The 55,861-nt window shown below is 68.5% G+C and carries 59 protein-coding genes and 1 pseudogene (1 of these 60 running past the window's edge); 39 read left to right on the top strand and 21 right to left on the bottom strand.

Annotation, left to right across the window (positions count from 1 at the left end; genetic code table 11):
* The 5 genes and pseudogenes from dapB to RHCRD62_RS18605 all read left to right on the top strand — a co-directional run.
* A protein-coding gene (gene dapB, locus RHCRD62_RS18620) for a 4-hydroxy-tetrahydrodipicolinate reductase (RefSeq protein WP_050066290.1) crosses the window boundary here: on the top strand, positions 1–179 show its 3' end. It extends 565 nt beyond the left edge of the window; the window shows 179 of its 744 coding nt (coding positions 566–744); the start codon falls outside the window, past its left edge; the stop codon is at positions 177–179.
* Positions 176–643 (top strand): tetratricopeptide repeat protein, encoded by a 468-nt coding sequence (locus RHCRD62_RS18615; RefSeq protein ID WP_050066200.1) that lies wholly within the window; start codon positions 176–178, stop codon positions 641–643. The genes dapB and RHCRD62_RS18615 overlap by 4 nt, the downstream gene beginning before the upstream one ends.
* Before the next feature lie 195 nt (positions 644–838).
* Entirely contained in the window at positions 839–1,966 is a 1,128-nt protein-coding gene (locus RHCRD62_RS18610) for a serine hydrolase domain-containing protein (RefSeq protein WP_050066289.1), read from the top strand.
* A gap of 78 nt (positions 1,967–2,044) precedes the next feature.
* A pseudogene (locus tag RHCRD62_RS26475) lies at positions 2,045–2,149 on the top strand (flavodoxin); the annotation flags it as partial.
* Between the two features lie 155 nt (positions 2,150–2,304).
* Positions 2,305–2,763 carry a flavodoxin family protein gene (locus tag RHCRD62_RS18605; RefSeq protein ID WP_050066199.1) on the top strand — a complete coding sequence of 153 codons (459 nt, stop codon included), beginning with the start codon at positions 2,305–2,307 and terminating at the stop codon, positions 2,761–2,763.
* 16 nt (positions 2,764–2,779) lie between these two features.
* Here the strand turns inward: RHCRD62_RS18605 and RHCRD62_RS18600 are convergent, their stop codons facing one another.
* A complete protein-coding gene (locus RHCRD62_RS18600) occupies positions 2,780–3,394 on the bottom strand; it encodes a TetR/AcrR family transcriptional regulator (protein ID WP_050066198.1) in 615 nt (204 codons plus the stop codon).
* Positions 3,395–3,520: 126 nt separating this feature from the next.
* Here RHCRD62_RS18600 and RHCRD62_RS18595 point away from each other — a divergent pair, with 126 nt between their 5' ends.
* From RHCRD62_RS18595 to RHCRD62_RS18585, 3 genes are read left to right on the top strand one after another with little or no spacing between them, the layout of a single operon-like run.
* On the top strand, positions 3,521–4,639 hold the full coding sequence (locus RHCRD62_RS18595; protein ID WP_050066197.1) for a phosphotransferase family protein: 1,119 nt from the start codon (positions 3,521–3,523) through the stop codon (positions 4,637–4,639).
* Positions 4,636–5,676 carry a TIGR03857 family LLM class F420-dependent oxidoreductase gene (locus RHCRD62_RS18590; protein ID WP_050066196.1) on the top strand — a complete coding sequence of 347 codons (1,041 nt, stop codon included), beginning with the start codon at positions 4,636–4,638 and terminating at the stop codon, positions 5,674–5,676. The genes RHCRD62_RS18595 and RHCRD62_RS18590 overlap by 4 nt, the downstream gene beginning before the upstream one ends.
* Positions 5,677–5,713: 37 nt before the next feature.
* On the top strand, positions 5,714–6,928 hold the full coding sequence (locus tag RHCRD62_RS18585) for a winged helix-turn-helix domain-containing protein (protein ID WP_050066195.1): 1,215 nt from the start codon (positions 5,714–5,716) through the stop codon (positions 6,926–6,928).
* A gap of 2 nt (positions 6,929–6,930) precedes the next feature.
* On the opposite strand, the gene RHCRD62_RS18580 is transcribed toward RHCRD62_RS18585, so the two are convergent.
* From RHCRD62_RS18580 to RHCRD62_RS18565, 4 genes are all read right to left on the bottom strand, one after another.
* Complete coding sequence (locus RHCRD62_RS18580) at positions 6,931–7,341, bottom strand: carboxymuconolactone decarboxylase family protein (RefSeq protein ID WP_050066194.1); 411 nt, start codon at positions 7,339–7,341, stop codon at positions 6,931–6,933.
* Between the two features lie 71 nt (positions 7,342–7,412).
* Positions 7,413–8,633, bottom strand: a complete 1,221-nt coding sequence (locus RHCRD62_RS18575) for a hypothetical protein (protein WP_050066193.1) — start codon at positions 8,631–8,633, stop codon at positions 7,413–7,415.
* Between the two features lie 82 nt (positions 8,634–8,715).
* The gene (locus RHCRD62_RS18570; RefSeq protein ID WP_050066192.1) at positions 8,716–9,150 is read right to left on the bottom strand and encodes an SRPBCC family protein; all 435 of its coding nucleotides are present in this window, start codon (positions 9,148–9,150) and stop codon (positions 8,716–8,718) included.
* Positions 9,151–9,231: 81 nt separating this feature from the next.
* Positions 9,232–9,723 (bottom strand): toxin-antitoxin system HicB family antitoxin, encoded by a 492-nt coding sequence (locus RHCRD62_RS18565; RefSeq protein ID WP_050066191.1) that lies wholly within the window; start codon positions 9,721–9,723, stop codon positions 9,232–9,234.
* Between the two features lie 198 nt (positions 9,724–9,921).
* Here RHCRD62_RS18565 and thyX point away from each other — a divergent pair, with 198 nt between their 5' ends.
* The 3 genes from thyX (at position 9,922) to RHCRD62_RS18550 (ending at position 13,726) form a co-directional block, all read left to right on the top strand.
* Positions 9,922–10,674, top strand: coding sequence for an FAD-dependent thymidylate synthase (thyX, locus tag RHCRD62_RS18560; RefSeq protein WP_050066190.1), 753 nt, complete (start codon positions 9,922–9,924; stop codon positions 10,672–10,674).
* A 68-nt stretch (positions 10,675–10,742) separates the two neighbouring features.
* Positions 10,743–11,648, top strand: coding sequence for a 4-hydroxy-tetrahydrodipicolinate synthase (dapA, locus tag RHCRD62_RS18555; protein WP_050066189.1), 906 nt, complete (start codon positions 10,743–10,745; stop codon positions 11,646–11,648).
* Positions 11,645–13,726 (top strand): ribonuclease J, encoded by a 2,082-nt coding sequence (locus tag RHCRD62_RS18550; RefSeq protein WP_050066188.1) that lies wholly within the window; start codon positions 11,645–11,647, stop codon positions 13,724–13,726. Before dapA ends, RHCRD62_RS18550 begins: the two co-directional genes overlap by 4 nt.
* A 94-nt stretch (positions 13,727–13,820) precedes the next feature.
* Here the strand turns inward: RHCRD62_RS18550 and RHCRD62_RS18545 are convergent, their stop codons facing one another.
* Positions 13,821–14,603: a sulfite exporter TauE/SafE family protein gene (locus tag RHCRD62_RS18545; protein WP_050066187.1), complete on the bottom strand. Its 783-nt coding sequence runs from the start codon at positions 14,601–14,603 to the stop codon at positions 13,821–13,823.
* Positions 14,604–14,665: 62 nt separating this feature from the next.
* Here RHCRD62_RS18545 and RHCRD62_RS18540 point away from each other — a divergent pair, with 62 nt between their 5' ends.
* The 3 genes from RHCRD62_RS18540 (at position 14,666) to RHCRD62_RS18530 (ending at position 19,243) form a co-directional block, all read left to right on the top strand.
* Positions 14,666–15,292, top strand: a complete 627-nt coding sequence (locus tag RHCRD62_RS18540) for a TIGR03085 family metal-binding protein (protein ID WP_050066186.1) — start codon at positions 14,666–14,668, stop codon at positions 15,290–15,292.
* 61 nt (positions 15,293–15,353) lie between these two features.
* Positions 15,354–18,032, top strand: a complete 2,679-nt coding sequence (locus RHCRD62_RS18535) for a DNA translocase FtsK (protein ID WP_050066185.1) — start codon at positions 15,354–15,356, stop codon at positions 18,030–18,032.
* 218 nt (positions 18,033–18,250) lie between these two features.
* Positions 18,251–19,243: a TerC family protein gene (locus RHCRD62_RS18530; RefSeq protein WP_050066184.1), complete on the top strand. Its 993-nt coding sequence runs from the start codon at positions 18,251–18,253 to the stop codon at positions 19,241–19,243.
* Here the strand turns inward: RHCRD62_RS18530 and RHCRD62_RS18525 are convergent.
* The 3 genes from RHCRD62_RS18525 to RHCRD62_RS18515 all read right to left on the bottom strand — a co-directional run bounded on the left by RHCRD62_RS18525 (position 19,203) and on the right by RHCRD62_RS18515 (position 20,641).
* The gene (locus RHCRD62_RS18525) at positions 19,203–19,541 is read right to left on the bottom strand and encodes a YciI family protein (protein WP_050066183.1); all 339 of its coding nucleotides are present in this window, start codon (positions 19,539–19,541) and stop codon (positions 19,203–19,205) included. The genes RHCRD62_RS18530 and RHCRD62_RS18525 overlap by 41 nt on opposite strands.
* Positions 19,542–19,679: 138 nt before the next feature.
* Positions 19,680–19,967, bottom strand: coding sequence for a YciI family protein (locus tag RHCRD62_RS18520; protein WP_050066288.1), 288 nt, complete (start codon positions 19,965–19,967; stop codon positions 19,680–19,682).
* Between the two features lie 149 nt (positions 19,968–20,116).
* Entirely contained in the window at positions 20,117–20,641 is a 525-nt protein-coding gene (locus RHCRD62_RS18515) for an amino-acid N-acetyltransferase (protein ID WP_050066182.1), read from the bottom strand.
* 106 nt (positions 20,642–20,747) lie between these two features.
* Here RHCRD62_RS18515 and pgsA point away from each other — a divergent pair, with 106 nt between their 5' ends.
* The 4 genes from pgsA to RHCRD62_RS18495 all read left to right on the top strand — a co-directional run bounded on the left by pgsA (position 20,748) and on the right by RHCRD62_RS18495 (position 23,340).
* On the top strand, positions 20,748–21,359 hold the full coding sequence (pgsA, locus tag RHCRD62_RS18510) for a CDP-diacylglycerol--glycerol-3-phosphate 3-phosphatidyltransferase (RefSeq protein ID WP_050066181.1): 612 nt from the start codon (positions 20,748–20,750) through the stop codon (positions 21,357–21,359).
* Entirely contained in the window at positions 21,356–21,856 is a 501-nt protein-coding gene (locus RHCRD62_RS18505) for a CinA family protein (protein WP_050066180.1), read from the top strand. The genes pgsA and RHCRD62_RS18505 overlap by 4 nt, the downstream gene beginning before the upstream one ends.
* Positions 21,857–21,944: 88 nt before the next feature.
* Positions 21,945–22,328, top strand: a complete 384-nt coding sequence (locus RHCRD62_RS18500) for a helix-turn-helix domain-containing protein (RefSeq protein ID WP_050066179.1) — start codon at positions 21,945–21,947, stop codon at positions 22,326–22,328.
* Between the two features lie 196 nt (positions 22,329–22,524).
* Positions 22,525–23,340 carry a PspA/IM30 family protein gene (locus tag RHCRD62_RS18495; protein ID WP_050066178.1) on the top strand — a complete coding sequence of 272 codons (816 nt, stop codon included), beginning with the start codon at positions 22,525–22,527 and terminating at the stop codon, positions 23,338–23,340.
* 94 nt (positions 23,341–23,434) lie between these two features.
* Here the strand turns inward: RHCRD62_RS18495 and RHCRD62_RS18490 are convergent, their stop codons facing one another.
* The 3 genes from RHCRD62_RS18490 to RHCRD62_RS18480 are packed head-to-tail and all read right to left on the bottom strand — an operon-like array spanning position 23,435 to position 25,334.
* Complete coding sequence (locus RHCRD62_RS18490) at positions 23,435–24,040, bottom strand: energy-coupling factor transporter transmembrane component T family protein (protein WP_084734352.1); 606 nt, start codon at positions 24,038–24,040, stop codon at positions 23,435–23,437.
* The gene (locus tag RHCRD62_RS18485; RefSeq protein WP_050066177.1) at positions 24,037–24,717 is read right to left on the bottom strand and encodes an energy-coupling factor ABC transporter ATP-binding protein; all 681 of its coding nucleotides are present in this window, start codon (positions 24,715–24,717) and stop codon (positions 24,037–24,039) included. Before RHCRD62_RS18485 ends, RHCRD62_RS18490 begins: the two co-directional genes overlap by 4 nt.
* Positions 24,718–24,719: 2 nt before the next feature.
* The gene (locus RHCRD62_RS18480; RefSeq protein ID WP_050066176.1) at positions 24,720–25,334 is read right to left on the bottom strand and encodes a biotin transporter BioY; all 615 of its coding nucleotides are present in this window, start codon (positions 25,332–25,334) and stop codon (positions 24,720–24,722) included.
* Positions 25,335–25,586: 252 nt separating this feature from the next.
* Between RHCRD62_RS18480 and RHCRD62_RS26095 the strand changes: the two genes are divergently transcribed.
* From RHCRD62_RS26095 to RHCRD62_RS18470, 3 genes are all read left to right on the top strand, one after another.
* Positions 25,587–25,760, top strand: coding sequence for a hypothetical protein (locus RHCRD62_RS26095; protein WP_172671094.1), 174 nt, complete (start codon positions 25,587–25,589; stop codon positions 25,758–25,760).
* Between the two features lie 99 nt (positions 25,761–25,859).
* On the top strand, positions 25,860–27,017 hold the full coding sequence (locus tag RHCRD62_RS18475) for an MFS transporter (protein WP_050066286.1): 1,158 nt from the start codon (positions 25,860–25,862) through the stop codon (positions 27,015–27,017).
* A 19-nt stretch (positions 27,018–27,036) separates the two neighbouring features.
* Positions 27,037–27,744, top strand: a complete 708-nt coding sequence (locus tag RHCRD62_RS18470; RefSeq protein WP_050066285.1) for a PIG-L deacetylase family protein — start codon at positions 27,037–27,039, stop codon at positions 27,742–27,744.
* A gap of 13 nt (positions 27,745–27,757) precedes the next feature.
* Here the strand turns inward: RHCRD62_RS18470 and RHCRD62_RS18465 are convergent, their stop codons facing one another.
* Positions 27,758–28,657 carry a diacylglycerol kinase gene (locus RHCRD62_RS18465; protein WP_050066175.1) on the bottom strand — a complete coding sequence of 300 codons (900 nt, stop codon included), beginning with the start codon at positions 28,655–28,657 and terminating at the stop codon, positions 27,758–27,760.
* The gene (locus RHCRD62_RS18460) at positions 28,654–30,282 is read right to left on the bottom strand and encodes an FAD-binding oxidoreductase (RefSeq protein ID WP_050066174.1); all 1,629 of its coding nucleotides are present in this window, start codon (positions 30,280–30,282) and stop codon (positions 28,654–28,656) included. Before RHCRD62_RS18460 ends, RHCRD62_RS18465 begins: the two co-directional genes overlap by 4 nt.
* Positions 30,283–30,302: 20 nt before the next feature.
* Between RHCRD62_RS18460 and RHCRD62_RS18455 the strand changes: the two genes are divergently transcribed.
* The 8 genes from RHCRD62_RS18455 (at position 30,303) to recX (ending at position 37,516) form a co-directional block, all read left to right on the top strand.
* Complete coding sequence (locus RHCRD62_RS18455; RefSeq protein ID WP_050066173.1) at positions 30,303–30,908, top strand: TetR/AcrR family transcriptional regulator; 606 nt, start codon at positions 30,303–30,305, stop codon at positions 30,906–30,908.
* A 17-nt stretch (positions 30,909–30,925) separates the two neighbouring features.
* The gene (locus tag RHCRD62_RS18450; protein ID WP_050066172.1) at positions 30,926–32,434 is read left to right on the top strand and encodes a glycerol-3-phosphate dehydrogenase/oxidase; all 1,509 of its coding nucleotides are present in this window, start codon (positions 30,926–30,928) and stop codon (positions 32,432–32,434) included.
* Between the two features lie 82 nt (positions 32,435–32,516).
* Positions 32,517–33,065, top strand: coding sequence for a DinB family protein (locus tag RHCRD62_RS18445; RefSeq protein ID WP_050066171.1), 549 nt, complete (start codon positions 32,517–32,519; stop codon positions 33,063–33,065).
* Positions 33,066–33,134: 69 nt separating this feature from the next.
* Complete coding sequence (locus RHCRD62_RS18440; protein ID WP_050066170.1) at positions 33,135–34,118, top strand: LLM class F420-dependent oxidoreductase; 984 nt, start codon at positions 33,135–33,137, stop codon at positions 34,116–34,118.
* 25 nt (positions 34,119–34,143) lie between these two features.
* Complete coding sequence (locus RHCRD62_RS18435) at positions 34,144–35,304, top strand: glycosyltransferase (protein ID WP_050066169.1); 1,161 nt, start codon at positions 34,144–34,146, stop codon at positions 35,302–35,304.
* A gap of 122 nt (positions 35,305–35,426) precedes the next feature.
* On the top strand, positions 35,427–35,621 hold the full coding sequence (locus RHCRD62_RS18430) for a DUF3046 domain-containing protein (RefSeq protein WP_050066168.1): 195 nt from the start codon (positions 35,427–35,429) through the stop codon (positions 35,619–35,621).
* Between the two features lie 210 nt (positions 35,622–35,831).
* A complete protein-coding gene (gene recA / locus RHCRD62_RS18425) occupies positions 35,832–36,875 on the top strand; it encodes a recombinase RecA (protein WP_050066167.1) in 1,044 nt (347 codons plus the stop codon).
* 8 nt (positions 36,876–36,883) lie between these two features.
* A complete protein-coding gene (recX, locus tag RHCRD62_RS18420; RefSeq protein WP_084734351.1) occupies positions 36,884–37,516 on the top strand; it encodes a recombination regulator RecX in 633 nt (210 codons plus the stop codon).
* Positions 37,517–37,526: 10 nt separating this feature from the next.
* Here recX and RHCRD62_RS18415 read toward each other — a convergent pair whose 3' ends face one another.
* The 5 genes from RHCRD62_RS18415 to gluA all read right to left on the bottom strand — a co-directional run bounded on the left by RHCRD62_RS18415 (position 37,527) and on the right by gluA (position 41,377).
* Positions 37,527–38,102 carry a hypothetical protein gene (locus RHCRD62_RS18415; RefSeq protein ID WP_253277377.1) on the bottom strand — a complete coding sequence of 192 codons (576 nt, stop codon included), beginning with the start codon at positions 38,100–38,102 and terminating at the stop codon, positions 37,527–37,529.
* Between the two features lie 7 nt (positions 38,103–38,109).
* The gene (locus RHCRD62_RS18410) at positions 38,110–39,000 is read right to left on the bottom strand and encodes an amino acid ABC transporter permease (RefSeq protein ID WP_050066166.1); all 891 of its coding nucleotides are present in this window, start codon (positions 38,998–39,000) and stop codon (positions 38,110–38,112) included.
* On the bottom strand, positions 38,997–39,677 hold the full coding sequence (locus RHCRD62_RS18405) for an amino acid ABC transporter permease (protein ID WP_050066165.1): 681 nt from the start codon (positions 39,675–39,677) through the stop codon (positions 38,997–38,999). Before RHCRD62_RS18405 ends, RHCRD62_RS18410 begins: the two co-directional genes overlap by 4 nt.
* 80 nt (positions 39,678–39,757) lie before the next feature.
* A complete protein-coding gene (locus RHCRD62_RS18400) occupies positions 39,758–40,591 on the bottom strand; it encodes a glutamate ABC transporter substrate-binding protein (protein ID WP_050066164.1) in 834 nt (277 codons plus the stop codon).
* Between the two features lie 57 nt (positions 40,592–40,648).
* Positions 40,649–41,377 carry a glutamate ABC transporter ATP-binding protein GluA gene (gene gluA / locus RHCRD62_RS18395; protein WP_084734369.1) on the bottom strand — a complete coding sequence of 243 codons (729 nt, stop codon included), beginning with the start codon at positions 41,375–41,377 and terminating at the stop codon, positions 40,649–40,651.
* A 286-nt stretch (positions 41,378–41,663) separates the two neighbouring features.
* Here gluA and ctaD point away from each other — a divergent pair, with 286 nt between their 5' ends.
* The 4 genes from ctaD to RHCRD62_RS18375 all read left to right on the top strand — a co-directional run bounded on the left by ctaD (position 41,664) and on the right by RHCRD62_RS18375 (position 46,642).
* Entirely contained in the window at positions 41,664–43,388 is a 1,725-nt protein-coding gene (gene ctaD / locus RHCRD62_RS18390; RefSeq protein ID WP_050066282.1) for an aa3-type cytochrome oxidase subunit I, read from the top strand.
* Between the two features lie 187 nt (positions 43,389–43,575).
* Entirely contained in the window at positions 43,576–45,117 is a 1,542-nt protein-coding gene (gene miaB / locus RHCRD62_RS18385) for a tRNA (N6-isopentenyl adenosine(37)-C2)-methylthiotransferase MiaB (RefSeq protein ID WP_050066162.1), read from the top strand.
* Positions 45,114–45,683 carry an Rv2732c family membrane protein gene (locus RHCRD62_RS18380; protein ID WP_050066161.1) on the top strand — a complete coding sequence of 190 codons (570 nt, stop codon included), beginning with the start codon at positions 45,114–45,116 and terminating at the stop codon, positions 45,681–45,683. The genes miaB and RHCRD62_RS18380 overlap by 4 nt, the downstream gene beginning before the upstream one ends.
* A gap of 14 nt (positions 45,684–45,697) precedes the next feature.
* Positions 45,698–46,642 carry a tellurite resistance/C4-dicarboxylate transporter family protein gene (locus tag RHCRD62_RS18375; protein WP_253277376.1) on the top strand — a complete coding sequence of 315 codons (945 nt, stop codon included), beginning with the start codon at positions 45,698–45,700 and terminating at the stop codon, positions 46,640–46,642.
* A 16-nt stretch (positions 46,643–46,658) separates the two neighbouring features.
* On the opposite strand, the gene RHCRD62_RS18370 is transcribed toward RHCRD62_RS18375, so the two are convergent.
* Both RHCRD62_RS18370 and RHCRD62_RS18365 read right to left on the bottom strand, forming a co-directional pair.
* Positions 46,659–48,056: a DUF2252 domain-containing protein gene (locus RHCRD62_RS18370; protein ID WP_050066160.1), complete on the bottom strand. Its 1,398-nt coding sequence runs from the start codon at positions 48,054–48,056 to the stop codon at positions 46,659–46,661.
* A 55-nt stretch (positions 48,057–48,111) separates the two neighbouring features.
* Positions 48,112–49,482: a DUF349 domain-containing protein gene (locus tag RHCRD62_RS18365; protein ID WP_050066159.1), complete on the bottom strand. Its 1,371-nt coding sequence runs from the start codon at positions 49,480–49,482 to the stop codon at positions 48,112–48,114.
* 205 nt (positions 49,483–49,687) lie between these two features.
* Between RHCRD62_RS18365 and RHCRD62_RS18360 the strand changes: the two genes are divergently transcribed.
* The 6 genes from RHCRD62_RS18360 to RHCRD62_RS18335 all read left to right on the top strand — a co-directional run bounded on the left by RHCRD62_RS18360 (position 49,688) and on the right by RHCRD62_RS18335 (position 55,742).
* Positions 49,688–50,404 (top strand): class III extradiol ring-cleavage dioxygenase family protein, encoded by a 717-nt coding sequence (locus RHCRD62_RS18360; RefSeq protein ID WP_050066280.1) that lies wholly within the window; start codon positions 49,688–49,690, stop codon positions 50,402–50,404.
* Positions 50,401–51,330 (top strand): tRNA (adenosine(37)-N6)-dimethylallyltransferase MiaA, encoded by a 930-nt coding sequence (gene miaA, locus RHCRD62_RS18355; RefSeq protein WP_172671093.1) that lies wholly within the window; start codon positions 50,401–50,403, stop codon positions 51,328–51,330. Before RHCRD62_RS18360 ends, miaA begins: the two co-directional genes overlap by 4 nt.
* Positions 51,327–52,196, top strand: a complete 870-nt coding sequence (locus RHCRD62_RS18350) for a TrmH family RNA methyltransferase (RefSeq protein WP_253277375.1) — start codon at positions 51,327–51,329, stop codon at positions 52,194–52,196. The genes miaA and RHCRD62_RS18350 overlap by 4 nt, the downstream gene beginning before the upstream one ends.
* Positions 52,197–52,300: 104 nt before the next feature.
* A complete protein-coding gene (gene dapF / locus RHCRD62_RS18345; protein WP_050066279.1) occupies positions 52,301–53,170 on the top strand; it encodes a diaminopimelate epimerase in 870 nt (289 codons plus the stop codon).
* 81 nt (positions 53,171–53,251) lie between these two features.
* Complete coding sequence (hflX, locus tag RHCRD62_RS18340) at positions 53,252–54,697, top strand: GTPase HflX (RefSeq protein ID WP_253277385.1); 1,446 nt, start codon at positions 53,252–53,254, stop codon at positions 54,695–54,697.
* Positions 54,698–54,701: 4 nt separating this feature from the next.
* The gene (locus tag RHCRD62_RS18335) at positions 54,702–55,742 is read left to right on the top strand and encodes a hypothetical protein (protein WP_253277374.1); all 1,041 of its coding nucleotides are present in this window, start codon (positions 54,702–54,704) and stop codon (positions 55,740–55,742) included.
* Positions 55,743–55,861: the final 119 nt, after the last annotated feature.

The following is a 55,861-nucleotide window of genomic DNA, read 5'->3' as shown; positions in this document are numbered from 1 at the left end:
GCCTCGCGGGCCTCGTCGCCCATCAGGAGGTGCTGCTGGGGACGCAGGGTGAGACGCTGACCATCCGCCACGACTCCATCGACCGGAACTCCTTCGCTCCCGGCGTGCTGCTGGGCGTGCGCGAGATCGCGTCACGTCCTGGTCTGACCATCGGCATCGACCCTCTCCTGGACCTGTGAAAGGTTCGTCGACGAAGGTCGTCGCGCTGATCGCGGGCATCATCATCGCGCTCAGCTTCTACTTCGTCCTTCTCGGCCAGCGTGGCATCGACCTGATCCGCGACGGCGGCGCTGTGCCCGTGGTCCTCGGGATCGCCGTGCTGGTCCTGCCGGTGCTCGGAGTCTGGATGGTCTACTCGACCGTGCGCTCCGGCTTCCAGCACCAGCATCTCGTGACTCGTGCCCGGGAGGAGGGCTGCGACCTCGACGTCTCAGGCCTCCCGACGATGCCGTCCGGCCGGGTGGATCGCGACGCTGCGGACGCCCTGTTCGTCGAGGTCAAGGCCGAATGGGAGGCCGACCCCGACAACTGGCGCAGCTCCTACCGGCTCGCCCGCGCCTACGACTACGCCGGTGACCGGTCACGTGCCCGCGAAACCATGAAACGCGCGGTCGCGCTGGAGGCCGTGGACCGGGAGCGTTAGACGCGATCAGCCCTGCTGCGCCCGGGCGGCGGCCCATAATGGTCATGGCGCCCACGCTCGTATGCCCGGGCCGCATCCGTTGTTCCTTCCGTTCCGGTGGGAGAGGCGATGATCGCGGAGGGTCTGCACTTCAAGTCGAACCCGCACTTCGCTCGTCGAACAGGACGACGCGGGAGGTGCGGCTCGGCGATTTCGGTGGCACGGACCTCCTCGGTGCGGTGGCTCGTCGCTGCCCTGTCGATCGCGACAGCGGCACTGGTCGGATGCGGTGACTCGGGAGACGCTCCACCGGCCATGCCGGATGCACAGCTCACGGAGACGATTCCGATGGCGATGGAGCGCGCCTCGGTGCCCGGGGCGATCGTCGGTGTCTGGCAGGACGGCGCCGCGCCCTACGTGGAGGCATTCGGGGTCCGCGACACGTCCACCGGCGAGGTCATGTCGACGGACCTGTCCATGCGAGTCGGCAGCGTGACCAAGACGTTCACCACCACTGCCGTGCTGCAACTGGTCGATCAGGGCAGGGTCGGCCTCGACGATTCGATCGACGTCTACGTGCCGGGCGTCCCCAACGGTGACACGATCACCATCCGCCAACTGGCAGCCATGCGTAGCGGCCTCCCCGACTACGGGGAGGTGGTGATTCCGTTGCTCCCGAGTCAGCCCCAGCGCCAGTGGACGCCTCGAGAGTTGCTCGAGATCGGTTTCAGCACCCCACCGCTGTTCCCGCCGGGCACCGCGTTCGACTACTCGAACACCAACACCGTGCTCCTCGGTCTCGTCGTCGAGAAGGCGACCGGTCGGCCGCTGGCCGACTACATCGCCGACCACATCACGGGACCCGAGGCGCTCGACCACACGTCGGTAGGAGACACCGCGGCGTTTCCAGCGCCGCACGCTCGGGGATACACCCGAACATCCGACGGTGAGACGGTGGACGCGACCGACTGGAACCCGTCCTGGGGTTACGGAGCGGGAGACATGATCTCCACACTCGACGATCTGAGCGTCTGGGCGCGGGTCCTGGCCGACGGAACCCTGCTCACGCCGGTCACTCAGCACGAACGGGAAGAGTTTCAGCCCGCGCCGTCGGAAGGATCGGGTTCTCTGTACGGCCTCGGCGTCGAGTACCAGAACGGTTGGATCGGCCACAACGGGAACATCGCGGGCTACCAGGCGTATGCCTATCGCCTTCCCTCCGAGGGCAAGACGATGGTGGTGCTGGTCAATTCGAACGTCGACCCGCTGGGCGTGTGGAACCTCGTGACCGAGATCGTGAGCGTCGTCAGTCCCGATCATCCGTGGCCGGGGCCTCCGTCGTAGTACCTCTCACTCCGACGGACCGTCGTCTCGGTCGCGACGGTCCCTGCGCAGCACCCTTCCGGCCTTCGTTCCCGATGTCGGTCGGTGCCCGCACTCGGCGCCACCGTCCCGGACGTATTATCCGCGAAGGGGTTTCTCCGCGGCGCCGCCGCGAACTTCGGCTACATGTCCGGGGCGCTCAAGCCGGCGATGGGCTGTCCGTTTCGGGACGCCCAGTGTTGCCATTCGCTGAGAATGCCGATCTCCGTGTTGTCGAGCGTCGAAACGCCGGAATCCGGTCCGTTGAACCACGCGAAAGACGCGTTGTGTAATGCTCTGTCACCGAACCAAGGAGAGCGATGTCGAGTTCACGCCTGCTGATCATTCATCACACGCCGTCGCCGTTCATGCAGGCGATGTTCGAGGCCGTGGTGTCGGGCGCGACCGATCCCGAGATCGAGGGCGTCGAGGTCGTGCGCCGCGCGGCGCTGTCCGTGTCGCCGACCGACATGCTCGAGGCCGACGGGTTCCTGCTGGGGACGCCCGCCAACCTGGGCTATATGAGCGGCGCGCTCAAGCATGCCTTCGACGTCTGCTACTACCCGTGCCTCGACAGCACCCGAGGACGCCCGTTCGGTGCGTACTTCCACGGCAACGAGGGCACCGAGGGAGCCGAGCGCGGCGTCGACTCCATCACCACCGGGCTCGGCTGGACGAAAGCAGCGGAGTACGTGGTGGTCTCGGGGAAGCCGAGCAAGGACGCCCTGCAGGCGTGCTGGGAGCTGGGAGCGATCGTCGCCGCGCAGTTGATGGGTTGAGCGACCGAGTCGAGTGTCACCCGCCGGGTACGGCAGCGGCGGCACTCACCGCTGGTGCGACCCAGCGTTGCAGGAATGCCCGCAACTCGGTGCCGGTGCTCCGTGGATCTCCCGGATCCACCACATAGGACTGGATGACGCGCAGCACGAACTCGACCAGCTCGTCCATCGTGGTGTCGTCGAATCCGGCGCCACGCCAGTCCACGGGAAGGTTGACGAGCATCGCGCGGGCGAAGGCGCGTGCCGTGTCCGAGGTGATTCCGGCGGTGAACCGGCCGCGCTGGGCGGGGTCGATCAGCAGGTGCAGCGGCTTGCGGTGGGGGAGTAGTTCGAGGGTGTGCGCGATCGCCTCGACCACGGCCTCGGCGGGGCGATCCTCGGTGCCGACACGGGCGCGCACGGTATCCAGGAAGTCGGTCGCAGCGGCGGTGGCGGCCGCCATGAGCAGGGCGTCGGTGCCGTCGAAATAGCGGTACACCGTCTGTCGGGTGACGCCGAGCAGACGTGCGACATCGGCGACGGTGACGTCCGTCCCGCGCTGCTCGACGACCTCGAGTGCTGCCGCGACGATCCGGGCGACCGCCTCGTCGTCCGAGTTCGGGGGTGATCCCGCCCAGCCGTGTGTCCTCATCGCCCGCCCGTCATGAACGGCAGTGTATCGGGGCCCTGGGCAGGGGAAGCCGATTGTCGCCGAACCTGGCCATACACATTCCGTTCAGGTGTATGGTCCACGTCACAGTGCGATGGAGGGGTGCGAATGAGCAGCAGTGGACCGGCCGACACCGCCGCGGTGTCCGAGCGGCGACTACCGGGATCACCGTCGGAGGTGACGGCCGACTGGCTCAGCGCCGTCCTCTCCGACACCGACGACCAGGTGATCGTCGACGGGTTCGACATCACGCCCGTCGGCACGGGACAGACGGCCGCGACCTACCGGCTGGCGATCCGGTACCGACGTCGCGGACCCGACCTACCTGACACGTTCGTTCTCAAACTGCCCTCCCAGGACCTCGCGGTCCGCGACCGCGTCGCCCTCGGCTACCGGTCGGAGCACGCGTTCTACACGCAGGTCGCCGATTCGGTGCAGATCCCGGTGCCGCGTTGCTTCCACTGCGAGATCGCGGACGAGGGAAGGGAATTCGTGCTCCTGCTCGAAGACCTCTCGCCCGCGTCGCAGGGCGACCAGATCCGCGGGTGCGGCACGGCGCAGGCGCGGTTGGCCGTCGAGGCGCTGGCCGGCCTGCACGGCCCGCGCTGGTGCGACCCGCGGTGGGCGAGCTTCACGGGCACCGTCATGCCGAAGCCCGCGGACTCCGCGGCGGCCACCGGACTGGGCGACATCACTGCGTTGGCGACAGCCACGACGATCGACACGCTCGCCGGCCGACTGGGCGACGAGGACGTCGCCCTCCTGCGCGAGGCGGCGAACCTCGTCGGCGCATGGCTGCTCCTGCGTCCCGACCGCTTCGGCGTCCTGCACGGCGACTACCGCCTCGACAACCTGCTGTTCCACCCCGACGGGGATCGGGTGACCGTGGTCGACTGGCAGACCTTGGCGGTAGGACTGCCCGCCCGCGACCTCGCCTACTTCGTCGGGACCAGCTTCGAGCCGTCGGTGCGGGCGGAGTGCGAACGGGAGCTGGTCGACGCCTACCACCGCGCGCTGATCGAGCACGGCGTCACCGACTACTCCTTCGACGAGTGCTGGGACGACTACCGGATCGCCGTGCTGCAGATACCGATGATCACCACGCTCGGCTTCGCGTTTGCCGCCGCCACCGAACGAGGCGACGACATGATCGTGACGATGCTCGAACGGGGCTGCGCGGCGAGCCGCGACCTCGGCTCCCTCGACCTGATCCGGGGGCAGCTGTGACAGCGACACGAGTACTCGACGAACTGGGCTGTTACCTCCTCGCGGGCCAACCTCGTTCTGCCCGAGAAATTCTCGACGAGGTGGCGGACGCGGAGCGGCTGGGCATCGGAACCGCCTTTCTCTCCGAGCGCTACAACAAGAAGGAGATCGCGGCACTGTCCGGCGCCGCTGCCGCGGCCAGCGCTGGTATTCAGCTGTGCACCGCGGCGACCAACCACAACACCAGACACCCGATGGTGACCGCCGGAATGACGCGCACACTGCGTGACCTCAGCGGCGGCCGCTTCACCCTCGGGATCGGACGCGGCATACCACTTCTCCAGGGCGCCTACGGGATTCCCCCGATCACGACAGCACAGATGGCCGACTTCGCACAGCTGATGCGGCGACTGTTCCGCGGCGAAACGATCGTCGGTCACGACGGACCGTCCGGCAGCTATCCGGTGCTGTACCTGGACGCGACCCTCGACGAGTACCTGCCTCTCGGGCTCGTGGCCTTCGGGCCGAACACGCTGAAACTCGGGGGAAGAATGTTCGACGAGGTCGTGTTGCACACCTACTTCACCGACGAGGCCACGACGAGATGCGTCGAACTGGTCAAGTCCGCCGCCGAGGAAGCGGGCCGTGATCCGGATGCCGTGAAGGTGTGGTCGTGCCTCGCCACCGTCGGAGACCACGTTTCCGAAGTCGACCGACTCCGCAAGACGGTCGGCAGGCTCGGGACCTATCTGCAGGGCTACGGGCAGCTGCTGGTGGACACCAACGGGTGGGACCACGCGGTGCTGCAGCGGTTCCTGTCCGACCCGATGATGGGCACCGTCGCCGGACTCGACGTCGTGGGCACGACCGACCAGCTCGAGCACGCCGCGTCCCTGCTTCCCGACGAGTGGCTCGCCTGTGCCGCGACCGGGACACCGGCGCAGTGCGTCGCGGGGATCCGACACCAGCTCGACCTCGGTTGTGACGGCGTGATCATGCATGGTTCGACCCCGGCGGAGCTCGAACCGATAGTCGCGGAGTACGTCGCGAGCGCGTGACCCGAAACCTGTCGGTGGTCGGTGGCACCCTGGACCCATGCTGGAGATGACCGCTGCGGCGGCGAGGCGCGCCGCGGTCGCCGCACAGGGGTTCACCGACCGTCGACCCGCGTCATCCGCAACGAGGCGGCGAGTGCTCGCGACCGTCGACCGGACCGGTCTGCTCCAGATCGATTCGGTGTCGGTCGCCGTCCGTGCGCACTACATGCCGGTCTTCAGTCGGATCGGTGGCTACGACCGCGACCTCCTCGACGCCGCGGCCTGGCGGGATTCCTCGACGAAACCCCGTGCCCTGGTCGAGTACTGGGCCCACGAGGCCGCGCTGATCCCCGTCGCGGACTGGCCGTTGATGCGGTGGAGGATGCGGCGATACGAGGGCGGCCGCTGGGCGGGGGAGCGACGCGTCCTCGACCGCAACCCCACCCTCGGCAAGGACGTGCTCGACGTCGTGACCGAAGTCGGGCCGTCGTCGGCGGGCGAGGTGGAACGGCACCTGCAGATCGACTCCACCGGTAAACGTGGTCCGTGGTGGGGGCGCAGCGACACGAAGGTGATCTGCGAACAACTCTTCGCCTCGGGGGCGTTGTCGGTCGACCGCCGCGTGGGCTTCGTTCGCCATTACGACCTCGCCGATCGTGTCCTGCCCGCCGGGGTCGCCGCCCGTGACATCCCCGAGCCGGACGCCATCCGCGAACTGATCCGCCGGGCGGGCCGCGCGCTCGGAGTCGCCACCGCCGCGGATCTGCGCGACTACCACCGGCTTTCCGTCGCTCAGGCGACTCCTGCGATCGCCGACCTCGTTGACGACGGCGCACTCGTTCCCGTGACGGTGCGCGGGTGGGACGCGCCCGCCTACCTGTCCGCGGGCGCCCGGGTTCCGCGCCGCGCGGCGGGCACCGCGCTGCTGTGCCCGTTCGACCCGCTGGTGTTCTTCCGGCCGCGCACCGAACGTGTCTTCGGGTTCCGGTACCGCATCGAGATCTACACCCCCGCGCACAAGCGGGTGCACGGGTACTACGTCTTCCCGTTCCTGCACCGCGGCGAACTCGTCGGACGGGTCGACATCAAGGCCGACCGCGCCGCCAACGCACTCCGCGTACCCGCTGCCTTCACCGAGGACGGACACCACCGCGGCGAGGTCGCCGAGACCCTTGCCGTCGAATTGCGTTCGATGGCAACGTGGCTCGGCCTGTCCGACATCGTGGTCGGGGATCGCGGCGACCTCGCCGAGGACCTCGCTGCTGCGGTGTGACGTCAGGAGTCGGCGAGCGGGCCCAACTCGGCATCGAGCACCCGCTGCACCACCTTCATGGCGGACAGTGCGGCCGGCGCCCCGCAATAGCCGGACGAGTGGATGACGGCCTCGGTGATCTCGGTGCGCGTCAGCCCGTTCGTCAATGCGCCCCGCACGTGACCTTCGAGTTCCTCGTGCGCGCGCAGCGCGATCAGCATCCCGATGTTGAGCAGGCTCCGGTCGCGGCGTTCCAGGCCGGGCCGTGTCCACACCCCGCCCCACACCGTCGCGGTGACGTGCTCCTGCAGGGCCTCCGAATCGGTGCCGCGGGTGCGGTCCAGTGCCCGATCGACGAACTCGTCACTCATCACCGCCCGCCGGACCGTGAGCCCCGCGTCGTAGCCGGTCTCGGGGATGTCGCGCTCACTCATTGGGGTACCTCCGGGGTCGATCGGTGTTCGGGCCCGCTGCTCCTGCGGGCATGGACGATTGTGCCCGGTGGCTACAGATCGAGTCCGGTCGCGGTTGCCAGCGCGACCAACTGGTCGACCGTGAGGCCGGCTCCTGTCTGGCTGAGCTCCACCGATGTTCCCGACGGACGCACCGCGGTCACATAGGTCGCATCGTCGTGAACACTCGACCTGACCCGAGTGCCGTCGTCCCGGACGTGGTCGTGAGTCCACTCCTCGGGGGCAGAGGTGTCCTCGGACAGGGTCACGCTCAACTCGGCCTTGGCCCCAGAGCCGGTGAGCGACACGTCGACGCAGGCGGCGCCGCTGGAGGACTTCGCGAGCGTGAGGGATCCGATCGGCCGATCGGGTGTCACCGCCACCGGGCCGAGTCCGGCCCATGCGGCGGTCAGTGCGCCGTCCAGTCGGTTGACGTCGTCGCGGCTCAGGACGCCCCCCATCGGTTCGACCCACTCGCCGCACCCCAGCCGGGCAGGCGATGTGCCCGCGGGAACTGCCGTACCGGAACGCAATCCGGGGTCCGCGGCGATCGTGGCCAGTTCGTCGACGGTCAACGGGAGCGCGCCGCTGCGCGCGGCCTCGCCGTAGCCGGTCTCGTCGTCCACCCGCACCGATACCCGGGATCCGTCCGGTGCATACGCCACCGCGGTGCGCTTCAACGTCCGGATTCCGTGGTTCTCGGACCAGGTGTCGACGGCGTCGACAACAGTGCCGTCGGGCAGCGAACGTCGTTCGTCGAGCCGCCCCGCGACGCACGGGGGGACACCGGAGTGCTGTTCCCGGACCGCCACCCGCAGGCGTCCTGAGGCACCGGGGCGGGTCAGGAAGCCCGTCGCATCGCTGTCGCCGTTGACGCTGTCGGGGTCGACATCGTCGGGTAGTCCCTCCGGGTCGACGTGCCAGACGGGCTGAAATTGGAGCATCCAGTTGGGCGCGCCGAACCGGATCTCGACGTCATCGGGGATCGCCGCGGCCAGGGCGTCGGACATCGCAGTGGCCTTCGCCGCGGTCAACCAGGGATACGCCGGGTCGTCGTAGCCCTCCCATGCCGGGCCGTAGGACGCCCAGTAGACGTTCCTGCCGGGACCCGCTGGCGGTCCCACTTCGTCGCAACCCGGAATGTCCACCGGATACGTCACGGGTTCGGTGACGTAGTCGCCCGGCTCGACCCCGGACTCGGGCGTGATGTCGGGCGTGTCGTGCGGGAGCACCCATGCGGCACCGATTCCGGACGCGACGATCGCCACGACCACGGCCGTGTCCCGCCACGACCAACGGGCCCGACGGTGGTCGGGCCCGTTGCTCGGATCTGGTGCCGTCACGTCGGCGTGGACGTCAGCCCTCGACGAACTTCGTCAGGCCCTTCGATGCGGTGTCGAGGGCCATCTTCTGGGCCTTCTTCACCAGGAAGCCCGGAACGGGAATCTTCGGGTCGATGGTGAGGGCGAACTCGACGTGGGTGCCGCCGTCCGCGTTGGGCGTCAGGATGTAGCTGCCGTCCTGCTGCTTCTGCTGCGTGCTGGACACGAGTGTCCACTCCAGCTTCTTGTCGCCGTCGTAGGAGTAGTCGACGACCTGCTCGTCGGTGATGCCGACGACGGAGGCGGTCATCCGCACCCGGAGTGGACGGCCGTCGTCGTAGGTGGACTCGACGGTGACCGTCTTGTGCGCCGACGACCACTCGGGCAGACGTTCAACCGCGACGAGTGCCGCCATCACCGTTGCCGGATCTGCCTTGACGTCGAACTCCTTGGACCCGGATACCGCCATGAGTCACCCCTTCGCGCTTGTTGAGAGACGTGGTTCGTCAGTAGATCCCTACCAGACGGGGCAATCTTACCGTCGAGTCAGTTACAGGCCGAACTTCGTGTTCTCGCGGCTGCGTCGCATCTGATCGCTCAGTGCGCCCTGCACGGCCTGCGCCACCCACGAGTTCAGCGACACGCCGTTCTGGGCGGCCGCTTCCTCGGCCTTCGACTTCACCTGCTCGACCAGGCGCAGGGTCACGCGGGAGATGTCTCCGCTCAGGTCGTCGAATTCCGAAGCGGTCCGGGTTGTTTCGTCGGCAGATCGGGGGGCCTCGGAGGCGCCTGCGGCGTGTTCGGCGCCCGTGACCTCGACGGTGGCCTCGGAGCCGCGGAGTCGGACGTGCACCGTCCGGTCGTCGAGTGCAGTCGAAATCTCCGAGGCGAGATCGGAAAGCGCGCTGATGAGCATCAGTCGCGCCGAGTTCTCGGCCGCGTCGGCGAGCGCCTCCGCGATCCGGCGGGTGTTCTCGTCGCCCAGCGCGGCCGCTGCTGCCAGGTCGCGACGAAGGGTTTGTGTGTACTCCGAGATCTCCATGACGTCATTGTGGCGTCACTGGTGGCGCCTGTCAATGTCAAGTGGCGTCATCTTTGGCGTCACTCCCTGCGTTCGGTCATCCGCCGCAGCGGTGAACGGACCGTTCAGGCCGCCTGCGGGGTCGAACGTCCGGCCGCATTCGGCGCGCGCCCGCTAGTGTTCGGACACGATCCCGGTCGGGTCCGAGGAGGGTGTGCAGTGCAGCGAGCGGTGTCCCTGAAGGTGCAACTCATCGCGAAGACCGAGTTCTTCGTGCCCGACGACGTGCCGTGGGAGACCGATGCCGACGGCGGTGAAGCCCTCGTCGAGTTCGCAGGCCGCGCCTGCTACCAGAGTTGGAGCAAGCCCAATCCTCGCACCGCCACCAATGCCGGGTATCTGCGGCACCTGCTCGAGGTCGGGCACGACTCGGTTCTCGAACACGGCAGCGTCAGCTTCTACGTCACCGGGATTTCCCGCTCCTGCACTCACGAATTCATCCGGCACCGGCACCTCTCCTTCTCTCAGCTCTCGCAGCGTTCGGTCTCCGAACGCGAGGCGAAGGTCGTCGTGCCTCCCGCGATCGCGGGCGATCCGGAACTCGAGGCGCTGTTCACCGCCGCGACCGACGCCAGCCGATCGGCCTATTCGGAACTTCTCGACGCGCTGGAAGCCAGGCTCGCCGACGTCCCAAACGGGTCACTGCGGGGCCGCCAGGCGCGGCAGGCCGCACGCTCGGTCCTGCCCAACGCAACCGAGACCAGACTGGTCGTGACCGGCAACTATCGGGCCTGGCGACACTTCATCGCGATGCGGGCAACCGAGCACGCCGACGTGGAGATTCGCGGCCTCGCCGTCGAGTGCCTGCGGCAGCTCCGCGCGGCAGCGCCAAATGTGTTCGGCGACTTCGAGATCGCCGAACTGTCCGACGGAACCGAGGTGGCGGTCACCGAGTTCGACGCTGGTGCCTGACCGGGTGACCCCGGTAAGGCGTGATCGGTGTGCGGTGAGGGCTGCGTTACCGGGTAACCTTGACAACCATGACCCATGCTGAATCCGCACCAGTCGAGCGCCCGTTCGGCACCATCCTGACCGCGATGGTGACCCCGTTCACAGCCGACGGGAAGCTGGACGTGGATGCGGGCGTGCGGCTGGCCGCCCACCTGGTGGACGGCGGATGCGACGGGCTGGTCCTCGCAGGCACCACGGGCGAGTCGCCCACGACCACCGAGTCGGAAAAGCTCGAACTCATGCGCGCCGTCATCGATGCCGTAGGCGACCGCGCCACGATCGTCGCCGGCGCAGGCAGCAACGACACCGCGCACAGCGTCGACCTCGCCCGCGACGCCGCCAAGGCGGGCGCCGACGGACTCCTCGTCGTCACCCCCTACTACTCGAAGCCACCGCAGGCCGGACTCCTTGCGCACTTCACCGCAGTCGCCGACGCCACAGACCTCCCGGTGATGCTGTACGACATCCCGCCCCGTTCGGTCGTTCCCATCGCCACCGAGACGATCTACCGGCTCGCCGAGCATCCGCGGATCAAGGCGGTCAAGGACGCGAAGGGCGACCTCGCCGCCGGCGCCGAACTGATCGCCAACACCGACCTCGCCTTCTACTCGGGCGACGACCCGCTCAACCTGCCGTGGCTTTCGGTTGGTGCCGTCGGATTCGTCAGCGTCATCGGACATCTCGTTCCCGGAAGGCTGCGAGAACTGCTCACCGCCTACGAAGCAGGCGACGTGGCGCGTGCCCGCGAGATCAACGCCGGGCTGCTCCCGGTGATGCGGGCGACCGGCCGACTCGGTGGCGTCAGCGCGTCGAAGGCAGGCTTGAGGCTGCAGGGCATCGAGGTCGGTGATCCACGGTTGCCGCAGGTCGCTCCAGAACCGGCCGATCTGGAAATGCTGGCAGCAGACCTGCGTGCAGCGGGAGCACTGTCATGACCGGGCCGAATCGCCGCCGCAGCGCACGCCGTCAGGCAGGCCCGCCGAGCGCCCCCGCCGCGGTGACGCCCACCGAGACCCCGAAGGCGGCCGCGCCCCAGGAGACTGCACCGAAGGCGCCCGCGCCCCAGGAGACTGCACCGAAGGCGGCCGCGCCCCAGGAATCTGCACCGAAGGCGCCTGACGCGAAGACGTCGAGCAGGCGGTCCGGGGGAGCCAAGGCGGCCCCGTCGAAGTCGGCCGGCGAGCAGTCGGGCACCCGGAACGCGGGTACTCAGAACGCGGGTGCAGAGAAGGCGAGCGGCGAGAAGTCGGGCAGGCGGCGGAAGCCGCAGGGCGGATCGAACCGCCCGCAGCGACAGCAGAAGAACCGTCCCGACGGGATCACCGGCCTCGACCCGACCGAGCGTCTCGGACTGCCGCCGAAGGCGCCGAAGGACGGGCTCCGCGTGGTCGCGCTCGGCGGCATCGGCGAGATCGGCCGCAACATGACCGTCTTCGAACACCAGGGCAAGCTGCTGATCGTCGACTGCGGCGTCCTGTTCCCCGAGGACCAGCAGCCGGGCGTCGACCTGATCCTGCCCGACTTCGCTCACATCGAGGATCGGATGGAGGACGTCGTCGCCGTCGTCCTGACCCACGGTCACGAAGACCACATCGGCGCAGTGCCGTTCCTGCTGCGCCTGCGGCCCGACGTCCCGGTGATCGGATCCCGGTTCACGCTCGCACTGGTCGCGGCCAAGTGCCGCGAACACCGTCAGCGACCCAACCTCGTCGAGGTCGTCGAGGGTCAGATCACCACCCACGGACCGTTCGAATGCGAGTACTTCGCGGTCAACCACTCCATCCCCGACGCCATCGCGGTCGCCATCAAGACGTCTGCGGGCGTCGCACTGCACACCGGTGACATCAAGCTCGACCAGCTGCCGCTGGACGGCAGGCTCACCGACCTCGCCGGCTTCTCCCGGCTCGGTGACGAGGGCGTCGACCTGTTCCTCGTCGACTCCACCAACGCCGAGGTGCCGGGCTTCGTCACTCCCGAACGCGAGATCGGCGGCGTGCTCGACGGCGTCATCGGCAAGGCGAAGCAGCGCGTGATCGTCGCGTCGTTCGCCAGCCACGTGCACCGCATCCAGCAGGTCGTCGACGTCGCGGTGCGCTACAACCGCAGGATTGCATTCGTCGGCCGCTCGATGGTCCGGAACATGCAGATCGCGCAGGATCTCGGCTACCTCACCGTCCCGGACGGTGTGATCGTCGACGTCGACACAGCTGCGAACCTGCCCGACGACCGGCTCGTGCTGATCTCCACCGGCTCGCAGGGCGAGCCGCTGTCGGCACTGTCCCGGATGGCCCGCGGCGAGCATCGCCAGATCAACATCCAGGCCAACGATCTGGTCGTGCTCGCGTCGTCCCTCATCCCCGGCAACGAGAACTCCGTGTTCGCGGTCGTCAACGGGCTCGCCAAGCGCGGCGCGACCGTCGTCACGCAGCAGAGCGCGAAGGTCCACGTCTCCGGTCACGCGTCCGCCGGTGAGCTGCTGTACCTGTACAACGCGGTGCGGCCCACCAATGCCATGCCCGTGCACGGCGAGTGGCGTCACCTTCGCGCCAATGCCGCGCTGGCCAAGGCCACCGGCGTCCCCGAGGAACGGATCGTGCTCGCCGAGGACGGCGTCGTCGTCGACATGGTCGACGGGCTCGCCGAGATCGTCGGTCGGGTCCCCGTCGGGATGGTCTACGTGGACGGCAACTCCGTTGGCGACGTCGGCGACTCGACTCTCTCGGACCGGTTGGTCCTCGGTGAGGGCGGTTTCATCTCGATCTCGCTCGCCGTCGACCAGCACACCGGCAAGGCCGTCAGCACCCCGCAGGTGTCGGGTCGAGGCTTCTCCGACGACCCGGCCGCGCTCAAGGAGGCCGCGGTCCTCGTCGAGTCGGAGTTGGCGAGGCTCGCAGGTGAGGGTGTCACCGATACCCACCGGATCGCGCAGGCCGTGCGCCGCGTCGTCGGACGCTGGGTCGCCGACAAGTACCGTCGTCGCCCGATGATCGTGCCGACCGTCATCGGCGTCTAGCGCACTCCTCTTCTCCAGTCGTGAACGGACCGTTCGGGCCCCAGGGGGTCTGAACGGTCCGTTCACGCATGCGGGGGTGCCTGCCTGCTGGTGGTCAGGCCGTGAGGAGGCGCCACAGCCCGATCAGGCCGAGCGCGACGATGGCGGCGCGCAGTGCGGTCGGGGACAGACGCCTGCCGTATCGGGCGCCGACGGAACCGCCGACCAATGAGCCGACCGCGATCAGCCCCGCCGCCGCCCAGTCGATTCGATCGAACGCGACCATCGTGTACGAAGCCGCGGCGACGACGTTCACCAGCAGTGACAGCAGGTTCTTCGCCGCGTTCATCCGCTGCATCGACTCGGGCAGCAGCGCTCCCATGACGCCGATCAGCAGGATGCCCTGAGCGGCAGTGAAGTAGCCGCCGTAGACCCCGACCGCGAACGTGACTGCCGTGAGGGCGACCATGCGTCCTGTCCCGACGTGATCGGGTGTGCGTCCCTCGGCCTCGGCCCGAGCCCGTGCCCACGACTGGATGCGTGGGCCGGTGACGACCAGGATCAGCGCGCCCACCAGCAGTATCGGCACGATCGTCGTGAACGCCTTGTCCGGCAGGTGCAGAAGCAGCCATGCGCCCAGCGCGGCGCCGAGCAGGGAAGCGGGGATCTGCCAGCGCAGTCGATCCCACTGGCCTCCCAGTTCCCGCCGGTACCCCCAGGTCCCGGACACGCCGCCCGCGACCAGTCCGACCGCGTTCGACATCGTCGCGACCACGGGTGGATACCCGAACGCGACGAGCGTCGGAAAGGTCACGAGCGTTCCGGACCCGACGATCGCGTTGATGCCACCTGCACAGAACCCGGCGATGGCGATGACGATCATCTCGAGGGGGGACACACGCGCGACGCTAGCGACGTCGAGGTGCTCGCCGGAACGCGGGGCGCGGTAGCCTGCGCGGCATGACCCTCGCCCGTGACGAACGCCACGCTCTGGTGGCGACGATGACCGCTGTCGGACCCGATGCGCCGACGCTGTGCGGGGACTGGACCACTCGCGACCTCGCCGCGCATCTCGTGGTGCGGGAACGGCGTCTCGACGCCTCCCCCGGAATCGTGATCAAGCCGCTCGCGCCGCACACCGAGAAGGTTCGCGCCGAGTACGCGGCCCGACCGTACGAGGAACTCCTGGAGTTGGTCCGGACCGGCCCGCCGATCTGGTCGCCCCTGCGACTGGTCGACGCCAAGGCGAACCTCGGAGAGATGTTCGTCCACCACGAGGACGTCCGGCGGTCGGGTTCGGGATGGGAGCCACGGGACCTCGACGACGAGTGGGACGGTGCGCTGTGGTCCCTGGCCCGGCAGCTGGGTCGCATGGCGTTCCGGAAGGCGCCCTGCACGGTCGTGCTCGACGCGGGGGAGGGGCGGACAGTGACACCGCGCCACGCGGCGGGAGCCGGCGAGGTGATCCTGACCGGGACACCCGCAGAACTGCTGCTGTACGCGTTCGGACGCGATGCGGTGCGTGTCGGGTTTGACGGACCGGACGACGCGGTGGCCGCGGTGAAGGCACTTCCGCGCGGCGTCTGAGTCCGCTGGGACACGTGTTGCAGATGGTCTCGATGGGGCCGAAGCGACTAGCCTGGGCATCATGGCTGGTAAGTCCGGAACCCGAACCACCGCGAGTGCACCCCGATCGTCGGGGCGCACCGGATCGTCGGGTGGGGCGAAGTCGGGCGGATCGGCACCACGCAGTCGCACCACCCGCACCGTGTCGACACCCCGCAAGCCCACCGCACCCCGCCCGGCGACCAGGCGGCCCGCCGCGCGGAAGTCGAGTGGCAGCGCGCTGCACAGTGTGGGTGCGGCACTCGGTCGCGGCTGGACGCTGATGGCTCGGGGAGTGGGCGCGGCCACGCGGACCGTCGGGCGTGCAGGCGACATCGAGCACGGACACCGGCGAGACGGGATCGCACTCGGTCTGATCGCTGTCAGCGCGGTGATCGCGGCAGCGATGTGGTTCGGGGCGGGCGGCCCGGTGGGTGGATGGATCGAAACCGGAGTACGTGCCCTGTTCGGCGGTGCCGCGGCGTTGCTCGCGGTGATCGGTGTCGTGGTTGCGGTCATCCTGATGAGGTCCGAGCCGAACCCGGAGATCCGGCCGCGCCTGGTGCTCGGGTCACTGCTCGTCGCGGTACCCGCGCTGGGCATCTTCCACGTGATCAGCGGTGAGCCCCGCGACGCCGAAGGGCGCGCAGCGGGTGCCGGATTCGTCGGATTCGTGGCTGGTGGCCCGCTGACCGACGGCGTGACGTTCTGGCTGTCGGTGCCGCTGCTGCTGCTCGCGATGGGTTTCGGTGTCCTGCTGTTGACGGGAACCACCGTCCGTGAGGTCCCGGCCCGCGTCCGCGCCCTGCTCGGATCGTCGCGGCACGACGACGACTACGAGCCGTACGACCAGGAATCCGACCACGACTTCGACGACCCGGATCACGACGACGAACACGACCAGCTCCGCGGCCTGCGAAACCTGCGGCCCTCGCGCCGCCGGGCGTCGCGTGACGATGCCGACTACGACCCGGCGCTGTTCGACGCGGACGGATACCCGGTCGACGACGCACAGCCTGCGAGCGGTGGTCGCCCGGCACACGATCCGACGTCGAACTACCCGCTCGACGAGTTCGACGATTCCGTGCCGACCGAGGTGCTCGCCGCCGAGCCTGTACCGGAACCCGCACCACCGCGGCCTCGGGCCAAGGCGAAGCCGGTCAAGTCCGCTCCCGCCCCGAAGCCCGCCGACGAGCCGGAAATGCTGATCCCGGACCGGGTGATCGAGGGCGACTACACCCTTCCCCCCGCCTCGCTGCTGATCGAGGGCGATCCGCCGAAGACCGGCAGTTCTGCGAACCAGGCGATGATCGAGGCCATCACCGAGGTACTCGAGCAGTTCAAGATCGATGCCGCCGTCACCGGGTACACCCGCGGCCCGACGGTCACTCGATACGAGGTCGAACTCGGTCCCGGCGTCAAGGTCGAGAAGATCACGGCACTCGCCCGCAACATCGCCTACGCCGTCGCCACGGACAACGTTCGCCTGCTCGCGCCGATCCCCGGCAAGTCCGCGGTCGGCATCGAGGTGCCCAACAGCGACCGTGAGATGGTCCGCCTCGCCGACGTCCTGTCCGCGCCGTCGACGCGGAAGGACCATCACCCGCTGGTCATCGGCCTAGGCAAGGACATCGAGGGTGACTTCGTCAGTGCCAATCTGGCGAAGATGCCGCACCTGCTGGTTGCCGGTTCCACCGGCTCCGGCAAGTCCAGCTTCGTCAACTCGATGCTGGTGTCGCTGCTGCAGCGGGCGACGCCGGACGAGGTTCGGATGATCCTGATCGACCCGAAGATGGTCGAACTGACGCCATACGAGGGCATCCCGCACCTCATCACGCCCATCATCACCCAGCCGAAGAAGGCCGCTGCGGCCCTGGCGTGGCTGGTCGAGGAGATGGAACAGCGCTACCAGGACATGCAGGCCAACAAGGTCCGGCACATCGACGACTTCAACAAGAAGGTCCGGTCCGGCGAGATCACCGCCCCACTGGGCAGCGAACGGGTGTACCGGCCATACCCGTACATCCTGGCGATCGTCGACGAGCTGGCCGACCTGATGATGACCGCTCCGCGAGACGTCGAGGAGGCGATCGTCCGCATCACGCAGAAGGCGCGCGCCGCGGGCATCCACCTGGTGCTCGCGACCCAGCGGCCGTCGGTGGATGTCGTGACGGGTCTGATCAAGACGAACGTGCCCTCGCGGCTCGCGTTCGCGACGTCGTCCCTGACGGACTCGCGCGTCATCCTCGACCAGCCCGGCGCGGAGAAGCTGATCGGTATGGGCGACGGCCTGTTCCTGCCGATGGGTGCGGGCAAACCGACCCGAATGCAGGGCGCGTTCATCACCGACGAAGAGATCGCGGCCGTCGTCGACTTCACCAAGAACCAGGCCGAGCCGGAGTACACCGAGGGCGTCACCACCGCCAAGGCCGCGGAGAAGAAGGATGTCGATCCCGACATCGGCGACGACATGGACGTCCTGCTGCAGGCCGTCGAACTGGTCGTGACCAGTCAGTTCGGTTCGACATCGATGCTGCAGCGCAAGCTGCGTGTCGGTTTCGCCAAGGCGGGCCGGTTGATGGACCTGATGGAGACGCGTGGGGTCGTCGGTCCGAGCGAGGGGTCGAAGGCACGCGAGGTTCTGATCAAACCGGACGAACTGGACGGGCTGCTGTGGTCGATTCGCGGCGGCGATCCGGACGAATCGGAATCCGAGGAGTGACCTGCTGATTGGCGGTGATGCGCCGATGCTGTGATTGAATGAGGAGGCTTTGGAGGGGAGTATCCCCACTGTTTCGCGGCAACCTCGTCAACACGATCGGCGCAATCGCCGCTCCGGGGTTGCCGGTCGAGCGAACCGCTACGACACGCATCCTGTGTCGCCGGTGAGCGCGGCGGGAGAGACCTCCGGTGTCCTGATCGACTACCGGAGGATTGCCTGTGCACATCACCCCGATGGTCTGGATCATCACCTGTCTGGTGATCCTCGGCCTCTTCGTTTTCGACTTCTTCGCCCACGTGCGCACTCCGCACGCGCCGACACTGCGTGAATCCGGGTTCTGGTCCGCGGTGTACATCGGCATCGCGGTCCTCTTCGGCCTGTTCGTGATCTGGCAGTGGGGTACCGGAGCGGGTGGCGAGTACTACGCCGGCTACATCACCGAGAAGGCGCTCTCGGTGGACAACCTGTTCGTGTTCGTCATCATCATGTCGAGCTTCGCGGTACCTCGCGAGTACCAGCAGAAGGTGCTGTTGATCGGCATCGTCATGGCGCTGGTTCTGCGCGGCCTGTTCATCGCTGTCGGTGCCGCCGCCATCAACGCGTACAGCTGGGTCTTCTACCTCTTCGGGTTCTTCCTCGTCTACACCGCGATCAAGCTGGTGAAGGATCACGGCGACGAGGCGGAAGCCGAGGAGAAGCGCGAGAACCGGATGGTCTCGATCGTCCGTAAGTTCGTCCCGACCACCGACGAGTACGACGGTGACAAGCTCGTCACTAAGATCGACGGGAAGCGCTTCGTCACGCCGCTGCTGCTCGCGCTCATCGCGATCGGGTTCACCGACGTCCTGTTCGCACTCGACTCGATTCCCGCGATCTACGGCCTGACGAACGAGCCGTACATCGTCTTCACCGCGAACGCGTTCGCGCTGATGGGTCTGCGGCAGCTCTTCTTCCTCATCGGCGGGTTGCTCGAACGTCTGGTGTACCTGTCGTACGGCCTGTCGATCATCCTCGCGTTCATCGGCGTCAAGCTCGTGCTGCACGCACTCCACGAGAACACCCTGCCGTTCATCAACGGCGGCGAGCACGTGAGCGTGCCGGAAGTGAGCATCGCGATGTCGCTGACCGTGATCATCGGCGTGCTCGTCGTGACGACGGTGGCCAGCCTCCTCAAGACCCGAGGCGGGCAGAACTCGACGACGTCGGCGTGATCGAGGTGGGTCCGTGCTCGGAGAACGTTCCGAGCACGGGCCTCCACTCGGTGTAGTGGATGTCGATGACGATGCCTGCATGAATGAACGGGTCGTCCGCCAGTAGCTTCGCGGCGGCATCGGCGTCCGGGGTCGCAAGGATCAGGAGTGCGCCACTGTTGTTCAGGTAGGGGCCTGCCGTCAGTACGTGGCCCTGGTCGATGAGGTCACCGAGCCAGGTCAGGTGGGCGGGCCGGTGTACGTCGCGGTCGGGCACCGACCCCTCGCGGTACACGTACTCGACAGCGATGAACGACATGGCCACTCGCTTCCACTTGCCTCAGCTCAAACCGGATGGAATCGAATAGATACCAGGCAGTAGATTCTATGCGCTCGTTCCCGCCAGCGTCGGAGATACCGAGATAGCCGTGTGTCTTCCCGATGGGGTGGCGCGACGTCAGGACGCCACGAAAGCGCCCATGACCGGCCGCCATTCGGTGAATCGGGCACCGTCGATCAGCCCGGCGCGCGCGAACGGGTCCGATTCGAAGAGTGCACGGGCGGCGTTCTCGTCGGCTGCGGACACCAGGATCAGGGCGCCGCTACCGTCTGCGTACGGACCGGTACTCAGCACGGTCCCGGCGTCGACCAGTCCGGACAACCAGGCCCGATGATCGGGACGGACTTCGTCACGGGCGGCGGCGGTTGCGGAGCTGTAGGTGTACTCCACGGCAATGACGGGCACGTCGGGCTCGCTTTCTTTCTGTTCGCCGGCGGATGCCGGCATTCGATGGGTGTGGCAGACGACTCTCGGCGGAGCCTCGGGCGGTGTGCCTCTCGGGCGGAGCCTCGGGCGGTGTGCCTCTCGGGCGAAGCCTCGGGCGGTGTTGACGCTCAGAGCGTGAGGAGCATCCGCGTGTTGCCGAGGGTGTTCGGTTTGACGTAGCTCAGGTCGAGGAACTCGGCCACGCCGGTGTCGTACGAGCGGCACATCTCGGCGTACACCTCGGCGGTCACCGGCGTGCCTTCGATCTCGGCGAAGCCGTGCCTGCCGAAGAAGTCGACCTCGAACGTGAGCACGAACACTCGTTCCAGTTCGAGTTCACGTGCGACCTCGACGAGCCGGCCCACCACCAGGTGCCCTACGCCGCGGCCTTTGACCTTCGGATCGACCGCGACGGTACGGATCTCGCCGAGATCGGACCACAGGACGTGCAGGGCGCCGCACCCGACGATCTCCCCGTCCACCTCGGCGACCCAGAACTCCTGAACAGCCTCGTAGAGCGTCACGAGGTTCTTCTCGAGGAGGATTCGGCCGGCGTAGATGTCGATCAGGCGCTTGATGTCCGTGACGTCGGACGTGCGTGCGCGGCGCACGCGGGGCGCGTCCGTGGCGGGGCTGTCGGAGCCTGAGGTCATGGGGTGCACAGTAGTCGTGGCATCAAACGATATTCTGAGCCGTGTGCCGTCCCCACCTGCCTCCGACCGCCCCGACAAGGGCACGCGTGTGAGTTTCGCGGGAGGGATGCTCGGTGCGCCCGAGGAGGACATGCCCGACGCGGCACCCGCGCGGCCGGTGCCCGTGTTGAACATCGCCAACGTGCTGACGGTTCTGAGAATCCTTCTGGTCCCGGTGTTCCTGGTCGTGCTGTTCGTCGGCGACGGACACGAGACCCCCTGGCGGATCGCGGCAACGGTCGTGTTCGCGGTCGCCGCCATCACCGACCGGATCGACGGGCAGTTGGCGCGCAAGTACGGGCTGGTGACCGACTTCGGCAAGCTCGCCGACCCCATCGCCGACAAGGCGCTGATCGGTGCAGCGCTTGTCGGATTGTCCATCCTGGGAGACCTCAGCTGGTGGGTGACCGGCATCATCGCCGCGCGCGAGATCGGAATCACCCTCCTGCGCTTCGCGGTCCTGCGACACGGCGTGATCCCGGCCAGCCGCGGTGGGAAGGTGAAGACATTGGTGCAGTCGTTGGCCATCGGCCTCTACCTGCTGCCGCTGTCCGGCGTGTGGGCCACCGTGGCCGCGGTCGTGATGGGAGTGGCGGTGTTCCTCACCGTCGTCACCGGGCTGGACTACGTGGTGCAGTCGATCCGGTTGCGCGCGGGCGTCCATCACGCGGCGCGGTGAGCGACCCGCTGGTCGACGGCACCGACGTCGCCTCCCTGGTGGAGGAACTGACGCGCAGCCGCCAGACGGTCGCGACAGCGGAGTCACTGACCGCGGGACTGCTGGCCGCGACGATTGCGGGGGTGCCGGGCGCGAGCATCGTCCTGCGCGGCGGCCTGATCGTGTACGCGACCGATCTCAAGGCCGGGCTCGCCGGTGTCGCCGAGGCCACGTTGGCCGTCGACGGACCTGTCGCGGCGTCGACGGCCGCCGAACTCGCGACGGGTGCGGCGGCGCGATGCGGGGCCGACTGGGGTGTCGGACTGACCGGGGTCGCCGGACCCGACCCGCAGGACGACACGCCCGTCGGAACCGTGTTTCTCGGGGTTGCGGGGCCGGATGGCGTCCGGGTTCGCGAACTAGTGTTGCCCGGGGGTCGCTGGGAGATCCGCCGCGCAGCGGTCGCCGCGGCGGTGTCGGACCTCCTCGGTCGCGTGCGTTCCGGCGCGTCGGGATAGGGTCGGGAACCAACTCGACGTGTCGACTCGTTGAACCAAGGTAGACGGGAAGCGTGACCGGATCGGGTGCACATGATGGAGGTGCCAGATGAGCGTGTTGTTGCGAGAAGCGCTCGGGGACAGTCTGCGGCGCACGCGGGTGTCCCAGAGTCGCACACTGCGTGAGGTGTCGAGTTCCGCGCGGGTGAGCCTCGGGTATCTGTCCGAGGTGGAGCGAGGCCGCAAGGAAGCCTCCAGTGAGCTGCTCGCCGCCATTTGTGACGCCCTCGAGGTCCCACTGTCGACGGTTCTGTACGAGGTGAGCGAGACGCTGTCGGATTCCGTGGAGGACCGTGCGCGGTCCCGCGCGTCGTCCGCGACCATTCCGGGTACCCCGCAGGTGTCCCTGGAGGCGGCGTCCTCGGCTCCTCGGATCGACGAGGACACCCTGATGGTGATCCCGGCGCCGCCGGCCGCGTTGGCCGCTGCGTGACGTCCGATCCGTCCTGGCTGCCTGTCGGCCGTCGAGGTGGGCGCGGGGGGCGCGGAGCGTTGTAGATTCGACCTCGGACCACCGCGTGGGGTGGACGCGAGCAGCAGGCAGAGGGCAGTTGCCCAACGTCGGTGCGCGACGGTCGCGCATCGAGTCGCGATTGGCGCGGCATTCAGACGGAGGCAGGATCAAACCAATGGCAAACCCGTTCGTCAAGGGCTGGAAGTACCTGATGGCGCTCTTCAACTCGAAGATCGACGAGAAGGCGGACCCGAAGGTTCAGATTCAGCAGGCAATCGAGGACGCGCAGCGTCAGCACCAGGCGCTGTCGCAGCAGGCTGCATCGGTCATCGGCAACCAGCGTCAGCTGGAGATGAAGCTGAGCCGTCAGCTCGACGAGATCGAGAAGCTCAACGCCAACGCCCGTCAGGCCGTCACGCTCGCCGACCAGGCTGCAACTGCGGGGGACAACGAGAAGGCGATCCAGTACACGAATGCAGCCGAGGCGTTCGCGGCGCAGCTCGTCACCGCCGAGCAGTCGGTCGAGGACCTGAAGGTCCTGCACGACCAGTCGCTGCAGGCCGCGGCTCAGGCGAAGAAGGCCGTCGAGCAGAACGCGATGACGCTGCAGGCCAAGGTGGCCGAGCGCACCAAGCTGCTCAGCCAGCTCGAGCAGGCGAAGATGCAGGAGCAGGTCAGCGACTCGCTGCGGTCGATGGACGCGACGCTGTCCGCGCCCGGCAACACCCCGAGCCTCGACGCTGTCCGCGACAAGATCGAGCGTCGCTACGCCAACGCGCTCGGCTCGGCCGAGCTGGCGCAGAACTCGGTTCAGGGCCGCATGATGGAGGTCCAGCAGGCGAGCGTCCAGATGGCAGGTCACAGCCGTCTGGAGCAGATCCGGGCCTCGATGAAGGGTGACGCACTGCCCTCGGGCGGCGCAGCGGCCCCGTCGGCCGCACCGGCCACCCCTGCGGCCACCCCCAAGCCGGAGAACCCGACCGCTCAGTAGCACCAACGCACTGGCCGGACACGAAGCACTGGTCAGACACGAAGCAGGGCCCGCCCGGATGACGTCCGGCCGGGCCCTGCTTCACTCTGTGGGGTCAGTCGTCGACGCCGCGGGCGGCCAGAGCCTCGCCCATCGCGTCGGCGGTGCGCAGCGCACCGATCACGACAGGGACGGCCAGTGCGCGGATCGAGAACCCGAGGCCACGGGCCTTGCGGGCCTCTGTGACGTCGGCGACCAGCCCGCTGATCAGTGGAATGCAGCGGATGGTCATGGCGAGGACGAGTCCGACACGGTCCGTGTTGACGCCGAACGGGCGCAGCGGGCCGAGCAGGGTGTGGATCGCGTCGAGCATGTCGAGTACCCGCGTCGTGAGAGACACGAGCGCGGCCCAGGCGACGGACAGTCCGAGCACGCCGCATACGACGAGCGCGCGCTGCCAGCCCGTGAACAGCCACTGGAACGCACCGACGAACAGCAGCATCCACACCGCCGGACGTAACTGGTTCAGGGCGGCGCGGGGACCGATGCGGGACAGCCCGTAGGCGATGACGGTCAGCGCTGCGGCGGGCACCAGATGCCACGGCTCCCGTACCGCGATCGCCATGGTCAGGAGCACCACGACGAGGATCGCGAGCTTTGCGATCGGCGGCATCCGGTGCACGAGCGAGAAGCCCGGCACATACTGCCCGAGCATCGTCATCCGGCGATCTTCATGTAGTGGGCGATGGATTCGGCCGGTGCGCCGTCGGCGACCACGACGCCCCCGTCGACGACGAGGACCCGGTCGAAGTCCGCCAGCAGGTCCAGGTGATGCGTGACGACCACCACCTGCTGGGTGAGGCCACGCAGCGTGTCCGCGACGAGGCGAGCGTTGCGCAGGTCGAGCAAGGTGGTCGGCTCGTCGGCGACGATCACCTCGGGGTCGGTGACCATCACCGCCGCCAGGGCCAGCAGCTGCTTCTGTCCGCCCGAGAGCAGATGCGTGGGGTGGTCGGCGTGCCCGGCGAGGCCGAACTGGTCCAGCACGGACCGCACGCGTGCGGCGCGGCCGTCCGCGTCGAGTCCGCTACGCCGCAACGAGAACTCGATGTCCTCGGCGACCGTCGGCATGATGATCTGGTGGTCGGGGTCGGTGAACACGAACCCGACCTTCCGGCGCACCGCCCGTCCGTCCTTCGCGGTGTCGAGGCCGTCGACGCGGATGTGGCCCGACGTGGGAACGACGAGGCCGTTGATCGTGCGGGCGAGCGTCGACTTGCCGCTGCCGTTGGCGCCGACGACGCCGATCCGGCGCTCGGTCAGCGTCAGGTCGACGCCGCCGAGGACGCTGCGTTCGCCGTACGAGTGGCGGACGTTCTCGAACCGGATCGCGACCATGACTAGGCTGCGGCGTCCGGTTCCGCGGCGGGCGTGCGTCGCGTCGCCCTGTCGGTCAGCAGCATCGGGTAGGCGCGGTGTACCTGGGCGGCGACGACGGCGGCGAGCACTGCCTTGATGAGGTCGCCCGGCAGGTACGTCAGGTTCGAGCTCATCGCCGTTCCGAATGACAGCCCGCGCAGCAGCATGCCGACGGTCCCGCACAGGTACAGCACGACGACGACGCCGAGGACGTTGATCAACGTGCCCTTGACCACCGAGTAGTTCGGCAGCATCTTCACGGTCAGCCAGCCGATGACCGCGACCGTGGGAATCCAGCCGATGAGGAAGCCGGCCGTCGCGCCGGAGAGCGACGTGAGCGAGGTGCGTCCGCCCGCGAGGACGGGCAGCGCGAGACCGAGCACGATGACGGTGAGGACTGCGAGCACGCCCTTGCGTGGGCCGAGCAGCGCCCCGGCGAGGATCACACCGAGCGACTGCAGGGTGATCGGCACGGCCGATCCGCCGATGTTGATGGTGCCCGGAAGCCCGAGGGCGATGATCAGGGCGGCGAACACGGCGATGTGCGCGAGGTCGCGGGAAGTCAGCGGGGAGGTCCCGGAGAGGCGGGCAGACACGGGTGTACTCCTAGTGCGGGTGACGTGAGGTGGCGCGGCGCTCAGTGTGGGCCGGCCCCCAGCGAGAATAGGACAGCGAGGTCACGGGCTGGTGGGCCACCGTCCCGGGGCGAGGTCCCCGCATACTCCGGGTTCACCCTGATCTTTCCCTGATCTTGCGTCTGAGCTGGTGATTTGTCCGCCAGGTCGTGCCAGTGTTGTGGTCACGGGCAACCAAACAGGTGGCGGCCCGAACGGAACGGAGATGTTGTCGTGTTCTGGAAGATTCTCGGAATCGTGGCGCTGGTCTGGATCGCGTTGGCCCTGGTCGGGGTCCTCGTGAAGGGACTGTTCTGGATCCTCGCGATCAGCGCCGTCGTGTTCGGTGTGTACCTCCTGGTGAAGGCGTTCTCGGACAGCGACTCCAACGACGTCACCCGAGTGTGACGCCGGTGACGTTCCCGGTGAGCCGGTGACGCCTGCGGCGAGGACAGTGGAGGGGTGACCGCCCCTCATGCCGTTCTCACCCGGCCGCTGCTTCTGCTGATGGCCGTCGCGACGGGATTGTGCGCGGGTGGCAACTACTTCAACCAGCCGCTGCTCGACTCGATCGCCGACGCGCTCGGAGTGGGGCAGTCCACGGCAGCCGTGACGGTCACCGTCGCGCAGGTGTCGTACGGCATCGGACTGCTGTTCCTGGTGCCGCTCGGCGACCTCCTGGACCGGCGCCGCCTGGCCGTCGGACTGATGGTGCTGGCCGCGACCGGTCAGGCGATCAGCGGGTTCGCGCCGTCGATCGGGTGGCTGATGATCGGCACGGCGATGGCCGGCCTGTTCTCGGTGGCCGCGCAGGTGCTCGTCCCGTTCGCTGCGACCCTTGCCGCACCGGAACGCCGCGCGACCGCCGTCGGGACCGTCATGAGCGGACTGCTGGTCGGCATCCTGTTGGCGCGCAGTGTCGCGGGTCTGTTGTCGGGGCTCGGCGGCTGGCAGACCGTGTACCGGGTCTCGGCGGTCGTCATGGTGGTAGTCGCGGCGGCATTGTGGCGTGCGCTGCCGAGTTCGCGGGAGCATCTGGGGCTTGGGTACCGGGGAATTCTCGCGTCGATGGGGCGGCTGCTCCGGGACGAGCCGCGACTGCGCACCCGCAGTGTCCTCGGTGCGGTGAGCTTCGCGTCGATGGGCGTGGTGTTCGCGTCGATGGCGTTCCTGCTGGCGGGCGAGCCGTTCGGCCTCGACGACGTCGCGATCGGGCTGGTCGGACTTGCGGGCGTTGCGGGCGCTGTGATGGCCAACGCGACAGGGCGCCTCGCCGACCGGGGCCTCGTTCAGGCGACGACCGGCGTCGGGACGGTGTTGCTGTGCGCGTCGTGGGGGCTGTTCGCTCTCGGTGGGCACCTCCTGATCGCGTTCCTCGCCGCGATGGTGATCGCGGACATGGCGTTGCAGTGTGTGCACGTGAGCAACCAGAGTGTGATCTACGAGCTGGCGCCGCATGCCCGATCCCGTGTGACGTCGGTGTACATGACGTCCTATTTCATCGGCGGCGCAACGGGTTCCGCGTTCGGATCGGTGGCGTGGTCGACGTACGGGTGGGCCGGAGTCTGCGTGCTCGGGTTGGCGCTTGCGGTGGTCTCGGTCGCGGTGTGGGTGTTGGATCTGCGTGTCGCGTCGCGCGCGGTCGCAGTACGGCAGGCATGCTGACGGCATGGAGCACGCAACCGTGGAACCCGTACCCGAGGACTGGAATCGCGGCATCGTGATCGTCGCGCATCCGGACGACATCGAATACGGGTGCGCGGCCGCGGTCGCGCGGTGGACCGCGCAGGGCAAGGACATTCGCTACGTCCTCGCGACGAGCGGGGAGGCGGGTATCGAGGGCCTCGCGCCGACCGAGTGCGGCCCACTTCGCGAGGCCGAGGAGCAGCGGTCGGCAGCCATCGTCGGAGTGCACGAAGTGGAGTTCCTCGGCCACCCCGACGGACGCCTCGAGTACGGACTGGAACTGCGCCGCTCCCTCGCCGGTGCGATTCGGCGGCACCGGCCCGAGATGGTCGTCGCCATGAATCACCGCGAGACGTGGGCGCCGGGACTGCGCAACAGTGCCGACCACCGCGCGGTCGGGCAGGCCGCACTCGACGCGGTCTCGGACGCCGCGAACGAGTGGATCTTCCCGGACCTGCCCGAACCGCGATGGACCGGCGTACGGCTGGCCGCGCTGAACGTCATGATCGGGTACACCCACGCCGTCGACGTCACCGACAGCGTCGCCGCCGCCGTCGCGTCGCTCACCGAGCACGCGCGCTACCTGACCGCGCTCTCCGACACCCCGGTCGCGGAACAGGCCGCCGCCCAGATCGCGATGGCGACCGGACCGAAGGGCGGATTCGCCGCCGAACGTGCAGTCGGATTCGAGCTCTACACGTTCTGACGGCGTCCCGGTGTCAGCGCACCGGTGCTCCGATGAGTACCCGACCGGCGCCCGGGACCACCTCGACGTCGATCGGTAGCGGCGCGATCCGTTCGCCGTCCGCATACGCGACGATGCCTGCGGCCTCCAATCGCACGGTGCGCGACCGGAACACCTGGACCTCGTCGAGGTCGACGTGTGTGCCCTTGTAGACGGTGGGGAACAGTCGCACCAGTTTGGTGCGGCTACCGGGCGAGACGATCACGACGTCGAGCTTGCCGTCGGTCAGTTCGGCTCCGGGTGCGATCAGCATGCCGCCGCCGTAGGAGGTGCCGTTTCCCAGCGACACCATCGCCGCGTCGATCTCGAGGGTGCGGTCGTCGAGGACGATGCGGTACGGGATCGACCGCAGGCTCGCCAGTTCCGCGATCATCGCGAGGTTGTATCGCATCGGTCCGCGGGGCCACTGCATCCGGTTCGCCCGGTCCGTCACGAGCGAGTCGAAACCACTGGCCAGGACGGTGCCGAACCAGTGGGTGCTGCCGTCACCGCGGGTGACCCGACCGAGGTCGACGTCCGCGACGGTGCCGTCCGCGATGACGTCCGCGGCGGCGACGGGGTCGTCGACCGGGACGTGGAAGAGGCGCGCGTGGTCGTTGCCGGTGCCGCCGGGGATGATGCCCAGCGGAACGCCGGTTCCTGCGATGGCCTGCCACGCGATGTTGATCAGCCCGTCGCCCCCGACTGCGACGAGAGCGTCGGTACCCGCGGCGACCGCGGCGCGGGCCACGGTCAGCGCATCGTCCGCGGTCGTGCCCTCGATGGAGGTGACCTCGAGTCTGCGATCGCGCAGTCGCGCGGTCGCAGCGGCGGCCACCTCACGGGGGTGTCCGCCGCCCGCGTGGGGATTGGTCAGCACCGTCACCGATTTCATGGGATCAGCTTGCCAGGGTTGAGGATTCCGGACGGGTCGAGTGCGTCCTTGACCGACCGCAGCACCGAGGCTCCGAGGTCCCCGATCTCCGCCGACATCCAGGGTCGGTGGTCGCGTCCGACGGCGTGGTGGTGGGTGATGGTTCCGCCCGTCGCGACGATCGCGTCACCGGCGGCCTGCTTCGCCGCCGCCCACTGGGTCATCGGATCTCCCGTTTGCGCGCAGACGACGGTGAAGTACAGCGAGGCGCCGGTGGCGTAGGTGTGCGAGATGTGGCACATCACGAGCGGCGGGGTGCCCTGTGCTGCAAGGGATTCGGTCAGGGCAGCGGTGACGGCGCCGCGGAGCGCCGACAGGTTCGACCACTCGGTGGCCGTCTCGAGGGTTTCGACGATCGCCCCGGCGTTGAGCAGGGCGTCGCGCTGGTACGGAGCGTCGAAGCGGCCGTGCTCCCAGGCCAGCGCAGGCGCGTCGCCGAGGTCTGTTCCGCCCGCCGCGGCGAGCAGCTCGTTGGCCTCGTCGGATCGCGCCCGGACGTGTGCTGCAGTGCCCTCGACGGTGGTGATCGCCAGGCAGCCGGCGGCCGGGCTGTCGCCGCCGATGTCGCCGGCCAGCGCGAGGTTGAGACCGGTTTCCGCCTCGTCGGACAGTCGCATGACTGTCGGTGCCGCGCCCGTCTGTACGACGGTGCGAAGCGCGGCAGCGCCGGTTTCGAAGTCAGGGAACGACCATGCGCGGTACGCGGTCGTCTCGGGCACCGGGTGCACGCGCACCGCGACCTCGGTGATGACGCCGAACGTGCCCTCCGAGCCGACGAACAGTTCCCGGAGGTCGGGACCTGCAGCCGAGGCCGGTCCGCGTCCGAGGTCCAGCGAACCGGACGGGGTGGCGACGCGCAGTCGCTGGACCATGTCGTCGAAGCGGCCGTAGCCCGCGGATGCCTGCCCGGACGAGCGGGTGGCAGCGAATCCGCCGATCGTGGCGAACTGGAAGCTCTGCGGGAAGTGGCCGATCGAGAAGCCGTGGGCGCCGAGGAGCGCCTCGGCCTGGGGGCCGGTCAGTCCGGCCTCGAGCACGGCGATTCCGGACACCGGGTCCAGGTCGACCAGGGCGTCCAAGCGGCGCAGGTCCAGCGCGAGTACGGCGTCGAAGCTGCCGCGGACCGGATCGAGCCCGCCCACGACGGAGGTGCCTCCGCCGAACGGAACCACGGCGACGCCGGTGCGGGCACACCACTCCAGCAGCGCCAGGACCTCGTCGTGCGAAGCGGGCATGACAACGGCGTCCGGTGCGTCCTGCGGTTCGGTTGCCTTGCGGCGCAACAGGTCCGGGGTCGACTTTCCGCCGGCGCGGCGCAGGCGGGTGGCGTCGTCCGTGTGGACGTTCTCCGCGCCGAGCAGCCATGCCAGGGCGTCGCGGTGTGCGTCGGTCAGGGCGCTCGGGCGCAGGGTGACGTCCGATTCGCTGGGCGGCAGGGCCTGCTCGGCGTCGACGCCGAGCGCGGCCCGCAGCAGGCCGAGAATCTGGGGTGAGAGCTGCTTGCGGTGCTCGCCGAGCCCCCAGGCGTCCCACTCCATGGTCGGGGCCGCAGTGGCCGGCCGTTCGGGTGATCCGGTGGTCTCCATGCGTTACAGTCTTACACACGATGTCTATCCGTAACGAAGAATCCTCCGGGGCGCAGAGCTCCGCGCGCAGCGTCGACGACCAGATCCTCGACGCGGCGCGCACCTGTGTCGTCGAGTTCGGTGTGCGGCGCACCACCCTCGCCGAGATCGCGCGTCGGGCCGGAGTCAGCAGGCCGACGGTGTATCGGCGCTGGCCCGATACCGGGGCGATCGTCGCCGACCTCCTCACCCGGGAGATCGGTACGGCGATGCCGCAGCCGTCCGGCGGAGGCAGTGCCCGCGCCCAGTTGGTTGCGGTGGTCGCGGGAATGTCGGAGACCGTCCGCACCCACCCGCTGTTCGAGAAGATCCTGCGATCGGACCCCGAACTCCTCGTCACCTACATCGTCGGCCGGCTCGGTGCGAGCCAGCATGCGATCCTCGACCACCTGGTGCCCGCTGTCGAAGCGGGCCAGGCCGACGGATCGATCCGCGTCGGCGACCCCGTCGCGATCGGCGCAACGGTGCTGCTCATGATGCAGTCCGCGGTGCAGTCCGCCGGAATGGTCGCCGAACTCGTCGCGCCGGAGGCGCTCCTCGTGGAGTTCGTCATCGCCGTCGACGCCTACCTGACCCCGTCCGCCTGACCCACGAGGAGCTCACCGTGCACCCCCACGCCCCGACCGCGCTCGACGCCACCCGCCGCGCCCGGGAACTGTCCGGTCTCGGAGACGGAGATCCGATCGACGTCCTGGTGATCGGCGGCGGTATCACCGGAGTCGGAGCGGCACTCGACGCCGCGTCCCGTGGCCTGCGGACGGTTCTCGTCGAGCGCCGTGATCTGGCGTTCGGCACCAGCCGGTGGAGTTCCAAACTGGCGCACGGCGGTCTGCGCTACCTCGCAACCGGGAACGTCGGCATCGCCCGGGAGAGCGCCGTCGAACGCGGCATCCTCATGACGCGAACCGCGCCCCACCTCATCCGCGCCCTACCGCAGCTGGTTCCGCTGCTGCCGTCCGTCGGACGATTCGAAAAGGCTCTGGTGCGAACGGGTTTCCTCGCAGGGGACGCGTTGCGTGCGACGGCGCGGACCTCGTCGTCGGTGCTGCCGCGATCTCGCCGGATCGGCGCCGCGGAAACGATCGACCTCGCACCCGCCGTGCGGCGCGACGGTCTGCGCGGGGGGCTGCTCGCGTACGACGGACAGTTGATCGACGACGCGCGGCTCGTAGTCGCGATCGCGCGGACCGCGGCCGGGCACGGCGCGCGCATCCTCACCAGGGTCGGGGCCTACGACGTGACCGGAGACTCCGTGCGGCTGCGGGACGAGTTGACGGGCGAGGAGACCACCGTGCGGCCCCGCGCCGTGGTGAACGCGTCCGGCGTGTGGGCCGGGCAGGTCGACCCGAGCATCGCGCTCAAGCCGAGCCGCGGTACCCACCTGGTCCTGGACGCGGAGCGGCTCGGCAATCCCCGGGCGGCGCTCACCGTCCCGATCCCGGGGGAGACGAACCGCTTCGTGTTCGCACTGCCCGCGCAGTTGGGTCGCGTCTACCTGGGGCTGACGGACGAAGCGGCGCCCGGGGAGATTCCCGACGTCCCGGTTGCCACCGAGTCGGAGATCGACTTCCTGTTGACGACCGTCAACACCGCGCTCGGTGTCGAACTGACCCGCACCGACGTCCTCGCCACCTACGCGGGCCTGCGCCCGCTTCTCGACACCGGCGACGGCGCCACCGCCGACCTGTCCCGCAATCACGCGGTACTCACGTCGGACCGGGGGGTCATCAGTGTCGTGGGAGGCAAACTGACCACCTACCGGAAGATGGCCCAGGATGCGGTCGACACCGCAGTCCGGGTCGGCGGACTCACCTCGGGACCGTGCGTCACGACCAACCTGCCGCTCGTCGGCGCAGGAACCCGTCCCGAGCCCGCCGGACTGCCGCAGTCGCTTCGTGCCCGCTACGGCGGTGAATCCGCGGCGGTCGCGAAGTCGGGGGAGCTCGTGGCGGTGGCCGACGGAATCGACGTCACCCGTGCCGAACTCGCCTTCGCGGTCACGCACGAGGGTGCGCTCGACGTCGACGACCTGCTCGATCGGCGAACCCGGATCGGACTCGTCCCTCAGGATCGCGAGCGCGCGCTCGACGCGGCGCGGGAGGCGCTCGGCTGAACGAGAAACCTGTCGGGGGTCGGTCGTAGTGTGGGGGAGTCCGGTACACCAGGCTGCACCGACCCATTCGGGAGTTCATATCATGGTCGCAAGTTCTTCCAACGGCGCTGCTTCTTCCAGCAGTGCGAAGTCCGACATCCTCGATCTGCTCGCCGAGCAGCGTCGCACGTTCCTCATCGCGTACCGCGGACTCGACGAGGTCGGCGCGCGGTCCCGGACCACGGCGAGCGAACTGACGCTGATCGCGCTGCTCAAGCACGTGTCCTTCACCGAACGCAACTGGATGCGCACCATCCGTGAATGCGACGAGAACGCGCAGTTCGACATGGCGGAGGGTATGGCGTCGTGGACGGTCGGCGAGGACGACACCGTCGAGTCGCTGACTGCGGGCTACGCGACCGTTGCGATGGAGACCGACGCGCTGCTCGCGGACCTCGACCTCGACCTGGCCGTCCCCCTGCCGACGGCGCCGTGGGCTCCGGAGCGGGAATGGTGGAGTGCTCGCAAGATCCTCATGCACGTGCTGCGGGAGACCGCGCAGCACGCGGGGCATGCGGACATCATCCGAGAGAGTCTCGACGGCGCGAACACCACCATGCAGATGGGCGCGGACGCCGGTATGGAGTTCTGACCGGACATTCCTCGCATACGTCGCGGCGCGGGAAGTGCGGTCGGGCGCGCGGGAGTACCTTTGGGCGACATGAGCATTCGCCTCGGATACCAGATCCCCAACTTCACGTACGGAACCCCGGTGCGGGAGCTGTTCCCGACCGTCGTCGCCCAGGTCCGCGAGGCGGAGGCGGCGGGGTTCGACACCGCGTTCGTGATGGACCACTTCTATCAACTGCCCGGCATCGGTGAACCCGACGAGCCGATGCTCGAGGCGTACACCACGCTGTCCGCGCTGGCGATGGCCACCACCGACATCGCGCTGTCGGCACTCGTCACCGGCAACACGTACCGCAACCCGGCGATGCTCGCGAAGACCGTCACCACCCTCGACGTCGTCAGCGGGGGTCGCGCCGTGCTCGGGATCGGTGCGGGCTGGTTCGAACTCGAGCATCGGCAACTCGGATTCGAGTTCGGTACCTTCACCGATCGATTCGACCGGCTCGGCGAGGCGCTCGAGATCATCGTGCCGATGCTCCGCGGGCAGCGGCCCACGGTCGACGGTCGCTGGTATCGCACGGAGGGCGCGATCAACGAGCCTCGGATCCGCGATACCCTTCCGGTCCTGATCGGAGGCGGCGGGGAACGCAAGACGTTCGGCTACGCCGCGCGGTACGCCGACCATCTCAACATCATCTGCAACGCGTCGGAACTGCCACGCAAACTCGATGCCCTCGCTCAGCGCTGCGAGGAAGCCGGCCGCGACCGATCGACCATCGACACCAGCTTCCTGGCATTCGTGATGCTCGACGAAGACGGCGACCGGGCCAGGCAGTCGCAGCGCGAGTTCCTGCTCTCGCGCGGCATCGATCTCGATGTGCTCTCGGACGACGCCCGAGCCGCCGCCACCGACCGTCAGTTCGTCGGGACCCCGGACGACGTCGCCGAGCAGATCCAGCGCCGCGTCCTCGACCAGGGTGTGGACGGAGTCGTGATCAACCTCGTCACCAACGGGCACCAGCCCGGGATCGTCGAACTGGCCGGACGCACACTCGGGCCGCTCGTGTCCGGCTGATCGGCGGGTGTGGCACGCTGGTCGGATGCGCGTTGCCGTTGTCGCCGGACCGGATCCCGGCCATGCCATCCCCGCCATCGCCCTGTGCCTGAAACTCGCTGCCGCGGGCGATGATCCGGTGTTGTTCACCGGCGACCGATGGCTCGACCCGGCGCGCGAGGCGGGGATCTCCGTCCGGAAGCTGAAGGGCCTCGCCCCCCGGCCGGAGGACGACGACCTCGACGCGGGCGCACGAATCCACTCCCGCGCCGCCTACATCTCGACCGAGATCCTGCCCGACCTGAGCGCGATGCTGCCCGAACTGGTGGTTTCCGACATCCTGACCGCAGGCGGCGGCATGGCCGCGGAACGTCTCGACGTCCCCTGGGTGGAACTGTCCCCGCATCCGCTGTACTCGCCGTCGGTGGGTCTCCCGCCGATCGGCAGTGGCCTCGCGCCGGGTGAGGGCGTGCGCGGCAGGCTGCGTGACTCCATGATGCGCGCGGCAACCGGCCGGTCGATCAAGCAGGGACTGCGGCAACGGTCCGAAGCGCGGGTCGGAGTCGGCCTGCCCGCGCTGGACCCCGGCCCGGCCGCCCGGCTGATCGCGACGCTGCCCGCACTCGAGGTGCCCCGCCCCGACTGGCCCGAGAACGCGCACGTCGTCGGGCCGCTGCTGTGGGAACCGACCACCGACCTCCTCGACGTGCCGCCGGGTGACGAACCGCTGGTGATGATCGCGCCGTCCACCGCGCACACCGGAGCCGAAGGCATGCTCGAGACCGCGCTGTCGGCACTCGACGGAGCCGGCGTCCGGGTCGTCGCCTCCATGCTCGACACACCGCCCGCCGACCTGCCGTCGTGGGCGCGGGCCGGACTGGGACGCCAGGACGCGCTGCTCGCCTCGGCGTCGGTCGTCGTGTGCGGCGCAGGGCACGGAATGCTCGCGAAGGCGCTCCTGGCCGGTGTCCCCGTGGTCGCGGTGCCCGGCGGTGGTGACCAGTGGGAACTGGCCAACCGGGCGGCCCGGCAGGGCAGCGCGGTGGTCGTGCGGCCGCTGAGCCGGGACGCGCTGCGTGACGCGGTGCGACAGGTGCTCGGTGACCCGTCCTTCGCGCAGGCGGCGCAGCGCGCGGCACAGACCGCCCCGGACGTCGAGGACCCCGTGACGGTGTGCCGGGGCGTGGCCGCAGCCGCGCTGTCCTGAGCGCCAGAACTGGAACCGACGGCACCGCCGTCGAGCGAACTGACGGCACCGCCGTCGTCGGATTGACGGCACCGCCGTCGTCGGATTGACGGCGCCGCCGTCGCCCCGACTACCGTGGCCGTGTGCGACTGACCGAGTTCAACGAACTGGTACACGGCGAGTTCGGCCGGCTCTACGGCGACTCCTTGCTCGTGGACCACGTACTGCTGAGCCTGGGCGGCAAGACTGCTGCCCAGGCGATCGAGGCCGGCTACGAGCCCCGCGAGGTGTGGCGGGCGCTGTGCGCCGATTTCGACGTCCCGCGATCCCGCTGGTAGTCGGCGCGGAAGGGGTGCGGACCAGGCGTTCCGGTGTCCGACACGCCGCCCCGCTCGATTGACTCGAACAGGTGTTCGCTTATGCTGTGGGGGTACCCGTCCAGCGCGTCGGCAAAGTTTGTCGGTGCCCCCCTCTACGGTGACGACAACACCGTGAGACCCGCTCGATTCGCGAGTCACTCGACACGAGCAGCTGACTAAGGAGAACCGATGGCACCGCAGGCACACGATCGCGACAAGGCGCTCGAGCTCGCACTGGCGCAGATCGACAAGAACTTCGGCAAGGGTTCCGTGATGCGTCTCGGTGAGGAGGCTCGCCAGCCCATTTCGGTGATCCCCACCGGTTCCATCGCGCTCGACGTGGCACTCGGTATCGGCGGTCTGCCGCGCGGCCGCGTCGTCGAGATCTACGGCCCGGAGTCCTCGGGTAAGACGACGGTCGCACTGCACGCCGTCGCGAACGCACAGGCGGCAGGCGGCATCGCCGCGTTCATCGACGCCGAGCACGCACTCGATCCGGAGTACGCGCGCAAGCTCGGTGTCGACACCGATGCTCTCCTCGTCTCCCAGCCCGACACCGGTGAGCAGGCGCTCGAGATCGCCGACATGCTGATCCGCTCCGGCGCGCTCGACATCATCGTCATCGACTCCGTCGCCGCGCTCGTGCCGCGTGCGGAGATCGAGGGCGAGATGGGCGACAGTCACGTCGGCCTGCAGGCCCGGTTGATGAGCCAGGCGCTCCGCAAGATGACGGGCGCCCTGAACAACTCGGGCACCACCGCCATCTTCATCAACCAGCTGCGCGAGAAGATCGGCGTGATGTTCGGTTCGCCGGAGACCACCACCGGCGGTAAGGCGCTCAAGTTCTATTCTTCGGTGCGCCTGGACGTGCGGCGTATCGAGACCCTGAAGGACGGCGGCGACGCGGTCGGCAACCGCACGCGCGTCAAGGTCGTCAAGAACAAGGTGTCCCCGCCGTTCAAGCAGGCCGAGTTCGACATCCTCTACGGGCAGGGCATCTCGAAGGAGGGCTCGCTCATCGACATGGGTGTCGAGCACGGGTTCATCCGCAAGTCGGGTTCCTGGTTCACCTACGAGGGCGACCAGCTGGGACAGGGCAAGGAGAACGCCCGTAAGTTCCTGCTGGAGAACACCGACATTCGCGACGAGATCGAGAAGAAGATCAAGGAGAAGCTGGGCATCGGTGCCGACGTGACCGTCGAGGGCACCGACGACGAGCCCGTCGACTTCTAGGTCTCGGCATGGAACCGGACGACCGTTCCCGGCCGGCGCGTCGCCGCGTCGATGACGGAGGTGAGCAGCGCCGCCGCGAGCCGCGGCGTGGCGTCGACGTCGGTTCCCTCGCTCCGGCCGAGCAGGAGGCGCAGGCCAAGGACCTGTGCCTGCGCCTCCTGACGGACCGCGCACGCAGTCGCGCGGAACTGTCGAAGAAGCTGACGGACAAGGGGTTCGCCCCCGATGTGATCGTCCGGGTCCTGGATCGCCTCGCCGAGGTGAAGCTGGTCGACGACGCCGCGTTCGCCTCGCAGTGGGTCCACTCGCGGCACACGTATTCCGGCAAGGGTAAACGCGCGCTGGCAATGGAGTTGCGCACCAAGGGTGTCGCGCCGGAGGTGGCGGCCACTGCGTTGGACGAGATCGACAGTGACGACGAGCGTGCCCGCGCCACCGAGTTGGTGCGGCGCAAGCTCAGGACCGCGTCACTGGACTTCGAGGTCGACGGCCCGGGTGGGCGGAGCAGCGAGCGGGACCGCCTCGTGCGCCGCCTGGTGTCGATGCTCGCCCGCCGCGGCTACCCGCAGGGCATGTCGTTCGACGTCGTGAAAACCGAACTCGCTCAAGCGGGCTCGGAGATCGACGAACTTCTCGACTGAGCAGTCGCGCTCAGAACCGCTCCACGAATCGGTACCAGTCGCCGCCGATGTGGTCGTATCCGATGTCCCCGTCACGGCGGGGTGCACCGAGATGTGGCGCGCCTTCCGGTAGGTACGCGATACCGACGGAGTCGATGAGTCCACCCTGTGTGAAGAACAGGCATCCGCCGTCGAGTTCCCGTGTCGACCGCACCGAGTAGACGCCGATTCGACGGTGCTCGAGGGAGAAGGTGCATTCGGCCGCGGCGTCGGCCAGCGCGGGTTTCGACACCAGGAATCCGAGTCGGAACGGTGCCTGCACCACGACCAGCACCGCGGTGACCAGGACGAGCGCGGGTGCGACGACCGCGGGCGCGAGCAGCGTTCGTCGCACGGTGCGATAGCGGAACCACCCGATCACCACGAGAACGAGCCAGGCAATGCCGAGCAGCACCAGTGCCCACCCGGCGAGCATGAAGTACACGAAGTCCACGACCGGGGCCGCGGACGACCAGAGCATCACCCCACAGGTGGCGGCAACGAGGCACGGAACGGCGATCCCGGTCGTCGCACGCCACCAGCGGGGCGCACCGGTGTGCACCGTCACGTGCGGGTCATGCACCTGCGGTCAGATCCATACCCGGCGCTGCCGGCGGCACCGCAGGCACGGTCGGTACGGCGCGCCCCTTCCGTCCACTGCGCAATCGCTTCTCGACGTAGGTGGCGAGCGCGGACAGCGAGGAGTTCAGAACGATCATGATCGCCGCGACGACGAGCAGGGCGGGTAGGTAGTTGCCGTAGAACGCGCCGAGTTGTTGGCCCGAGCGCACCACTTCGACGTAGCCGATGACGTAGCCGAGCGCCGAGTCCTTCAGCGCCACCACCATCTGGGAGATGATCGCGGGCAGCATCGCCGTGACGGCCTGTGGCAGCAGGATCGTGAACATGACCTGGCTCTTGCGCAGACCCAACGCCTGCGCGGCCTCGGTCTGGCCCTTCGGGAGCGACAGGATGCCCGCGCGGACGATCTCGGCGATCACCGAACCGTTGTACAGCGTCAGACCCGTCACCACCGCCGCCAGGGCGAGGTAGGCCGACTTGAACACCTGGTACTCGGCGTACACCTGGTAGGTGAAGATCATCAGGATCAGCACCGGGATCGCGCGGAACAGTTCGACGACGAAACCCGACACCATCCGGATGGCGCGGTGATCGGACAGACGGCCGATGCCGAGCAGTCCGCCCAGGATCAGTGCGAGGACGATCGAGATCGCGGCCGCGACGAGGGTGCCGCGAATGCCGGGAATCAGGTAGGTCGTCCACGAGGTGGACTCCAGGAACGGATCCCACTTCGCTGCGGTCAGCTGGCCCTTGTCGTCGAGTGCCTGGAACACCAGGTAGCCGACGGCGAGGAGGAGCAGTGCGACGGCGACGGAGGCGACGCGGTAGATCGCTCGGGCTCGGGGGCCGGGGGCGTCGTAGAGGACTGTTGCCTCGGCGCTCATCGGGCGACCTCCATCCGCTTGCCGAGATAGCCGAAGAGCAGGCCCATAGGCAGGGTCAGGATCACGAAGCCGAGTGCGAAGATCCCGCCGATCGCGAAGATGGCGGCCTCGTTCTCGATCATCGTCTTCATCAGCAATGACGCCTCCGCCACGCCGATCACCGAGGCGATGGTGGTGTTCTTGGTGAGGGCGATCAGGACGCTGCCGAGCGGGGCGATCACCGCGCGGAAGGCTTGTGGCAGCACGATGAGTCGAAGGTTCTGGCCGAAGGTCAGGCCCAGCGAGCGGCCGGCCTCCGCCTGCCCGACGTGCACCGTGTTGATTCCGGACCGCAGGGACTCGCACACGAATGCCGCCGTGTACACGCTGAGGCCGAGGACGGCGAGCCGGAAGTTGTTGTCCACCAGGAATGTCGGTGAGTCTTCGGGAGCCAGGTGGACACCCATCGTCTGGTAGAGACCGAACGAGCAGAAGATGATGATCAACGTCAGGGGAGTGTTCCGGAAGATCGTCACGTAGGCCGCGCCGAGCCACCGCGCGACAGGCACGGGGGAGACGCGCATACCGGCCAGCACGGTGCCGATGACGAGCGCACCGATCGCCGACAGTGCGGTCAGCTGGATCGTCGTCCAGAACGCGGAGATCAGTTGGTCCCCGTACTCGTTGATCAGGTCCACGGAATCCTCCTGCGGCTCGGCCGCCGTGAGTGATTGTCACCCCGACCGGGGTGACAATCACTCACGCGCGCGAAGCGCGCCTAGTAGCGATCGACAGTCGGCGGTGCCGGGATCTGGTACCCGGACGGTCCGACGTTCTCCTCGAGGGCGGCCTGCCACGACCCGTCCGCGATCATTGCCTCGATCGCGTCGTTGATCTTGGCGCGGGTCTCGTCGTCGCCCTTGGCGAGTCCGATGCCGTAGTTCTCGACCGTGAACGGCTCGCCGACGACCTTCATCTCACCCGGGTACTGCGAGGCGTAACCGGCGAGGATGACGGCGTCGGTGGTGACCGCGTCCACCGCACCGTTGCGCAGCGCCTCGACACAGGCGGAGTAGGTGTCGAACTCCTGAAGCTGGACGTCGTTCGCGTACGTGTCCTTGACCTTCTGCGCCGGCGTCGAACCGGTCACCGAGCACAGTTTCTTGCCCCCGTTGAGGGATTCCGGCCCGGTGATGTCCGTGTTGTCGGACCGCACCAGCAGCGACTGCCCCGTCGTCAGGTACGGGCCGGCGAAGTCGACCTTCTCCTTGCGCGCGTCGGTGATCGAGTACGTCGCGACGACGTAGTCGACCTCACCGTTCTGGATCAGCGTCTCGCGCTGCGCGGACGGCGACTCCTTGAACGTGATCCCGGACTCCGGAACGCCCAGCTTCTCTGCGACGTAGGTGGCGACGGCGACGTCGAAGCCGCTGAACGTGCCGTCCGGGTTGCGCAGGCCGAGGCCGGGCTGGTCGAACTTGATGCCGACGGTCAGCGTGCCGGACTCGGCGCTCTCGCTGGCGCTCTTGGTCTCGTCGCCTCCGCAGGCGGTGGCAACGACGGCGACTGCGACCAGGCCGATCCCGGCTCGCAGCGCTCGGGTGATCCTCATGGTGTTCCTCTCGTTGGCGGGGGCTCGGTGGGGTCAGTATTGCCGTGACCCTTCGGGTCAGTGGCCGAGGATCTTCCCGAGGAAGTCCTTCGCTCGATCCGATTTCGGCGCGGTGAAGAAGGTATCGGGGTCGGTGTCCTCGACGATCTGGCCGTCCGCCATGAACAACACCCGGTCGCCCGCCTTTCGGGCGAATCCCATCTCGTGGGTGACGACGAGCATCGTCATGCCCTCCTTGGCGAGTGAGGTCATGACGTCGAGAACCTCGCTGACCATCTCCGGGTCGAGCGCGGAGGTGGGTTCGTCGAACAGCATCACCTTCGGGTTCATCGCCAACGCGCGGGCGATCGCGACGCGCTGCTGCTGCCCACCCGACAGCTGCGCCGGGTACTTGTCGGCCTGATTGGCGATGCCCACCCGGTCGAGGAGTTCCAGGGCTCGCGCCTTGGCGTCGGATTTGCTCATCCTGCGGACCTTGACGGGGGCGAGCATGACGTTCTCGAGGATCGTCTTGTGGGCGAACAGGTTGAACGACTGGAACACCATGCCGACGTCGGCGCGCAGGGCGGCCAGCGCCTTGCCCTCGGCGGGCAGTGCTCGTCCGTCGACCGTGATCACGCCCTCGTCGACCGGTTCGAGTCGGTTGATGGTGCGACACAGCGTCGACTTCCCGGAGCCGGACGGACCCACCACGATCACGACCTGACCGACGGGGATGTCGAGCGTGATGTCGCGCAGGACGTGGAGCTCGCCGAAGTGCTTCTGGACGCCGGTCATCGAGATCATCGCTGTCGTGATGGCGCTCGACGCGCCAGCGCCGGATTCACCCGCGTTCGTCATAGTCGTCGACCCTAGGTGCTGGACCGGGGGAATCGTGTTCATTGCGCGCCGTCGGCCAGTCGACGTAACGGAACCTTTACCAAGTCAACGGAATGGCTGCGGTGCTCTGGAAGCGGACTCGGGACGCCGGGCCGGGTGTTTACTGGATGGGTTGGACTGCAGCCTGCCGAGGGGGCTCCATGACGTACGTGATGTCGACGTGTGACCGCGTCCACCGGGCGGGGTGGTGGGCATGACTGCGGTGTCCCCGGAGCCCGGCGTCAAGGCGAGGCGGCCGTTCCCCGCCAGGCTGGGGCCCAAGGGTTCGGCCGTCTACCGGATGGTCACGACAACCGACCCGAAGATGCTCGGCGTGATGTATCTGGTGACGTCGTTCGCGTTCTTCCTCGCCGGTGGGTTGATGGCACTGCTGATGCGCGCCGAACTGGCGCTACCCGGCATGCAGTTCCTGTCGAACGAGCAGTTCAATCAGCTGTTCACGATGCACGGCACGGTGATGTTGCTGCTGTACGCGACGCCGATCGTGTTCGGGTTCGCGAACTACGTGATGCCGCTGCAGATCGGTGCCCCCGACGTCGCGTTCCCGCGATTGAATGCGCTGAGCTACTGGCTGTACCTGTTCGGGGCTCTGGTCGTGATGGCCGGGTTCGTCACCCCGGGCGGTGCCGCCGACTTCGGGTGGACCGCATACAGTCCGCTGACCGACGCCGTGCACTCGCCGGGAGTCGGCGCCGACCTGTGGATCATGGGCCTCGCCATCGCCGGTGTCGGGACGATCCTCGGCGGCGTCAACATGATCACCACCGTCGTGTGTCTGCGCGCTCCCGGTATGACGATGTTCCGGATGCCGATCTTCACCTGGAACATCTTCATCACGATGATCCTGGTGCTGCTGGCGTTCCCGATCCTGACCGCGGCGTTGATGGGGGTGTTCGTCGACCGTCACCTCGGTGCCCACCTCTTCGACCCCGCCAACGGTGGAAACATGCTGTGGCAGCACCTGTTCTGGTTCTTCGGTCACCCCGAGGTGTACATCGTCGCGTTGCCGTTCTTCGGGATCATCACCGAGGTGATCCCGGTGTTCAGCCGCAAGCCGCTGTTCGGGTACAGCGGCATGGTGTACGCGACGATGTCGATCGCGGCGTTGTCGATGGCGGTGTGGGCACACCACATGTACGCCACCGGCGCGGTGCTGCTGCCGTTCTTCTCGTTCATGACGTTCCTGATCGCCATCCCGACCGGGGTGAAGTTCTTCAACTGGATCGGCACCATGTGGCGGGGGCAGCTCACGTTCGAGTCGCCGATGCTGTTCGCCGTCGGGTTCGTCATCACCTTCCTCTTCGGTGGCCTGTCCGGTGTCCTGCTCGCCAGCCCGCCGCTGGACTTCCACGTCACCGACTCGTACTTCGTCGTCGCGCACTTCCACTACGTGCTCTTCGGCACCATCGTGTTCGCGACCTACGCGGGCATCTACTTCTGGTTCCCGAAGATGACCGGACGGATGCTCGACGAGCGCCTTGCGAAGTGGCACTTCTGGACCACTTTCATCGGTTTCCACACCACGTTCCTGGTGCAGCACTGGCTCGGTAACGAGGGCATGCCGCGTCGCTACGCCGACTACCTGCCGTCCGACGGCTTCACCACGCTGAACACGATCTCCACGATCGGCGCGTTCGTCCTCGGCGCGTCCACGCTGCCGTTCCTCTGGAACGTCTTCAAGAGCTACCGCTACGGCGAAGTCGTCACGGTCGACGACCCGTGGGGGTTCGGCAACTCGCTCGAGTGGGCGACCACCTGCCCGCCGCCGCGCCACAACTTCACCGAGCTGCCCCGCATCCGGTCCGAGCGTCCCGCGTTCGAACTGCACTACCCGCACATGCACGACCGGATGCGCGCCGAGGCACACGCTGGACGGGACCACGCCTCGGCGCAGGTCCCGGCCGGGTCAGGGGACTGACGCGAGGAGGCGCCGTATGCAAGGACACCTGCCCGACCTCCCGTACTACGGACTGGACTGGGAGATGTTCTTCCCGACCAATCTGTACGCCGCATTCGTCCGGTGGTGGAATCCGTTTTGAACCGTGGCCCCATCGCGGGCCGGAACGTGGTGAAGGGCACTCTCGGCGGGGCCGTACGCTGGTGGGGTGGACACGATAGACCCCGAGACCTCGGCCGCGCTCCCCAATGCGGGCAAACGCAGCTACGAGGTACGCACCTTCGGGTGCCAAATGAACGTGCACGACTCGGAGCGACTCTCGGGGCTCCTCGAGGAAGCGGGCTACACGAAGGCCACGCCCGGCGCCGATCCCGACCTGCTGGTGTTCAACACCTGCGCGGTCCGCGAGAACGCGGACAACAAGCTGTACGGGACCCTCGGGAATCTGCGTCCCACGAAGGACGCGAATCCGGATATGCAGATCGCCGTCGGTGGCTGCCTCGCGCAGAAGGACCGCGACACCGTGGTCAAGAAGGCGCCGTGGGTGGACGTGGTCTTCGGTACGCACAACATCGGTTCGCTGCCGGTGCTCCTCGAACGTGCGCGGCACAACGAGGAAGCCCAGGTCGAGATCCTCGACTCGCTCGAGGCGTTCCCGTCGACGCTGCCCGCGAAGCGGGAGTCGGCGTATGCGGGATGGGTGTCGATCTCGGTCGGCTGCAACAACACCTGCACGTTCTGCATCGTGCCGTCGCTTCGCGGCAAGGAGGTCGACCGCAGGCCCGGCGACGTCCTCGCCGAGGTGCAGGCGCTCGTGAACGAGGGCGTCCTCGAGGTGACCCTGCTCGGGCAGAACGTCAACTCCTACGGCGTGTCCTTCGCCGATCCCGAACTGCCCCGCGACCGCGGCGCGTTCGCGAAGCTGCTGCGCGCGTGCGGCGAGATCGACGGACTCGAGCGGGTCCGGTTCACGTCGCCGCACCCCGCCGAGTTCACCGACGACGTGATCGAGGCGATGGCAGCGACACCGAACGTGTGCCCGCAGCTGCACATGCCGCTGCAGTCCGGGTCGGATCGCCTCCTCAAGGAGATGCGCCGGTCGTATCGCAGCACCAAGTTCCTCGGCATCATCGAGAAGGTGCGCGCCGCGATGCCGCACGCCGCGATCACCACCGACATCATCGTCGGCTTCCCCGGCGAGACCGAGGAGGACTTCCAGGCGACCCTCGACGTGGTCCGGCAGGCGCGGTTCACCAGCGCGTTCACGTTCCAGTACTCGAAGCGGCCCGGCACGCCCGCCGCCGACCTGCCCGATCAGCTCCCGAAGGAGGTCGTGCAGGAACGCTACGACCGGCTGATCGCGCTGCAGGAGGAGATCACCCTCGACGAGAACCGCAAGCTGGTCGGCACCGAGGTCGAGTTGCTGGTCGCGGCGGGCGAGGGACGCAAGAACGCCGAGACGCGGCGGATGAGCGGCCGTGCCCGCGACGGCAGGCTCGTGCACTTCCGGCCCGAGGGCAGGCTGGACGGAGACGTCCGGCCCGGTGACGTGATCACCGCCGTCGTGACCGGCGCCGCGCCCCACCACCTCATCGCCGACGGGCCGGTGCTGACGCACCGCAGGACCCGCGCCGGCGACTCCCACGAACGCGGCATCACCCCGAAGACCCCGCCGATCGGCGTCGGTCTCGGCCTCCCGCAGATCGGTGCGCCCGCACCGCTGCCCACCGTCACCGGATGTGGAGTATGAGTACCTACAAGCCCGAAGATTCCCTCGAGCAGTACCGCAAGGACATCGACGCCGCCGAGAAGAAGGTCGCCCGCGAGATCGATCCCGGGCTGCGTGCACTCGTCGTCGCGGTCGGCATGCTGGCGTTGCTGGGGACGTTCGCGCTGCCGCACACGGGGGACGCGACGGGGTGGGACGTCCTGGTCGGCAACGACGTGGCGCTCGCCGAGGACATCGCGCTGCCGTCGCGGGTGTTCGTGTGGCTGACGTTGGTGTTCGGCATCGTCATCGGCATGCTCGCGCTGGCCACCCGGCGGTGGGCACTCGCGTGGATCGCGGTTGCCGGTTCGGCTGTCGCGAGCGTCTTCGGGATGCTGGCGATCTGGTCGCGGCAAACCCTCGACGCGAGCTCGCCGGGCGCCGGACCAGGACTGGGATTGATCCTGGGATGGGTCCTGATCATGGTCCTGACGTTCCACTGGCTGCACGTGGTGTGGCAGCGAACGGCCATCCAGTTGGCCGCGGAGGAGGAGCGCAGGCAGCGCACCGCCGAGACCGAAGGTCGACTCCTCTGGGGTGATCGCTGATTCGACCAGGGTGGGTGACCGCGATCCGCGTCGCCCACTCGGTGGGCCCTGTCATGGGCGCGGCGGCGATGTCGTTCGGCATCGTGTCGATCGGTCTCCACCTGGTCGGATTCGAGCTGTTCTCGCTCGCCTGGCTTGTGCTGGGAGTGGTCACGTGGCTCGCGCTGGCGGCGGTCGTCGTTGGCCGCTTCGCACTGGACCGACCACGCCTGCTCCACGAATCGCGTACGCCTGCCGCGCTGACCGGCGTTGCTGCGACCACGGTCCTCGGGACGCGACTGGCACTGCTCGGCTGGACCGCGATCGCACTGGTCGCACTCGGCGGTGCGGTGGCGGTGTGGTTGCTCTTGATGCCGTCGGTGATCCGAGGATGGACCGTTCCGACCGTGGGCGCGGGTTTCCTGCTGTGCGTCGCGACGCAGGGGGTGGCCGTGCTCGGCGCGACTGTCGCCGCGTCCGCGGCCTGGTCGTGGCTGATCGTCCCGTCGATGGGCTTCTTCGTGATCGGCATCGGATGTTATGCCGCGGTGCTGATGCGATTCTCGCCGAACCAACTGGTGGTGGGCGCAGGTGATCACTGGGTCGCGGCAGGGGCGTTAGCCATCAGTGCGCTCGCGGCCGGGCGGATCGTGCTCGCTGTCGCCGCCGACGGATGGACCGGCTGGGCCGAATACCTGCCACACGTCGCGGCCATGATCGAGGTCGTCGAACTCGCTGCCTATGTGCTGCTGGTGTGCTGCGAGGTGTGGAAGCCGAGGTTGCAGTTCGACCTCCGCCGATGGTCGACGGTGTTTCCGATGGGTATGACCGCGGTCTCGGCCATGACGGTCGGCACCGCAACCGGACTCGAGGTCCTCCACTCGATCGGCCGGATCCTGGTGTGGCCGGCGGTCCTCGTCGGCACGATCATGCTCGTCGCCTCCGCGCGACGATTGGTGGCCGCCGTGCGGCGGGCCTGACCGGCGTCTCGCTTCCTCAGGTGCCGACGGCGTCGATCAGGCCCGTTCGGACCGCACGCTCCAGGTCCTCGTGGTCGGCCTCGGTGCGATCCGCGTATCGGACCGCGTACCTCCCGATCGCCTCATCGAGGTCGCCGTCCCCGTCGAAGTAGCCGGCCAGCAGTCGTGGGTCGAGTGAACGGGTGTGCGCACGGGCGAGCAGCGCTCCGGCGAGCCGGCCGTAGTCGTCGAGGTGGTCGGCGTCCAGCGCGGTCGGGTCGATGTCGCCCTTCAGATTGCGGAACTGCCGCACGATGTACGGCTGCCCTTCGATCGTGGTCCAGCCGAGCAGGATGTCCGTCTCCGCCTGCACGAGTCGCGCCCCGTGTACGATCCGCTCGCCCTGGTGCTCGAAGGCGTCGGGGCGGAACGTGCCGGCATCCAGGTATGGCGCGAGGGCAGACGGTTGTGCCTGCTTGATCTGCAGGACCAGCGACTCGTCGCCGTTGCCGAGCAGCAGCGCGACGTAGCTGCGCAGGCCCACACTGCCGGTACCCACGATCCGGAACGCGACATCCGCGACGGAGAAGCGCCCGAGCAAGGTCCGGCGGGATTCCCGCAGTGTGTCGACATAGCATTCGAGCCCGTCGACGACCGCGTCTGCGGTGGCGTCGTCGACTCGAGTGAGGATCGGCGCGTTCTCGACGAAGCGGCGCTGACGCACCCCGGTCACGTGGTCGTCGAGGTGCTCGGTCCACTTCGCCGCGACCTTCGCGCTGGTGTTGCGCCGCGCCTTCCGGGCCGCCCTGTCGAAGTCGTCGAGCAACTCGTCGGCTTTGGCCCGCGTGATCGCGGCCTTGTCCGGCAGCGCGTTCCACGACGTCAGGAATGGCAACTCGGCGAGCTCCCGGATCGTGCGCCGGTAGGAACGTACGGTGTCCTCGGCGGCCTCGACGCAGGCGCTTTCGGACACGCCGCCCTCGCGTCCGGCGAGCACCAGGCTCGCAGCCAGTCGTTTCAGATCCCACTCCCACGGGCCGGGCACCGTCTCGTCGAAGTCGTTGACGTCCATGACGATCTCGCCGTCGGGCGTGCCGTAGAGCCCGAAGTTCGCGGCGTGCGCGTCCCCGCACAACTGTGCAGTGATACCGGTGACGGGCGTGCCCGCGAGATCGGCTGCCATGAGGCCCGCCGCTCCACGGAAGAAGGCGAACGGGGAGTCGATCATGCGCCCGATGCGCAGTGGAACGAGGTGGCCGAGCCGGCCACTGTTGCTCGCCGCGACGAACTCGAGCACGTCCGGCCGTGCCTCGCCTGCCGGGTCGTGGTGGTGCGCAGACGCGGGAACCAGGTCACGTAGTGCCTGGCCGCGGGCGAAGACCTCGTCATGACCCACCCGGGTGCGGAGGTCGATTCGAGTCGTGTCAGCCGTCACCGCGCAGACAGTAGACGACCGTCGCCGGGCCTGTGCGCCCGGCGACGGAAGTCGCTCACCTGTCTTCGACGGCACCCTCGGCGGCGTCGGCCCATTCGCGCCACTGCTTGGCCTGGGCGAGTGCCTTCTCGGCGTCCTTCGTCTTACCCGCGGCGGTCGCCTTCGCGGCCTGGTCCTCGAACTGGGCGACGCGCTCACGGAACTGTGCGGCGCGCGCGGTCGCCTCGGGGTCGGTGCGGCGCCACTGCGAGTCGGCGGCGTCCCGGACCTTCTTCTCGATCGAGTGCAGGCGACCCTCGAGGTCGTGCATCTTGTCACGGGGGACCTTGCCGATCTCGTCCCACTTCTCCTGGAGGTCGCGCAGTGCGGCGCGCGCCGAGTCGAGGCCCTTCGACGGATCGATGTCGATGCCGTCGAGCAGCTTCTCCTTTGCTGCCGCGTTGCTCTCGAACTCGGCGTCCCGCTCGGACGAGGCGGCGTTGCGGGCGCCGAAGAACACGTCCTGCGCCGCCTTGAACCGCTTCCACAGTGCATCGTCGGCTTCGCGCGGTGCGCGACCCGCTGCCTTCCACTCGGCGAGCAGGTCACGGAAGGCGCCCGCGGTCGGACCCCAATCGGTGGAGTTCTGCAGTTCCTCGGCGCGTTCGCACAACTCTTCCTTGCGGGACTTCGCGGCGGCGCGTTCCCGGTCGAGTTCGGCGAAGTGTGCCCCGCGTCGGCGGTTGAAGGCCTCACGAGCCTTCGAGTAGCGCTTCCACAGCGCGTCGTCCAGCTTCCGGTCGACACCGCGGATGGTCTTCCACTCGTCAAGGATCTCGCGGAGCCTGTCGCCTGCCACCTTCCATTGCGTCGACTCGGCACCGATCTGCTCGGCCTCGGCGGCCAGCTCTTCCTTGCGGTGGGTGTGCTCCTCGCGCTCGTGTTCGCGCTCGACCTTCTCCGCCTCGGCCGCCTGCTCGGAGCTGGCGATGATGGCGTCGAGTCGGGCGGAGAGGGCGTCGATGTCGCCGATGACGGCCGCCGTCGGCAGCGACTCGGCGAGGGCGAGGGCTGCGGTGCGGGTACGGCGCGCGTCGCCGGTGCCCGAGGTCAGACGTGCCTCGAGCAGCCCGACCTCGGTGGCCAGGTCGTCGTAGCGGCGACCGAAGTGCGCGAGGCCCTCGGCGGCGTCGCCTGCCTGCCACGATCCGATCTGGTGTTCGCCGTCGGCGGTCTTCACCCAGGCGGTGCCGTCGTCGTCGACGCGGCCGAACAGGCTGGGATCACTTGGTGGGGTAACGGCCGGTGGGTGTACGGCAGCGGCGGCAGAGGGGGTGACGGCGCCCGGCTTGGGGGCACCGGGCTTGGGCGCGCCCGGCTTCGGGGCACCGGGCTTGGGCGCGCCCGGCTTCGGAGCTCCGGGCTTGGGTGCACTGCTGTCGGTCATGACTCCTCATCTCTGCCGCGCGTCACGGCTGCCGCTCTTCGTTCGTCGCACGCCGGATCGGCACGCGTTGGTCCCATTCAACCCGGAACGAAGTGTTCCGACCATTGAAACAGCTTGGACCATGAGAGTTGGGATTGCGCGGCCCGCGCCGCTGGGCGAGTGCCTCGTGACGGGTCCCGGTACCCGGCGACTACCGTTGCTCGGTGTGTTCACCGCTGCGGCCCTCGTTTCCTGCCCACCCCTGCTGATTCCCCAGCTGGCGGGTGCTGCGGCGTTGGAAACTGCCGACCTGCGTGAGGCGTCGACGCAGGTGGCGGCCCGGCTGGCGGAGTCGGCGGGCCGGTGGACGATCGTGGGTGTCGGCGCCGGGGACCGCAGGTTCGGTCCGGACACGCTGGGCAGTTTCGTCGGATTCGGGGCAGATGTCCGTGTCGGGCTCGGCGGACGCGGCGGCACTGCCGTCGATCCGGACCTGCCGCTGCCGATCCTGATCGGAGGGTGGTTGCGTGGCGCGTGCCCGGGGGAGGTGGTCGCGGACGGCCTCGTCGTCGCGTCGGACGCTGCGCCGGAGCAGTGTGCGGACATGGGCGCAGACCTGCGGAAACAACTCGACGCGGACGCGGAGCCGCACGGCGTCCTGGTCGTCGCGGACGGTGCGAACACACTGACGGCCAAGGCTCCCGGTGCGTTCGACGAACGCGCCCCGCAGGTCCAGGCCGCGCTCGACGGCGCCTTGGGCGCGGGCGACCTGGAGTACCTGCGGCAGTTGGACCCGGCGCAGTGCGAGTCGCTCGGCATCGAGGGCAGGGCGGCCTGGCAGGTGCTCGCCGGGCTGTTCGGTGAGGCGCCGGGACGGACCACGACCCTCTATCAGGGCGCACCGTTCGGCGTCGCCTACCACGTCGGGACGTGGCTCCCGTGACGGCTGCGATCCGGCCGATCGCCGTGGTCGGTCCCACCGCGAGCGGCAAGTCCGACCTCGGGCTCTCGCTGGCCGAACGGTTGGGCGGCGAGATCGTCAACATCGATGCCATGCAGCAGTACCGGGGCATGGACATCGGCACGGCGAAACTGCCGGTCGAGGAGCGTCGCGGGATCCCGCACCACCAACTCGACGTCCTGGACGTCACCGAGACCGCGACGGTCGCGCGCTACCAGGACGCGGCGCGCGCCGACGTCGAGGCGATCGCGGCCCGCGGCGCGGTGCCGGTGATCGTCGGCGGATCCATGATGTACGTGCAGTCCCTGCTCGACGACTGGTCCTTCCCGGCTACCGACCCGGACGTGCGGGCGAAGTGGGAGGCCGTGCTTGCCGAGCGTGGCGTCGCCGGTGTTCACGAGGAGTTGACGCGCGTCGATCCGCAGGCGGCTGCAACGATCCTGCCCACCGACGGACGGCGGATGGTGCGGGCGCTGGAGGTCGTTGAGTTGACGGGTCGGCCGTTCGTGGCGTCCGCCCCGACGATCGGGGAGGCGCGGTGGGGAACCGTGATCCTCGGTGTCGACCGCGACACCACGGAACTGGACGAGCGGATCGAGCTCCGGACGCGGCTCATGTTCGAGTCGGGCCTCGTCGAGGAGGTCGAGTCCCTGGTGGCGGTGGGGCTGCGGGACGGTGTCACCGCGCCACGCGCCATCGGGTACGCGCAGGTGTTGGCCGCGTTCGACGGTGAGTACGACATGGACGAGGCGCAGGAGCGGACGTTCATCGGCACCCGTCGCTATGTGCGGAGGCAGCGGTCGTGGTTCCGGCGCGACGCCCGCGTGCACTGGTTGGACGCGGCACGTGAGGATCTGGTCGAGGCGGCATGCAGCGCGGTGGCGCGCGGAACGGTGGAGGAACAGTGACGAAGCGGAGTACACATCGGCCGGCGGGTGGCGTGCCGAAGGTGACGGTGCGGAATGCGCGGTTCCAGCAGTGGCAGTCGTACCTGACCACGCGGGCCAAGCGAACCAAGGCCGGCCGGTTCCTGATCCAGGGTGTGCGGCCACTGACGTTGGCGTTGGAACACGATTGGCCGATCGAGACCATCCTGTACCGCGTCGACGGTCCGGTCCTGTCGGAGTGGGCGCGGGGAATCGTCGACGGCTGGGCCGGAGAGAAGATCGGTGTGGCGGGCGAACTGCTTGCCGAACTGGGTGAGCGGTCGGAGTCCGCTCCCGAGTTGATCGCCGTCGCGAAGGCCCGTACCCGCTCGTTGGCGGGACTGACGCTGCGACGCGGGGAGCAGGAACCTGTGGTTCTGGTGTTCGACCGCCCGTCATCGCCCGGCAATCTCGGTACCCTCATCCGCAGTGCGGACGCGTTCGGAGCGGATGCCGTGATCGTGACCGGTCACGCAGCCGACCCGTTCGATCCGCAGTGCGTGCGGGCGTCGACTGGTTCACTGTTCGCGGTGCCGGTGTTCACCGCCGCCGACCCCGGCGAGGTGGTTGCGTTCCGTGACCGCCAGAGCAGGGACCTCCAGATCGTGGGTACCGACGAGGACGGTGACGCCACGATTTTCGATCACGACTTGAGAGGTGGAACGATCCTGGTGATCGGCAACGAGACGCGCGGTATGAGTGCTGCCTGGCGAGGAGCCTGTGACGCGACCGTGAGCATTCCCATCGGTGGTGCGGCGAGCTCGCTGGGTGCGCCGTCCGCGGGTGCGGTCTGTCTGTACGAGGTCACGCGGCAGCGCGCCGGGGCGACGACGGGTGGTGCGCGATGAGCCTCGCCGACCACCTCGCCGCACGGATGAGCCTGTTCGGCGTCGCGGCATCGATGCGCAGCGCAGCCGAGGCGTCGATGAGCAGCGCGCCTAGCATGGTTGCCATGCAGTTCGGGAAGGGTCACGGCACGGAGAACGACTTCGTTCTGCTGCCGGACCTGGACGCGACGATCGACCTGACCGAGGCTCGAGTGTCCGCGCTGTGCGACCGCAAACGGGGCATCGGCGCGGACGGCGTCTTGCGCGTCGCGCGGGCCGGGGTCCTGAAGGAGGCGGGAGTGCTCGATGCCCTGCCCAAGGGCGTCGAGGCCGAGCACTGGTTCATGGACTACCGCAACGCCGACGGCTCGATCGCGGAGATGTGCGGCAACGGTGTCCGGGTGTTCGCGCACTTCCTGCGTGCGTCGGGCCTGGAGTTCGAGTCCGAGTTCGTGGTGGGATCGCGTGCCGGCGCCCGCCCGGTGACCGTCCATTCGGTTACGGGTGCGACCGCGGATGTCACCGTCGAGATGGGGAAGGTGAAGGACCGGGGCCCGTCGACCGCGACCGTCGGCGGTCGTGAGTTCACCGGCATCGGGATCGACGTCGGTAATCCGCATCTCGCCTGTGTCGTGGACGATCTGACCGCCGAGGCGTTGGCGGAGCTGGACCTGACCGTGGCACCGGAGTTCGACGCGTCGTTCTTCAAGCACGGCGTGAACGTCGAGATCCTGACTCCGATCCGGGACGGCGGAGTCGACATGCGTGTGTACGAACGCGGCGTCGGGGAGACCCGTTCCTGCGGCACCGGTACCGTCGCGGCGGCAGCGGCTGCGCTGCATGCCGACGGCCGAACCGAGGGCGAGGTGCGGGTTCGGGTGCCGGGCGGCGAGGTCGTGGTGACGATCGACGACGATGTGGCGACACTCCGCGGGCCGTCGGTGCTCGTCGCGTCGGGAAGCCTCGACGAGTCGTGGTGGTCGTCGCTCGGGTAGTTGTTCACGCGGAGCGTTAATCGGGGTGCATCCCGGCGGCCGGGCGTGGGATCATGGCGGTGTATGACGAAATCAGACGAAATGACCGACATGTCCCGCGCCGACCGCGGGGAGCCCGACTTCGACCGAAGCGGACACGACCCCTCGGTCGGTGAACTGCAACTCGACGACCGCAGCGCTCTGCGCCGGGTTGCCGGACTGTCCACCGAACTCACCGACGTCACCGAGGTCGAGTACCGGCAGCTGCGCCTCGAACGGGTGGTGTTGGTGGGGGTGTGGACCTCCGGAACCGCCGCCCAGGCCGAGGCCAGCATGACCGAACTCGCCGCTCTTGCGGAGACGGCGGGTTCGGAGGTGCTCGAAGGCCTGGTCCAGCGCCGTGACAAGCCGGATGCCGCCACCTACATCGGCTCCGGCAAGGCCGACGAACTGCGTGAAGTGGTGTTGGCGACGGGTGCCGACACCGTGGTCTGCGACGGCGAACTGACGCCCGCCCAGCTGACCGCGTTGGAGAAGGTCGTCAAGGTCAAGGTGATCGACCGGACGGCATTGATCCTCGACATCTTCGCCCAGCACGCCACGTCCAGCGAGGGCAAGGCGCAGGTCGCGCTCGCCCAGATGGAGTACATGCTGCCCCGGCTGCGCGGCTGGGGTGAGTCGATGTCCCGGCAGGCCGGTGGTCGCGCCGGCAGCAACGGCGGCGTGGGCCTGCGTGGCCCGGGTGAGACGAAGATCGAGACCGACCGGCGCCGTATTCGTGAGCGGATGGCGAAGCTGCGCCGCGAGATCAAGGGCATGAAAGCCGCCCGCGACACCAAGCGCACGCGACGACTGCGCAGCGACACCCCGTCGGTCGCGATCGTCGGCTACACCAACGCCGGCAAGTCGAGCCTGCTCAACGCGCTCACCGGTGCCGGTGTCCTGGTGCAGGACGCCCTGTTCGCGACGTTGGACCCGACGACCCGCAAGGCCGAGTTCCCGGACGGTCGGCAGTACGTGCTCACCGACACTGTCGGTTTCGTGCGGCACCTGCCGACGCAGTTGATCGAGGCGTTCCGGTCGACGCTGGAGGAGGTCGCGGACGCGGACCTGCTCCTGCACGTGGTGGACGGGTCCGATCCGCTGCCGACCGAGCAGATCAAGGCGGTGCGCGAGGTCATTGTCGACGTCCTGCGGGAGTCGGACGCCCCGCCGCCGCCGGAGCTGTTGGTGGTCAACAAGATCGACGCGGCGGATCCGGTGACGCTGACGCAGCTGCGAGCCCTGCTGACGGACGCCAAGTTCGTGTCCGCGCACACCGGCGAGGGCATCGAGGAGCTTCGGGCCACGCTCGCCGAACTGGTGAGCCCGCCGGAACTGGAGATCGAGGTGCTGGTGCCATACAGCCGGGGCGACCTGGTCGCGCGAATCCACGCGGACGGACGCCTCCTCGACTCGTCCCACGAGGCGGACGGCACGCTGGTCCGCGCGAAGGTGCCGCCTGCGCTGGCAGCCGCGCTCGACGAGTACCGGCACAGCGCAGTCTGACTTGGTGACCGGGGGAGGGGTGCGGCGTCGCACCGTGGGGGCAATCGCCGCGGTCGGGTTTGCCGTCCTCGGGGCAGCGCCCGCGGGTGCGCAGGAGTCGTCACCGGTGGTGATCGACGCCCAGGTCGAGACGCTGTGTACGCCAACCGAACCGGGCCTCGCGGAGGTGTCGGGGCTGGCGGTGGACGGCGACCGGATCTTCGCGATCGGCGACAGCGGCGCCGACCAGACGGTGTGGGTTCTCGATCGGGACTGCGCGGTGACGGGGACACTGCCCGTGCCGGTCGATTCGTACGACGTCGAAGACCTCGCCGTCCACGACGGCGGGCTGTGGCTCTCGGACACCGGCGACAACGATCATCGGCGGGAGACGGTCGCGTTGACGTCGATGGATTCCGGGTCGGGCGCAGGTCGACTGCACCGCCTGACCTATCCCGACACCGCGCAGGACGCCGAGGCGTTGCTCATCGGTGTCGACGGGCGTCCGGTGATCGTCTCGAAAACCGTTTTCGGGGAATCCGGCATCTACGTGTCCGACGTTCCGGTGGACGACCTGCCGAGCCCGGGGCCGACTCCGTTGCGGCGAGCAGGCGCGATCGGCGTCGGTCCGACGGACACCCCGGGCGGGCCACTCCCGACCGTCGGTTCGTCCCTCGTGACGGGCGGAGCCGTCAGCGTCGACGGCCGGGTCGTCGCACTGCGCACCTACACCGACGCCTACCTGTTCGCAGCGCCCGACGGTGACGTCGTGGCGGCGCTCACCGAGTCGACACCGATCCGGGTCCCGCTGCCGAACGAACCGCAGGGCGAGGCCATCGCGTTCACCGACACCGGCGACCTGCTGACGGCCTCGGAGTCCAATGGGGGTGCGTTGGCGCCGATCCGGATCGTCCGCGGCGCAACGGATCTCGTACCGATGCCCGACGACGAGGGCGCCTCGTCCGTCGCCATCCAGGTCGACGTCACCAGCGCTGTCGTGGTGGCGGCAGGAGTTGTGGTCGTGCTGGGTGGAGTGCTGCTCCTGGTGCGGCGCCGTCGCGGCTGACTGACCCGCGGGCCGGCTTCGTCACGCCCTGCCGAAGTCGACTGGTAGGTTGCGTGGCAGTGACCATCACATCGCGTCTGTGACCCAGACCCTTCGCGCTACCCGTCAGCCGCGCCTGC

This window comes from Rhodococcus sp. RD6.2 (assembly GCF_001040705.1).
Classification (GTDB): domain Bacteria; phylum Actinomycetota; class Actinomycetes; order Mycobacteriales; family Mycobacteriaceae; genus Rhodococcus_G.
This window is presented reverse-complemented; position numbering and strand designations above follow the sequence as displayed.

Coding starts and splice junctions, on each gene's coding strand:
- RHCRD62_RS18605 (WP_050066199.1), top strand. CDS start 2,305: ATGTCGAGTTCACGCCTGCTGATCATTCATCACACGCCGTCGCCGTTC.
- RHCRD62_RS18600 (WP_050066198.1), bottom strand. CDS start 3,394: ATGAGGACACACGGCTGGGCGGGATCACCCCCGAACTCGGACGACGAG.
- RHCRD62_RS18595 (WP_050066197.1), top strand. CDS start 3,521: ATGAGCAGCAGTGGACCGGCCGACACCGCCGCGGTGTCCGAGCGGCGA.
- RHCRD62_RS18585 (WP_050066195.1), top strand. CDS start 5,714: ATGCTGGAGATGACCGCTGCGGCGGCGAGGCGCGCCGCGGTCGCCGCA.
- RHCRD62_RS18580 (WP_050066194.1), bottom strand. CDS start 7,341: ATGAGTGAGCGCGACATCCCCGAGACCGGCTACGACGCGGGGCTCACG.
- RHCRD62_RS18570 (WP_050066192.1), bottom strand. CDS start 9,150: ATGGCGGTATCCGGGTCCAAGGAGTTCGACGTCAAGGCAGATCCGGCA.
- RHCRD62_RS18565 (WP_050066191.1), bottom strand. CDS start 9,723: ATGGAGATCTCGGAGTACACACAAACCCTTCGTCGCGACCTGGCAGCA.
- dapA (WP_050066189.1), top strand. CDS start 10,743: ATGACCCATGCTGAATCCGCACCAGTCGAGCGCCCGTTCGGCACCATC.
- RHCRD62_RS18550 (WP_050066188.1), top strand. CDS start 11,645: ATGACCGGGCCGAATCGCCGCCGCAGCGCACGCCGTCAGGCAGGCCCG.
- RHCRD62_RS18540 (WP_050066186.1), top strand. CDS start 14,666: ATGACCCTCGCCCGTGACGAACGCCACGCTCTGGTGGCGACGATGACC.
- RHCRD62_RS18535 (WP_050066185.1), top strand. CDS start 15,354: ATGGCTGGTAAGTCCGGAACCCGAACCACCGCGAGTGCACCCCGATCG.
- RHCRD62_RS18525 (WP_050066183.1), bottom strand. CDS start 19,541: ATGTCGTTCATCGCTGTCGAGTACGTGTACCGCGAGGGGTCGGTGCCC.
- RHCRD62_RS18515 (WP_050066182.1), bottom strand. CDS start 20,641: ATGACCTCAGGCTCCGACAGCCCCGCCACGGACGCGCCCCGCGTGCGC.
- pgsA (WP_050066181.1), top strand. CDS start 20,748: ATGCTCGGTGCGCCCGAGGAGGACATGCCCGACGCGGCACCCGCGCGG.
- RHCRD62_RS18500 (WP_050066179.1), top strand. CDS start 21,945: ATGAGCGTGTTGTTGCGAGAAGCGCTCGGGGACAGTCTGCGGCGCACG.
- RHCRD62_RS18495 (WP_050066178.1), top strand. CDS start 22,525: ATGGCAAACCCGTTCGTCAAGGGCTGGAAGTACCTGATGGCGCTCTTC.
- RHCRD62_RS18490 (WP_084734352.1), bottom strand. CDS start 24,040: ATGACGATGCTCGGGCAGTATGTGCCGGGCTTCTCGCTCGTGCACCGG.
- RHCRD62_RS18485 (WP_050066177.1), bottom strand. CDS start 24,717: ATGGTCGCGATCCGGTTCGAGAACGTCCGCCACTCGTACGGCGAACGC.
- RHCRD62_RS18475 (WP_050066286.1), top strand. CDS start 25,860: ATGGCCGTCGCGACGGGATTGTGCGCGGGTGGCAACTACTTCAACCAG.
- RHCRD62_RS18465 (WP_050066175.1), bottom strand. CDS start 28,657: ATGAAATCGGTGACGGTGCTGACCAATCCCCACGCGGGCGGCGGACAC.
- RHCRD62_RS18460 (WP_050066174.1), bottom strand. CDS start 30,282: ATGGAGACCACCGGATCACCCGAACGGCCGGCCACTGCGGCCCCGACC.
- RHCRD62_RS18455 (WP_050066173.1), top strand. CDS start 30,303: ATGTCTATCCGTAACGAAGAATCCTCCGGGGCGCAGAGCTCCGCGCGC.
- RHCRD62_RS18445 (WP_050066171.1), top strand. CDS start 32,517: ATGGTCGCAAGTTCTTCCAACGGCGCTGCTTCTTCCAGCAGTGCGAAG.
- RHCRD62_RS18440 (WP_050066170.1), top strand. CDS start 33,135: ATGAGCATTCGCCTCGGATACCAGATCCCCAACTTCACGTACGGAACC.
- RHCRD62_RS18435 (WP_050066169.1), top strand. CDS start 34,144: ATGCGCGTTGCCGTTGTCGCCGGACCGGATCCCGGCCATGCCATCCCC.
- recA (WP_050066167.1), top strand. CDS start 35,832: ATGGCACCGCAGGCACACGATCGCGACAAGGCGCTCGAGCTCGCACTG.
- recX (WP_084734351.1), top strand. CDS start 36,884: ATGGAACCGGACGACCGTTCCCGGCCGGCGCGTCGCCGCGTCGATGAC.
- RHCRD62_RS18410 (WP_050066166.1), bottom strand. CDS start 39,000: ATGAGCGCCGAGGCAACAGTCCTCTACGACGCCCCCGGCCCCCGAGCC.
- RHCRD62_RS18400 (WP_050066164.1), bottom strand. CDS start 40,591: ATGAGGATCACCCGAGCGCTGCGAGCCGGGATCGGCCTGGTCGCAGTC.
- gluA (WP_084734369.1), bottom strand. CDS start 41,377: ATGATCTCGATGACCGGCGTCCAGAAGCACTTCGGCGAGCTCCACGTC.
- ctaD (WP_050066282.1), top strand. CDS start 41,664: ATGACTGCGGTGTCCCCGGAGCCCGGCGTCAAGGCGAGGCGGCCGTTC.
- RHCRD62_RS18380 (WP_050066161.1), top strand. CDS start 45,114: ATGAGTACCTACAAGCCCGAAGATTCCCTCGAGCAGTACCGCAAGGAC.
- RHCRD62_RS18365 (WP_050066159.1), bottom strand. CDS start 49,482: ATGACCGACAGCAGTGCACCCAAGCCCGGAGCTCCGAAGCCGGGCGCG.
- dapF (WP_050066279.1), top strand. CDS start 52,301: ATGCAGTTCGGGAAGGGTCACGGCACGGAGAACGACTTCGTTCTGCTG.
- hflX (WP_253277385.1), top strand. CDS start 53,252: ATGACCGACATGTCCCGCGCCGACCGCGGGGAGCCCGACTTCGACCGA.